General features: G+C 68.7%; 55 protein-coding genes (1 of these 55 cut by a window edge). 19 read left to right on the top strand and 36 right to left on the bottom strand.

The window, feature by feature from the left end; all coding sequences use genetic code 11:
* Window positions 1-104: 104 nt before the first annotated feature.
* Window positions 105-1,052, top strand: a complete 948-nt coding sequence (locus J2X41_RS13765; protein WP_310082519.1) for a TraB/GumN family protein — start codon at window positions 105-107, stop codon at window positions 1,050-1,052.
* A gap of 207 nt (window positions 1,053-1,259) precedes the next feature.
* On the opposite strand, the gene J2X41_RS13760 is transcribed toward J2X41_RS13765, so the two are convergent.
* From J2X41_RS13760 to J2X41_RS13725, 7 genes are all read right to left on the bottom strand, one after another.
* On the bottom strand, window positions 1,260-1,826 hold the full coding sequence (locus tag J2X41_RS13760; RefSeq protein ID WP_056751618.1) for a DUF3035 domain-containing protein: 567 nt from the start codon (window positions 1,824-1,826) through the stop codon (window positions 1,260-1,262).
* A gap of 114 nt (window positions 1,827-1,940) precedes the next feature.
* A complete protein-coding gene (gene lspA / locus J2X41_RS13755; RefSeq protein ID WP_310082518.1) occupies window positions 1,941-2,450 on the bottom strand; it encodes a signal peptidase II in 510 nt (169 codons plus the stop codon).
* A gap of 180 nt (window positions 2,451-2,630) precedes the next feature.
* Window positions 2,631-5,609 carry an isoleucine--tRNA ligase gene (gene ileS, locus J2X41_RS13750; RefSeq protein ID WP_310082517.1) on the bottom strand — a complete coding sequence of 993 codons (2,979 nt, stop codon included), beginning with the start codon at window positions 5,607-5,609 and terminating at the stop codon, window positions 2,631-2,633.
* Window positions 5,610-5,928: 319 nt separating this feature from the next.
* A complete protein-coding gene (locus J2X41_RS13740; protein ID WP_310082516.1) occupies window positions 5,929-6,180 on the bottom strand; it encodes a hypothetical protein in 252 nt (83 codons plus the stop codon).
* Between the two features lie 199 nt (window positions 6,181-6,379).
* A complete protein-coding gene (locus tag J2X41_RS13735) occupies window positions 6,380-7,321 on the bottom strand; it encodes a bifunctional riboflavin kinase/FAD synthetase (protein ID WP_310082515.1) in 942 nt (313 codons plus the stop codon).
* A 10-nt stretch (window positions 7,322-7,331) separates the two neighbouring features.
* Window positions 7,332-7,754: a MaoC family dehydratase gene (locus J2X41_RS13730; protein ID WP_310082514.1), complete on the bottom strand. Its 423-nt coding sequence runs from the start codon at window positions 7,752-7,754 to the stop codon at window positions 7,332-7,334.
* A 32-nt stretch (window positions 7,755-7,786) separates the two neighbouring features.
* Window positions 7,787-8,647, bottom strand: a complete 861-nt coding sequence (locus tag J2X41_RS13725) for a TIGR01459 family HAD-type hydrolase (RefSeq protein WP_310082512.1) — start codon at window positions 8,645-8,647, stop codon at window positions 7,787-7,789.
* Window positions 8,648-9,009: 362 nt separating this feature from the next.
* Here J2X41_RS13725 and J2X41_RS13720 point away from each other — a divergent pair, with 362 nt between their 5' ends.
* Complete coding sequence (locus J2X41_RS13720; RefSeq protein WP_310082510.1) at window positions 9,010-10,050, top strand: NAD(P)-dependent alcohol dehydrogenase; 1,041 nt, start codon at window positions 9,010-9,012, stop codon at window positions 10,048-10,050.
* 257 nt (window positions 10,051-10,307) lie between these two features.
* Here J2X41_RS13720 and J2X41_RS13715 read toward each other — a convergent pair whose 3' ends face one another.
* The 4 genes from J2X41_RS13715 to J2X41_RS13700 all read right to left on the bottom strand — a co-directional run bounded on the left by J2X41_RS13715 (window position 10,308) and on the right by J2X41_RS13700 (window position 13,413).
* Complete coding sequence (locus tag J2X41_RS13715) at window positions 10,308-10,907, bottom strand: hypothetical protein (protein ID WP_310082508.1); 600 nt, start codon at window positions 10,905-10,907, stop codon at window positions 10,308-10,310.
* A gap of 390 nt (window positions 10,908-11,297) precedes the next feature.
* Window positions 11,298-11,984, bottom strand: coding sequence for a 2OG-Fe(II) oxygenase (locus tag J2X41_RS13710; RefSeq protein ID WP_310082507.1), 687 nt, complete (start codon window positions 11,982-11,984; stop codon window positions 11,298-11,300).
* Window positions 11,981-12,721, bottom strand: coding sequence for a methylated-DNA--[protein]-cysteine S-methyltransferase (locus tag J2X41_RS13705; protein WP_310082505.1), 741 nt, complete (start codon window positions 12,719-12,721; stop codon window positions 11,981-11,983). Before J2X41_RS13705 ends, J2X41_RS13710 begins: the two co-directional genes overlap by 4 nt.
* Before the next feature lie 50 nt (window positions 12,722-12,771).
* Window positions 12,772-13,413, bottom strand: a complete 642-nt coding sequence (locus J2X41_RS13700; protein ID WP_310082504.1) for a TetR/AcrR family transcriptional regulator — start codon at window positions 13,411-13,413, stop codon at window positions 12,772-12,774.
* Window positions 13,414-13,516: 103 nt separating this feature from the next.
* Between J2X41_RS13700 and J2X41_RS13695 the strand changes: the two genes are divergently transcribed.
* Window positions 13,517-14,140: a glutathione S-transferase C-terminal domain-containing protein gene (locus J2X41_RS13695; protein WP_310082502.1), complete on the top strand. Its 624-nt coding sequence runs from the start codon at window positions 13,517-13,519 to the stop codon at window positions 14,138-14,140.
* A gap of 77 nt (window positions 14,141-14,217) precedes the next feature.
* Window positions 14,218-14,562: a CC_3452 family protein gene (locus tag J2X41_RS13690; RefSeq protein WP_310082501.1), complete on the top strand. Its 345-nt coding sequence runs from the start codon at window positions 14,218-14,220 to the stop codon at window positions 14,560-14,562.
* A 71-nt stretch (window positions 14,563-14,633) separates the two neighbouring features.
* Here J2X41_RS13690 and J2X41_RS13685 read toward each other — a convergent pair whose 3' ends face one another.
* Window positions 14,634-15,101, bottom strand: coding sequence for a GNAT family protein (locus J2X41_RS13685; RefSeq protein WP_310082500.1), 468 nt, complete (start codon window positions 15,099-15,101; stop codon window positions 14,634-14,636).
* A gap of 95 nt (window positions 15,102-15,196) precedes the next feature.
* On the opposite strand from J2X41_RS13685, the gene J2X41_RS13680 reads away from it, so the two are divergent.
* On the top strand, window positions 15,197-15,607 hold the full coding sequence (locus J2X41_RS13680; protein ID WP_310082499.1) for a hypothetical protein: 411 nt from the start codon (window positions 15,197-15,199) through the stop codon (window positions 15,605-15,607).
* On the opposite strand, the gene J2X41_RS13675 is transcribed toward J2X41_RS13680, so the two are convergent.
* From J2X41_RS13675 to J2X41_RS13655, 5 genes are all read right to left on the bottom strand, one after another.
* Entirely contained in the window at window positions 15,604-16,143 is a 540-nt protein-coding gene (locus J2X41_RS13675; protein WP_310082498.1) for a hypothetical protein, read from the bottom strand. The genes J2X41_RS13680 and J2X41_RS13675 overlap by 4 nt on opposite strands.
* 64 nt (window positions 16,144-16,207) lie before the next feature.
* Window positions 16,208-16,480, bottom strand: coding sequence for a type II toxin-antitoxin system RelE/ParE family toxin (locus J2X41_RS13670; protein ID WP_310082497.1), 273 nt, complete (start codon window positions 16,478-16,480; stop codon window positions 16,208-16,210).
* The gene (locus J2X41_RS13665) at window positions 16,468-16,647 is read right to left on the bottom strand and encodes a CopG family transcriptional regulator (protein WP_310082496.1); all 180 of its coding nucleotides are present in this window, start codon (window positions 16,645-16,647) and stop codon (window positions 16,468-16,470) included. Before J2X41_RS13665 ends, J2X41_RS13670 begins: the two co-directional genes overlap by 13 nt.
* 41 nt (window positions 16,648-16,688) lie before the next feature.
* Window positions 16,689-17,948, bottom strand: coding sequence for an EAL domain-containing protein (locus tag J2X41_RS13660; protein ID WP_310082495.1), 1,260 nt, complete (start codon window positions 17,946-17,948; stop codon window positions 16,689-16,691).
* A gap of 131 nt (window positions 17,949-18,079) precedes the next feature.
* Window positions 18,080-18,781, bottom strand: coding sequence for a hypothetical protein (locus tag J2X41_RS13655; RefSeq protein WP_310082494.1), 702 nt, complete (start codon window positions 18,779-18,781; stop codon window positions 18,080-18,082).
* Between the two features lie 155 nt (window positions 18,782-18,936).
* Here J2X41_RS13655 and J2X41_RS13650 point away from each other — a divergent pair, with 155 nt between their 5' ends.
* Window positions 18,937-19,260 carry a FeoA family protein gene (locus tag J2X41_RS13650; RefSeq protein ID WP_028038447.1) on the top strand — a complete coding sequence of 108 codons (324 nt, stop codon included), beginning with the start codon at window positions 18,937-18,939 and terminating at the stop codon, window positions 19,258-19,260.
* Window positions 19,261-19,264: 4 nt separating this feature from the next.
* Window positions 19,265-21,142 (top strand): ferrous iron transport protein B, encoded by a 1,878-nt coding sequence (gene feoB, locus J2X41_RS13645; RefSeq protein WP_310082493.1) that lies wholly within the window; start codon window positions 19,265-19,267, stop codon window positions 21,140-21,142.
* 187 nt (window positions 21,143-21,329) lie between these two features.
* Here feoB and J2X41_RS13640 read toward each other — a convergent pair whose 3' ends face one another.
* Window positions 21,330-22,328 (bottom strand): alpha/beta fold hydrolase, encoded by a 999-nt coding sequence (locus J2X41_RS13640; protein WP_310082492.1) that lies wholly within the window; start codon window positions 22,326-22,328, stop codon window positions 21,330-21,332.
* Window positions 22,329-22,407: 79 nt separating this feature from the next.
* Entirely contained in the window at window positions 22,408-23,088 is a 681-nt protein-coding gene (locus tag J2X41_RS13635; protein WP_310082491.1) for a hypothetical protein, read from the bottom strand.
* Window positions 23,089-23,219: 131 nt separating this feature from the next.
* On the opposite strand from J2X41_RS13635, the gene J2X41_RS13630 reads away from it, so the two are divergent.
* Together J2X41_RS13630 and J2X41_RS13625 are read left to right on the top strand one after the other, a co-directional pair.
* Window positions 23,220-23,492: a hypothetical protein gene (locus tag J2X41_RS13630; protein WP_310082490.1), complete on the top strand. Its 273-nt coding sequence runs from the start codon at window positions 23,220-23,222 to the stop codon at window positions 23,490-23,492.
* On the top strand, window positions 23,476-23,856 hold the full coding sequence (locus J2X41_RS13625) for a type II toxin-antitoxin system VapC family toxin (RefSeq protein ID WP_310082489.1): 381 nt from the start codon (window positions 23,476-23,478) through the stop codon (window positions 23,854-23,856). The genes J2X41_RS13630 and J2X41_RS13625 overlap by 17 nt, the downstream gene beginning before the upstream one ends.
* 3 nt (window positions 23,857-23,859) lie before the next feature.
* Here J2X41_RS13625 and J2X41_RS13620 read toward each other — a convergent pair whose 3' ends face one another.
* Window positions 23,860-24,738: a 3-hydroxybutyryl-CoA dehydrogenase gene (locus J2X41_RS13620; protein WP_310082488.1), complete on the bottom strand. Its 879-nt coding sequence runs from the start codon at window positions 24,736-24,738 to the stop codon at window positions 23,860-23,862.
* A 231-nt stretch (window positions 24,739-24,969) separates the two neighbouring features.
* Here J2X41_RS13620 and J2X41_RS13615 point away from each other — a divergent pair, with 231 nt between their 5' ends.
* Entirely contained in the window at window positions 24,970-26,358 is a 1,389-nt protein-coding gene (locus J2X41_RS13615) for a glycoside hydrolase family 47 protein (RefSeq protein ID WP_310082487.1), read from the top strand.
* Window positions 26,359-26,534: 176 nt separating this feature from the next.
* Complete coding sequence (locus tag J2X41_RS13610; RefSeq protein WP_310082486.1) at window positions 26,535-29,168, top strand: TIM-barrel domain-containing protein; 2,634 nt, start codon at window positions 26,535-26,537, stop codon at window positions 29,166-29,168.
* Window positions 29,169-29,198: 30 nt separating this feature from the next.
* Here J2X41_RS13610 and J2X41_RS13605 read toward each other — a convergent pair whose 3' ends face one another.
* Window positions 29,199-29,924 (bottom strand): alpha/beta hydrolase, encoded by a 726-nt coding sequence (locus J2X41_RS13605; protein ID WP_310082485.1) that lies wholly within the window; start codon window positions 29,922-29,924, stop codon window positions 29,199-29,201.
* 67 nt (window positions 29,925-29,991) lie between these two features.
* The gene (locus tag J2X41_RS13600; RefSeq protein ID WP_310082484.1) at window positions 29,992-31,533 is read right to left on the bottom strand and encodes an FAD-dependent oxidoreductase; all 1,542 of its coding nucleotides are present in this window, start codon (window positions 31,531-31,533) and stop codon (window positions 29,992-29,994) included.
* Window positions 31,534-31,599: 66 nt separating this feature from the next.
* On the opposite strand from J2X41_RS13600, the gene J2X41_RS13595 reads away from it, so the two are divergent.
* Window positions 31,600-32,064 carry a MarR family transcriptional regulator gene (locus J2X41_RS13595; protein ID WP_310082483.1) on the top strand — a complete coding sequence of 155 codons (465 nt, stop codon included), beginning with the start codon at window positions 31,600-31,602 and terminating at the stop codon, window positions 32,062-32,064.
* Between the two features lie 151 nt (window positions 32,065-32,215).
* Here J2X41_RS13595 and J2X41_RS13590 read toward each other — a convergent pair whose 3' ends face one another.
* Window positions 32,216-33,094, bottom strand: coding sequence for a LysR substrate-binding domain-containing protein (locus tag J2X41_RS13590; protein ID WP_310082482.1), 879 nt, complete (start codon window positions 33,092-33,094; stop codon window positions 32,216-32,218).
* Between the two features lie 128 nt (window positions 33,095-33,222).
* On the opposite strand from J2X41_RS13590, the gene J2X41_RS13585 reads away from it, so the two are divergent.
* Window positions 33,223-33,354: a hypothetical protein gene (locus J2X41_RS13585; protein WP_310082481.1), complete on the top strand. Its 132-nt coding sequence runs from the start codon at window positions 33,223-33,225 to the stop codon at window positions 33,352-33,354.
* A 115-nt stretch (window positions 33,355-33,469) separates the two neighbouring features.
* Here J2X41_RS13585 and J2X41_RS13580 read toward each other — a convergent pair whose 3' ends face one another.
* From J2X41_RS13580 to J2X41_RS13570, 3 genes are all read right to left on the bottom strand, one after another.
* Window positions 33,470-33,949 carry a hypothetical protein gene (locus tag J2X41_RS13580; protein WP_310082480.1) on the bottom strand — a complete coding sequence of 160 codons (480 nt, stop codon included), beginning with the start codon at window positions 33,947-33,949 and terminating at the stop codon, window positions 33,470-33,472.
* A 113-nt stretch (window positions 33,950-34,062) separates the two neighbouring features.
* Window positions 34,063-35,004, bottom strand: coding sequence for an electron transfer flavoprotein subunit alpha/FixB family protein (locus tag J2X41_RS13575; protein WP_310082479.1), 942 nt, complete (start codon window positions 35,002-35,004; stop codon window positions 34,063-34,065).
* Entirely contained in the window at window positions 35,004-35,750 is a 747-nt protein-coding gene (locus J2X41_RS13570) for an electron transfer flavoprotein subunit beta/FixA family protein (RefSeq protein ID WP_310082478.1), read from the bottom strand. The genes J2X41_RS13575 and J2X41_RS13570 overlap by 1 nt, the downstream gene beginning before the upstream one ends.
* 244 nt (window positions 35,751-35,994) lie before the next feature.
* Between J2X41_RS13570 and J2X41_RS13565 the strand changes: the two genes are divergently transcribed.
* Entirely contained in the window at window positions 35,995-36,267 is a 273-nt protein-coding gene (locus tag J2X41_RS13565; RefSeq protein WP_310082477.1) for a hypothetical protein, read from the top strand.
* A gap of 45 nt (window positions 36,268-36,312) precedes the next feature.
* Here the strand turns inward: J2X41_RS13565 and J2X41_RS13560 are convergent, their stop codons facing one another.
* Window positions 36,313-36,891 carry a cob(I)yrinic acid a,c-diamide adenosyltransferase gene (locus J2X41_RS13560; protein WP_310082476.1) on the bottom strand — a complete coding sequence of 193 codons (579 nt, stop codon included), beginning with the start codon at window positions 36,889-36,891 and terminating at the stop codon, window positions 36,313-36,315.
* 227 nt (window positions 36,892-37,118) lie between these two features.
* Complete coding sequence (locus tag J2X41_RS13555; RefSeq protein ID WP_310082475.1) at window positions 37,119-37,316, bottom strand: twin transmembrane helix small protein; 198 nt, start codon at window positions 37,314-37,316, stop codon at window positions 37,119-37,121.
* A 343-nt stretch (window positions 37,317-37,659) separates the two neighbouring features.
* On the opposite strand from J2X41_RS13555, the gene J2X41_RS13550 reads away from it, so the two are divergent.
* The 3 genes from J2X41_RS13550 (at window position 37,660) to J2X41_RS13540 (ending at window position 39,220) form a co-directional block, all read left to right on the top strand.
* Entirely contained in the window at window positions 37,660-37,887 is a 228-nt protein-coding gene (locus J2X41_RS13550) for a hypothetical protein (protein ID WP_310082474.1), read from the top strand.
* The gene (locus J2X41_RS13545; RefSeq protein ID WP_310082473.1) at window positions 37,884-38,531 is read left to right on the top strand and encodes a TetR/AcrR family transcriptional regulator; all 648 of its coding nucleotides are present in this window, start codon (window positions 37,884-37,886) and stop codon (window positions 38,529-38,531) included. The genes J2X41_RS13550 and J2X41_RS13545 overlap by 4 nt, the downstream gene beginning before the upstream one ends.
* An 86-nt stretch (window positions 38,532-38,617) precedes the next feature.
* Window positions 38,618-39,220, top strand: a complete 603-nt coding sequence (locus J2X41_RS13540) for a TetR/AcrR family transcriptional regulator (RefSeq protein ID WP_310082472.1) — start codon at window positions 38,618-38,620, stop codon at window positions 39,218-39,220.
* 226 nt (window positions 39,221-39,446) lie between these two features.
* On the opposite strand, the gene J2X41_RS13535 is transcribed toward J2X41_RS13540, so the two are convergent.
* From J2X41_RS13535 to J2X41_RS13515, 5 genes are all read right to left on the bottom strand, one after another.
* Window positions 39,447-40,148, bottom strand: coding sequence for a hypothetical protein (locus J2X41_RS13535; RefSeq protein ID WP_310082471.1), 702 nt, complete (start codon window positions 40,146-40,148; stop codon window positions 39,447-39,449).
* Between the two features lie 98 nt (window positions 40,149-40,246).
* Complete coding sequence (locus J2X41_RS13530) at window positions 40,247-40,663, bottom strand: Imm70 family immunity protein (protein WP_310082470.1); 417 nt, start codon at window positions 40,661-40,663, stop codon at window positions 40,247-40,249.
* A gap of 83 nt (window positions 40,664-40,746) precedes the next feature.
* Complete coding sequence (locus tag J2X41_RS13525; RefSeq protein ID WP_310082469.1) at window positions 40,747-41,169, bottom strand: hypothetical protein; 423 nt, start codon at window positions 41,167-41,169, stop codon at window positions 40,747-40,749.
* Window positions 41,170-41,259: 90 nt separating this feature from the next.
* Window positions 41,260-42,879, bottom strand: coding sequence for a serine hydrolase (locus J2X41_RS13520; protein ID WP_310082468.1), 1,620 nt, complete (start codon window positions 42,877-42,879; stop codon window positions 41,260-41,262).
* A 365-nt stretch (window positions 42,880-43,244) separates the two neighbouring features.
* Window positions 43,245-43,820: an SH3 domain-containing protein gene (locus tag J2X41_RS13515; RefSeq protein ID WP_310082467.1), complete on the bottom strand. Its 576-nt coding sequence runs from the start codon at window positions 43,818-43,820 to the stop codon at window positions 43,245-43,247.
* A 257-nt stretch (window positions 43,821-44,077) separates the two neighbouring features.
* On the opposite strand from J2X41_RS13515, the gene J2X41_RS13510 reads away from it, so the two are divergent.
* Entirely contained in the window at window positions 44,078-45,499 is a 1,422-nt protein-coding gene (locus J2X41_RS13510) for a hypothetical protein (RefSeq protein ID WP_310082466.1), read from the top strand.
* Window positions 45,500-45,965: 466 nt separating this feature from the next.
* Here the strand turns inward: J2X41_RS13510 and J2X41_RS13505 are convergent, their stop codons facing one another.
* The gene (locus tag J2X41_RS13505) at window positions 45,966-46,481 is read right to left on the bottom strand and encodes a hypothetical protein (RefSeq protein WP_310082465.1); all 516 of its coding nucleotides are present in this window, start codon (window positions 46,479-46,481) and stop codon (window positions 45,966-45,968) included.
* Between the two features lie 270 nt (window positions 46,482-46,751).
* Window positions 46,752-47,378 (bottom strand): glutathione S-transferase, encoded by a 627-nt coding sequence (locus J2X41_RS13500; RefSeq protein ID WP_310082464.1) that lies wholly within the window; start codon window positions 47,376-47,378, stop codon window positions 46,752-46,754.
* Between the two features lie 104 nt (window positions 47,379-47,482).
* Here J2X41_RS13500 and J2X41_RS13495 point away from each other — a divergent pair, with 104 nt between their 5' ends.
* The gene (locus J2X41_RS13495; RefSeq protein ID WP_310082463.1) at window positions 47,483-49,177 is read left to right on the top strand and encodes an acyl-CoA dehydrogenase family protein; all 1,695 of its coding nucleotides are present in this window, start codon (window positions 47,483-47,485) and stop codon (window positions 49,175-49,177) included.
* 105 nt (window positions 49,178-49,282) lie between these two features.
* Here J2X41_RS13495 and J2X41_RS13490 read toward each other — a convergent pair whose 3' ends face one another.
* Window positions 49,283-49,813 carry the 3' portion of an ABATE domain-containing protein gene (locus J2X41_RS13490; protein WP_310082462.1) on the bottom strand. It continues 96 nt past the right edge of the window, so 531 of the gene's 627 nt are visible here — the last part of the coding sequence; its start codon lies beyond the right edge, outside the window; the stop codon is at window positions 49,283-49,285.

Genomic DNA, 49,813 nt, shown 5'->3' with positions numbered 1-49,813 from the left:
GCGCCGCTCGCCGCACGAAAGAGCCCGGTGGCCACCGGGCTCTTTCACCGCACCAAGCCATCACAGCTCAGCGCTTCAATCCAGATACAAGGGGGCGTTCCTTGATGCGTTCGGTTTCGGCGGCCCTGGCCGCCCTCGCCCTCACCGCCGCCGCTCCGGCCCGCGCCCAGACCGCGCCGCCGGCGCTGGACGATCCCGAGGCCAATGTCGTCGAAGCCCTGGTCGTGGCGGCCAGGCTGCCGGGCCCCGCCTGGTGGAAGATCACCGACGGCGACACCACGCTCTACGTGCTGGGCGTGATGCAGGCCCTGCCGCGCGGCCAGGGCTGGGACACCGGCGTGCTGGACCGGCGGCTGGACGGGGCCTTCGCGGTGATCCTGCCGCCCGAGGGCAAGGCCGGGCTGCGCGACGTTCCGGCCGCCCTGGCGCTGCGCAAGCGGCTCAGGTCCGACGTGCCGCTCGACGCAGCCGTCGGCGACCTGGCGCCCAAGCTGGCGCGGGCCCGGGCGACCCTGCGCAAGCCCGCCGACGCCTATGACGGCTGGAACCCGCTGGGGGCGGGGATCTCGATGGCCGGCGACTATCGCAAGACGGTCCGGCTGGAGCCGGACGAGCCCGAGCGGACGATCCAGCGCCTGGCCCGCAGGCATCGGGTCAAGGTCCGGCCGGCCGCCACCTACAAAGTCATGCCGCTGATCAAGACGGCGGTGCGCGGCCATTCGCGCGAGGCCGGGCTGCTGTGCCTGGAGGGCGTGCTCGACGAGGTCAACGCCGGACCCGAGGCCGCGCGGGAGGCCGCCCGGGCCTGGGCGCGGGGCGACGTGCGCGGCGCGATCGCCGGCCCGCGCAACTTCCAGCGCTGCCTGCTGGCTCTGCCCGGCATGGCCGACCTGGAGCGCCAGGGGACGAGCGACGAGGTCGAGGCCCTGAGCGCGGCGATGCGCACGCCGGGCCACGCGGTGGCGGTCTACGGGGTCCGCAGCCTGGTGGCCCGCGGCGGCGTGCTGGACCAGATGCGGGCGCGGGGGTTCGTGGTGACGGCGCCGGAGTAGGGGGGGACGCGCGCCACTTGCCCCCACCTGGCGGCTTCGCCGCCTGTCCGCCCCCATAGGGGGCGGAGCCGCACGGCGTCGACCTCAAGGCTCTTCCCCCTCTGGGGGAAGACGATCGCGAAGCGATCCGTAGGGGGCAAGTGCGGAAACAGAAGAGGCCCGGAAGTTTCCTTCCGGGCCTCTTTCCTAACTTCAGCTCCCCAAGCCCTACAGGCCCGGCAGCTTGATCTTGCCCTGCTTCTCGCGGGTGATGATGATCGTGCCGTTGCCGGTCAGGGCCTTCAGGCGGGCCTCTTCGGCGGCCGCGTCGACGGTGACGGATTCGGTGGCGCCGGTCTCGGCGGCGGTCGGGGCGGCGGTCTTGTCGCCCTTCTTCCAGAACATCACCTTGCTGGCGAAGCTCTCGTCCTTGTGGGCCAGGTCGCCGTTCTCGTCGTCGACGACGAAGCGGATCAGCGGGTCGGCCTTGTCGACGCCGGCCTTGGAGACCAGCAGCTTCTCGCCGTCCGAGCGGCCGGCGGCGTTGCTCTGGCCGATCAGGGCCTGGCGCGCGGCGCTTTCAGGCTGCAGTTCCTGCGGGCGCGGCTCGCCGGGGGCCGGCGGGCGCAGGCTGTAGTCGGGCGGCACCACCAGCGGGGCCTTGGTGACGACGCGGAACTCGTCCGGAACGACCTTGCTCATGCCCAGCGCCTTCGACGCGGACTGGCAGCCGGCCAGGCCCGTGGCGGCCACGACGGCCAAAGCGCCCAGGGTCGCGACCCGATAGAAACTCATGAACCTGCTCCAGCGGCCCCCCGGGCCGTAAATTCGGACGCTCTCGATACGACATCCGAGGCCGGGCGCCAATCTTCCTTGAGATCGTGGCCACGTTAGGGCCGTTGTGTCGCTTCAGAGCCCGTGGCCGTCGGGATTGGCCAGCTTTTTCTCTTCCGACAGGAAGCTGTCCAGCAGCAGCAGGCAGACCCCGACGGTGATGCCCGAGTCGGCGACGTTGAACACCCAGGGGAAGTGGATCCGCGACACGTCGATGAAGTCGACGACATAGCCGTAGCGGATGCGGTCGATCAGGTTGTTGCCGAACGCCCCGCCGATGATCAGGCCGATGCCGGCCGCCATCAGCGGCTTGGTCGCCTTGCGCGCCCAGATCGCCAGGCCGACCACCACCACGGCCGAGAAGATGGTCAGCAGCCAGCGGCTGAGCTCGGAGCCGCGGAACAGGCCAAAGCTCATGCCGAAATTATGCACCAGGGTCAGGTAGAACGGCCCGGCCACCTGTTGGCTGGCGCCGGGCGCGGTTCCCAGAGTCGACAGGATCCAGGCCTTGCTGATCTGGTCCAGCACGACGGTGATGATCGCGATGGCGTAGGCGGTCCAGCCGAGGCGGGTGATCTTGAGCATTCTTCGCTTTTCCTTGGATCCTCTCCCAGAGGGAGAGGAAGGGGCCCGCCGCGCAGCGGTGGGAAGGTGAGGGGTTACACCGTTGGCCGGCGTGCCGGCGCGCCGTCTGGCGCCTTAACCCCTCACCCTCCCACGCCTGGCGGCGCGGGTCCCTCCCTCTCCCTCTGGGAGAGGGTGATCTTAAACCGCGTGCACGCTATCCCACCACGCCACCGCTTCGGCGTCGCGCAGGGACAGTTCCGGATAGCGCGGGTCGGTTCCGACCTCCGGCAGGATGCGCCACGAGCGGGCGCACTTCCTGCCTTCGGCCAGCGGGACCTCGACGGCCACGTTCATGGCATCCGGCGACCTGAATGCGTCTGCTGGACCTTCACCTTGAATCAATTTGGCGTCGCTAGTCCGGAAGACTTCAGCGGCGTCCAGGCCTTCAAAGGCGTGGAAGAGACCGTCAAGCGAGATGTGGACGCGCGGAGCGGCCTCCAAGGCTGAGCCGATCCGCTTTTCACGTCGCTCAACTTCCAGAGCACCGGTGACGACGCTTGTGACAGATTGGACCAGGGTCCAGCGGTGAGCCTCTTCCGGGTTCTCCCACTCGGCCGGGGTCTCCGGCATCACCCGCAGCACGTTGCTGCCGGCTTCGGGGAAGCGCGTGGTCCAGGCCTCTTCCATCGTGAAGCTGGTCAGCGGCGACAGCCACACCGTCAGGCGCTCGAACACATGGTCCAGCACCGTGCGATAGGCCCGGCGGCGCAGGGCCGTGGGCGCGTCGCAATAGAGGCTGTCCTTGCGGATGTCGAAGAACAGGGCCGACAGGTCGCCCTGGCAGAAGTCGATCAGCGGGCGGATCACGTCGCTGAAGCGATAGGCCTCGTAGGCGGCCTTCACCTGGGCGTCGAGCTCCCAGAGCCGGTGCAGGATGTATTTTTCCAGCGGCGGGAAGTCGGCGTAGTCGGTGACCCGCTCGGCCTCGTCGAAGCCGGCCAGGGCGCCCAGCAGGTAGCGGGTGGTGTTGCGCAGCTTGCGATAGGCGTCGGTGGTGGTGGCCAGGATGGTCTTGCCGATCCGTTGGTCCTCGGAATAGTCGACCATCGCCGCCCACAGCCGCAGGATCTCGGCGCCGCTCTCCTTGGTGATGGTCTGGGGCTCGACGGTGTTGCCCTTGGACTTGGACATCTTCTCGCCGTTCTCGTCCTGGGTGAACCCGTGGGTCAGGACGCCCTTGTACGGCGCGCGGCCGCGCGTGCCGCAGCTCTCCAGAAGCGACGACTGGAACCAGCCGCGGTGCTGGTCGGAGCCTTCAAGGTAGAGGTCGGCCGGCGAGCGGCTGTCGTTGCGGCCTTCCAGCGTGAAGGCGTGGGTGCTGCCGCTGTCGAACCAGACGTCGAGGATGTCGACGACCTTCTCGTACTGGGCCGGGTCGCGGTCACCCAGGAAATGCTCGTCCGGCAGCTCGAACCAGGCGTCGCTGCCGCCGTCCTGGATGGCGTCGAGGATGCGGCGGTTGACCGCCTCGTCCATCAGCGGGACGCCGGTCTCCTTGTCGACGAACATGGCCAGGGGCGTGCCCCAGGCGCGCTGGCGGCTGATCAGCCAGTCGGGCCGCGTCTCGACCATCGAGCCGATGCGGTTGCGGCCGGCGTCGGGGTGGAAGGCGGTGTCGGCGATGGCCTGGACGGCCGTCTCGCGCAGGGTCTTGCCGCCCAGGGTCGGCACGGCCTGGTCCATGCGGATGAACCATTGCGGGGTGTTGCGGAAGATCACCGGGGCCTTGGAGCGCCAGCTGTGCGGGTAAGAGTGCTCGACGCGGCCGCGGGCCAGCAGGTTGCCGGCCTCGATCAGCTTGTCCATCACCGCGCCGTTGGCCGGCCCGAACTTGCCCGCCTTCTTGCCCTCGGTCTCGATGACCTTCAGGCCGCCGAACAGCGGCACGTGCGGGAAATAGGCGCCGTCGGGGTCGACGGTGTCGGGGATGGCGTCCAGGGCGTAGCCGCTCTTCAGCCAGACCAGGTAGTCGTCGGCGCCGTGGCCGGGGGCGGTGTGGACAAAGCCGGTGCCGGCGTCGTCGGTCACGTGCTCGCCGGCGAGCAGAGGGACGTCGAAGCCGTAGCCTTCGTCGAAGGCGGCCAGCGGGTGGGCGCAGATCAGGCCGGTGGGATCGACCGGCTCGGCGCGGCGCCAGTGGGCGATCTTGGCGGCCTTGCGCACGTCCTCGGCCAGCTTGTCGGCGACGATCAGGCGGTCGCCGACCTTGGACCACGGGGCGAACTCAAGATTCTCCTCCAGGGCCTCGACCTCGTAGAGGCCGTATTCGACCTTGGGCCCGAACGAGATCGCCCGGTTGGCCGGGATGGTCCAGGGCGTGGTGGTCCAGATCACCACGCTGGCGTCGTTGGGCGGCAGGCGGAAGACGTTGTCGCCGGCCTCATTGCCCGAGACGGCGTAGCGGTCCTCGTCATAGGCCTTGACCGGAAACTTCACCCACACCGTCGGCGAGACGTGGTCGTGGTACTCGATCTCGGCGTCGGCCAGGGCCGTGCGCTCGACCGGGCTCCACATCACGGGCTTGGAGCCGCGATAGAGCTGGCCCGAGGTCGCGAACTTGTGGAACTCGGCAACGATCGTGGCCTCGGACGCGTAGTCCATGGTGGCGTAGCGGTTCCACCAGTCGCCCAGCACGCCCAGGCGCTGGAACTCGACCTTCTGGGCCTCGATCCAGCCGGCGGCGTATTGCCGGCAGCGCTTGCGGAACTCGGCGGCGGGCACCTCGTCCTTGCGGCGGCCCTTGGCGCGGAATTCCTCCTCGATCTTCCACTCGATCGGCAGGCCGTGGCAGTCCCAGCCGGGCACGTAGTCGACGTCGTAGCCCAGGGCGAAGCGGCTGCGGACCACGAAGTCCTTCAGCGTCTTGTTCAGGGCATGGCCGATGTGGATGGCGCCATTGGCGTAGGGCGGGCCGTCGTGCAGCACGAACAGCGGGGCGTTCGCGGCCTGGCGGGCGGCGCGCACGGCGCCGTACAGGCCCTTGTCCGACAGGGCCGCCCAGCCCTCCAGGATCTCCGGCTCCTTCTTGGGCAGGCCGCCGCGCATCGGGAACGGGGTATCGGGAAGGAAGACGGTTTCGCGGTAGTCGCGGGCGGTCGTCGTGGCGTCGTCGGCCATGGGAGAGCTATCCAGCTTGGAATGTTCGGGAAAATCGCGGGGAAACCCGGCGCGCGCTGGATCGGTCGTCCGGCGGCGTCACGCCGGGCGGTTAATTCGCGGAGCTTTCCGAACGAAAGTCATCGGCGGGGGATAGCAGAGGTGACGGGGAGGGGCAAACGGGGATGCTTCTCTCCTCACCCGTGCAACGGGGGAGGTGGCTCGGCGCGCAGCGACGAGACGGAGGGGGCGTCGTGCGGCGGCTGGACGCCCCCTCCGTCACGATGCGTATCCGCATCGCGCCACCTCCCCCGTTGCACGGGTGAGGAGGAGCCTTCCCCTACCGCCGCGCCAGGCCGTCCAGCATCCACAGCGCCGCCAGGGTGCCGAACAGCACCGCCAGGGCCGAGAGCAGGAACATGCGCAGGCCCTGGGCCAGGGCGCCGCTGAGGGTGGCCAGGGCGGCCAGGGTCCAGGCCGAGGCCAGGATCTTGCCCTCCAGCGAGGACAGGACGGGCCGGGGCGGCAGAAGCAGCCGGCTCGCGCGCCAGGCTGATCGCCACAGACGTCTTGCTCGAACCTCGGCCCGCACCAGAATCCCCCCCAACACTGACGCTAAAAGTGTAGGCGCGCTCGCTGGTTGCGTCCATGGGGAAAACCAGTGTTATCCGTATTTTCTCGCATTTGCGGACACGAGCGTGCGCCGTACCGTCGGGAAGGCGACAATCTTAACCGTGAATTGCCGCGCTTCGAGGCAAGCGTCACCGTTTCCGGAGGTGTCTAGGGGCCTGCTAGAACCCCGGCGCCACGATCGCCCGGGCCGCGACCTCGTCGCGCAGCACCTGCTGGACCAGCAGATCGATGCTGTCGAACTTCAGCTCGGGGCGCAGAAAGGCGATCAGGTCGGTTTCGATGACCTGGCCGTAGAGATCCTCGTCGAAATCGAACAGCCAGGTCTCCAGCCGGGTCTCGACCTCGCCGGTGGTGGGGTTGTTGCCGAGGTTGGCGACGCCCGGCACCTCGCGACCGTCGGGCAGGCGGGTGCGGGTGGCGTAGACGCCCAGCTTGGGCACCACATAGTCCTCGACCTCGACATTGGCCGTCGGGAAGCCCAGCTGGCGGCCCAGCTGCTGGCCGCGGCGGACCACGCCCTCGATCGCGAACGGCCGGCCCAGGATCCGCGCCGCGCCCTCGGGATGGCCGTCGCGCAGGGCGTCGCGTACGCCGGTCGACGAGAACTTCTCGCCCTCGCGGTTGGCGACCGGCTCGGCCACCGAGACCGAGAAGCCGTACTCTTCGCCATAGGCCTTCATCAGGTCGGCGCTGCCGGTGCGGCCCCGGCCGAACGAGATGTCGAAGCCGACGGCGACGTGCTTCACGGAGAGGCCGCCGACCAGCACCTTCTCGACGAACTCGCGGTCGCCGAAGCTGGCCATCTCGAAGTCGAACGGCAGCAGGTACAGCCGGTCCACGCCCAGGGCCTCCAGCGCGCGGGCCTGCTGGTTGTGGGTCATCAGCTTGAAGGCCGGCTCGGTGGGGCGGAACAGCCGGCGCGGGTGCGGGTCGAAGGTGACCACGCCCAGCGAGGTCTTGCCGGCCAGCGCCGCTTTCGCCGCCTGGGCGATCACCTGCTGGTGGCCGCGGTGCACGCCGTCGAAATTGCCCAGGGCCACGGCCGCGCCGCGATCCTCTTGCGGCAGGTCCTTCCAGCCGTGGATGGTCTTCAGGCGCATCGCATACCTCTTACGCGCTTCTACGCGGAACCAGGACCACGGCCTCGCCGTCGACCACGGCCTTGCCGCGCACCAGGCAGGTGGTGGCCAGCGTCACCCGGGCCTTGGCCGCGTCGATGGCCGTGATCGTGGCGCGGGCCGTGACCGCGTCGCCGATCCGCACCGGCCGCTTGAAGGCCAGGGACTGCGACAGGTAGACCGCGCCCGGCCCGGGCAGGGCCGTGCCCAGCACCGCCGAGATATAGCCGGCCGACAGCATGCCGTGGGCGATGCGCTCGCCGAAAGCGGTGGTCGCGGCGTAGTCGGCGTCCAGGTGCACGGGATTGGTGTCGCCGGTCACCTGGGCGAAGGCGACGAGGTCGGCCTCGGCCACGGCGCGGACCAGCTCGGCCGACTGGCCGACGCTGAGATCCTCGAGAAACAGTCCCGGCATGACGGCCCTTTCCTTCTGCCCGACAATCGGCCTTACCAGACCAGGTCGGTCATGGCGTGGGTCGCGCCCACCCGCTCAGCGGCCAGCAGGCCCTCGACCTTGGTCGGGTCCAGGCGGCCGTCGGGGCCGACGGCGTGCTCGCCATGGATGCCCTTGGCGATGAACAGGCAGGCCAGACCCTGGTCGTGGGCGCCCTTGACGTCGGTGATCACCCCGTCGCCGATGCACAGCACCCGCGCGCGGTCGACCGGTCCGCCCTTCAGGGCCTGCGCCTCGGCCAGGGCCAGGTCGTAGATCGCCTGGTAGGGCTTGCCGGCCATCAGCACCTCGCCGCCCAGGACCTCGTAGAGGTCGGCCAGCGAGCCGCCGCAATAGATCAGCCGCGAACCGCGCTGCACCACCCGGTCGGGATTGGCGCAGATCAGGGTCAGGCCGCGCTCGGCGGCGATCGCCAGGCGGTCGCGATAGTCGTCGGGGGCCTCGGTCTCGTCGTCGACCATGCCGGTTACGGCGACGAAGGCCGCGTCCTCGGGACCGGCGGTCTCCAGGCCCAGGCCGTCGTAGAGCGGCAGGTCCCGATCGGGGCCGATGATCCAGGCCGGACCAGGCGCGCGGGCGGCCAGCAGGGTGCGGGTGGCGTCGCCCGAGGTGACGAAGGCGCTCCACGCCTCGCGCGGCACGCCCAGGCGGTCCAGCTGCTCGACCACGTGCTCGGACGGGCGCGGGGAGTTGGAGATCAGGATCACCGGCCCGTGGCGGGTCCGCCACTCGACCAGGGCCTGGCAGGCCTCCGGGAAGCTCTCGACCCCGTTGTGGATGACCCCCCAGACGTCGCACAGCAGCACGTCGTAGCGGTCGGCGAGGGCGGAAAGGCCGGGAGGCAGGTCGGTCATGGACAGGGGCGGTACCGGGCGGAGACGGGCGCGTCAACGGTAGCGCATGTAGGGACGCGCGGGCGCGAGGGCCAGCGGAAGGAGCCCGCCGCCGCCAGCGTTCTCCAAGGGTTGCCATCCCGGAAGCCCCGCAGGGGCTGTCCGGGACCCAGGTGAACCGCACCGCATCAGCCCAGTCCCCTGGGTCCCGGACAAGCGCTGCGCGCTTTCCGGGATGACAACGATAGGGCAGCGATGGAGTCGCCCCCGCCGCCTTTGCCAGGATCGTGCATCAAGTCTGCAGGATCGGCATACCGGTCCGCGCGCGCCCCGTGGCATGTCACGCCCCGTTCATCTCCCCCTGAACCTTCGAGGACTATCCGATGGCCATCGCAAAAGGCTACGCGGCCGCGACCGCGTCCGCCCCGCTGACCCCCTTCACCTTCGACCGCCGCGAACCCAATGACGACGACGTCGTCATCGCCATCAAGCACTGCGGCGTCTGCCACTCCGACATCCACATGGTCGACAACGGCTGGGGCCAGAGCGTCTATCCGATCGTGCCCGGCCACGAGATCACCGGCGTGGTCACCGCCGTCGGCGCCAAGGTCAGCCGCTTCAAGGAAGGCGACCGGGTCGGGGTCGGCTGCTTCGTCGACAGCTGCACCACCTGCGCGGCCCGCGACCTGGACCGCGAGCAGTACATGCCCGGCCTGGTCCTGACCTACAGCGGCTTCGCGCCCGGCGACGACCTGCCGACCTATGGCGGCTATTCCGACCACATGGTGGTCAAGGAAGGCTATGTGCTGTCGATCCCGGACAACCTGCCGCTGGACGCCGCCGCGCCGCTGCTGTGCGCCGGCATCACCCTCTATTCGCCGCTGCGCCACTGGAACGCCGGCCCCGGCAAGTCGGTGGCCATCGTCGGCCTGGGCGGCCTGGGCCACATGGGCGTCAAGCTGGCCCACGCCCTGGGCGCGGAGGTGACGGTGCTGAGCCAGACCCTGTCCAAGCAGGAAGACGGCCTGAAGATGGGCGCCGACCACTACCACGCCACCAGCGACCCCAAGACCTTCGAGACCCTGGCCGCGACCTTCGACCTGATCATCTGCACGGTGTCGGCCGGGATCGACTGGGGCGCCTATCTGAGCCTGCTGAAGGTGGACGGGACCATGGTGCTGGTCGGCGCGCCCGAAGAGCCCGTGCCGCTGAACGCCTTCGCCCTGATCCCCGGCCGCCGCACCCTGGCCGGCTCGATGATCGGCTCGATCAAGGAGACCCAGGAAATGCTCGACTTCTGCGGCGAGCACGGCATCGTCGCCGACATCGAGACCATCGCCATCGACCAGATCAACGACGCCTACAAGCGCATGCAGAAGAGCGACGTGCGCTACCGGTTCGTGATCGACATGGCGACGCTGTAGGGCGCTCGGGGGCGCCCCCTCAGTCGCCCCGCGACAGCTCCCCCAGAGGGGGAGCGTCTAATGCGGTGCGGATCCTTCCCCTCTTGGGAGTATACATGACAAAGCACCCCGAAGCGGCGCATGATTTTGGGCGTTCTAGTGTGCGGTGAAATCGACGTGACCCCCGCGATGATCGAGGCGGGGGTCACGGAATTTCGCAAGCATTGCTATGGTGACGACACGTCGTACAGGCTGGAGCGCGTGTACAGGGTGATGGCCTATGTGAGTGCGTCGGCCCTTCCGATTAAGGCTCCGAGATAGGCTATAGTAGCCTCCGCAACGCCCAAAGGAGACGCGTTCTGCAGGGGCCTGCCAAGATGGCTCGCTGGCGGCGCAAGAACACGGTTTCCACGCGCCTTGACGTTGCGGAGGCGGATGTGCGGCGATGTTACCTTTGACAGGATAGGGAGCCCGTCCAGGGGTGTGATGGTGAGTGCTGTGCCGGGAGGTCCGCCAAGGGTGCCGTCAAGGCGGATGCGGTTACTGAAGCCTGGTTTGGTTACACCGACAGACAAGCTACCCGGCACGGCCTCCGACATTTCTTCCAGGCCATGCTCATCATCATTTCTAGCCTCGTAGATGTATTGCAGCAGATCATCGCCACGGCGCTCGGCAGCTACGCCGCCGTACCATTGCCTGGAGCGAGGATCCGTTTTCGCGCCTTGCTCTAGAATGGTGTAAACATTCTTCGAGGCCGTGAGAAATGTGTACCAAGTGTCTGTGAAGGCTTCGTGCGTCTTACATTCGGCAAGTTCCGCTGCGGCTTTTTCCGCCACGCGGAGCCGGCTGGCCGCTTTGACTATGGCTCGTTTGTCCATGGTAAACCTGATGCCCTATACGGAGATGAAGTGGCTGAAAAGCGAGACGAGGAGGCGTTCAAGACGCTCCTCGGTAAGCTAGTGAACATGCCACACAAGCGTATGAGCTGCTGACGAAAGGTCGCGAGCCGAAGCCCGCGCCCGAAAAGGCAAAATCTTAGCGGTTGATGTTTCCAGGCTTCGACCAATGCCTGCTTGTCCACCAGGAGATTGCGGAAAGTCGTATCTACGGCTTGTGCCACGATCAGCTGATGGTTCGCATTCAGAAGAGAATTCACCGCTTCAAACAGGCCCGAATGAGACCCGGCCCATACAAAACCGTCTCAAGGATGCGGGCGCGTGTTGCCCCAAGCTGCTCTAGGCGCTCATCAACCTGTTGGTGAGACGCTCTCACGTCGCGTCGTGGAAGATCACCCCCAGCACCCGGCGCCGCCCGGCGCGCACGGTGCTGACGCCGTGGCGCAGCATCCGCCGATGGACGCCGCGGGCGCCCGAGGCCGGCCGGTCGCGGACCGCGAAGATCACCCCCTCGCCCTGCTTCAGCGGCACGACCTGGGGCCGCGACTGCTGGCGGGGGCGCTGCTCGACCAGCACGAACTCGCCGCCCTCGAAGTCGCGGCCGGGCTCGTCCAGCAGGAAGGCGGCCTGCAGCGGAAAGACGTGCTCGCCGTAGAGGTCCTGGTGCAGGCAGTTGTAGTCGCCCGGGCCGTAGGTCAGCAGCAGCGGCGTCGGCCGCGCCTGGCCCGCCGCGTGGCAGCGGGCCAGCATGTCGTCCAGGTTCTCCGGAAACCGCCGCTCCTCGCCCAGCGCCTGCGCCCAGCGATTGGCGACGGCGGCCAGCGGCGCATACAGCCCCTGGCGCAGTCGCTGCACCGGGTCGGGCAGGGGATAGCTGAAATATTTGTACTCGCCCTGGCCGAAGCCGTGGCGGGCCATCACCACCCGGCTGCGAAAGCCGGCCTCCTGGTCGTAGAGGCCGGCGATCCGCTGGCAGGTGTCGGGCTTCAGCAGAGGCCCGGTCAGGGCCCAGCCCTGGACGTCGAGCTCGGCGGCGATGCGGGTCCAGTCGAGACTCATGCGGCCTGGCTCAGGCGCGCTTCCCGGGCCAGCAGCGCCGCCTTGCGCGCGACGCCCCAGCGATAGCCGGACAGGCCGCCGTCGGCTCGCACCACCCGGTGGCAGGGGGTGATCACCGCCAGCGGATTGGCCCCGCAGGCCTGGGCCACGGCCCGGGCGGCGGTCGGCCGGCCGATGGCCCGGGCCACCTCGGCATAGGAGGCGGTGGTTCCGGCCGGGATGGTCCGCAGCGCCGCCCAGACCTTGCGCTGCAAGGGCGTGCCCTGGTCGTCCAGCGGCAGGTCCAGGGCCGCGCCGCGACCGTCGACCTCGGTCGCCACCGCCTTCAGGTCGGCGGCCAGGCCCTGCGGGTCGGGCGTCAGCCGGGCCGAGCGGAAGCGGCGTTCCAGGTCGCGGACCAGGGCGTCGCGGTCGTCGCCCAGGGTCACCAGCCGCAGGCCGGCGTCGGAGCGGGCGACCAGGGCCAAGCCAAGCGAGGTCGGCGTCGTGGCCCAGCGCAGGGTCTCGCGCGGCTGGTCGGGCTTGCAGCGCAGGCAGGCCCGGAAGCCGGCGGCGCGGGCGCTTTCCCGGGTGTCGTGGAACTCGACGTTCTTGCGCAGCGGCCGCCCGGCGCAGCTGGCCAGGCAATAGACGCCGGTGGTGCGCACGGCGATGAAGAAGGCGCCGTCGAGGTCGCGGTCGCGGCGGCGCATGGCCTCCCAGCGCGCGTCGTCGGTGGAGGGGGCGGAAGCGGTCATGGCGTGGTCTCCTTTCGTGGGAAGGAGCATGCGCGCCATGACCCCTCAGGTCATTCCGATGCTTGCGGTGTCGGATTTGGCTGCCCGCAGATCAGCTCGACCATGACCGGGATCGTCGTCTCCAGCTGCTCGCGCGTCTCGCCGGCCCGGGCGCGGACCGACAGGGCGTTCATCAGCATGCTGGCCACGCGGCCGAGCGCCACCGGATCGGCCGTGGGCGGAAGCTCGCCCCTGGCCTGGCGGCGCGTCATCAGGCCTTCGACGGCCCGGTCCAGCTCGTGCATGCCGTCGGCGACGATCTGGCGCACCTCGTCGTCGACCAGCGCCTGGCCCAGGCCCGCGCTGGCCAGGAAACAGCCTCGCCCGCCCACGTCGTCGGGCAGGTAGAAGCCCAGGGCCGTGTGATAGATCCGCGTCAGGACCTCGCGCAGCGAGCCGCCGCCGCGGAACGCCTCGGTCATCGCCGCCCGCGAGCTGTCCATGTAGCGATCCAGCGCGGACTTGAAGAGCGCCTGCTTGTCGCCGAACGCCCCGTACAGGCTGGGCCGGTTCATGCCTGTCGCCGCGCTCAGGTCGTCCAGCGAGGCGCCCGCGAAGCCTTGGGCCCAGAAGATGTCCGTGGCCTTGGCCAGGGCGACTTCCGGATCGTAGGCGCGGGGGCGGCCGCGACGTTTGGCGGGCGCTTCGGACATCGGGCTCTCCTGGTCGGATCCTATTTTTGTACCGTATCGCATTTTATTCCTTGACCATCGTTATTTTTATGCGAAACAGTACGGAAATGCAATGGAGGGTTCGATGGATCTCTACTTCTCGCCGATGGCCTGCTCGATGGCGACGCGGATCGCCGCCTACGAGGCCGGCGCCGACATCCGCTTCCTGAAGGTCGACACCAAGGCCCGGCCCAAGCGGGTCGAGGACGGAACCGAATTCCTGACCGTCAACGCCCTGGGCCAGGTGCCCGTGCTGCGCGCCGACGACGGCGAGCTGATCGTCGAGAACGCGGTGATCCTGCAATATGTCGCCGACCGCTACCCGGCCGCCGGCCTGATCCCCGCCGAAGGGGCCGAGCGCCGCAAGGTGCAGAGCTGGCTCAGCTTCATCGGCTCGGAGCTGCACGTCGGGGCGTTCACCGTCCTGCTGCGGCCGACGTCGCCGGACGGCGCCAAGGCCTTCGCTCGCGAGCGGCTGGTCGAGCGCCTGGCCCATCTCGACGCCCACCTGAAGGGGCGCGAGTTCCTGCAGGGCCGGTTCAGCGTCGCCGACGCCTACCTGTTCGTGATGCTGACCTGGGCTCGCTACCTGGCGATCGACTTCACGCCGTATCCCGCCCTGGCCGCCTATCGCGACCGCCTGCAGACCCGGCCCTCGGTGGCCCGGGCCTTCGACGAGGAATTCACCCTGTTCAAGGCCGCGGCCTAGCCGCGACCTGAACGGGGACAGGCCCACGAGCCTGTCCCCAGCCGCCGCCCGCTTCTTCCTCCCCAGGAGATAGACCCATGCGTAGTTTCATCATCGCCGTCGCGGCCCTCGCCGCGACGGGCGGCCCCGCCATGGCCGAGACCAAGGCCCAGAACGGCTGGCTGACGCTCAGCGCCCCCACCACCCAGAACCATGTCGTGTTCGACGGCGCGGTCTGGCGCTGCGAGGGCGATGTCTGCCGCTCGACCCAGGTCAAGTCGCTGCCGCCGCTGCGCAGCTGCAAGCGCCTGGCCCGCGAGCTGGGGCCGATCACCAGCTTCAGCTATCGCGGCGTGACCCTGTCCGAGGCGCAACTGGCGGACTGCAACCCGGTGCAGATCGCCAAGACCCCGGCGGCGTCCGAAGTCGCCGCCGCCCACTGAGCTCCGACCTCGGAGGAGGACCTTGGGGACGGGCGCCCGCGCCTGTCCCCAGCTTTTTCGGGTGACCAGGCCTAAACCGCCACCGACCAGCAGAACAGTTCGCCGTCCTCCTCGTCCGTCCGCTCGCCGGTGCGTTCGAAGCCGTTGGCTTCCAGCACCCGCTGCGAGGGGCCGTTGTGGATCGAGGTCTCGGCGGTGACGGTGGTGATGCGGTGGTCGCCCCGCGCCCAGGCCAGCAGGTCGGCCACGGCCCGCCGGGCGACGCCGCGCTGGCGACGCGAGGCGGCGACGCCGTAGCCGATCATCACCGTGTCGCCGACATAGGGCGTGCGGACCAGCGAGGTCAGGCCCACCACCTCGCCGTCCTCGACGATCATCCAGGCGTTGGGGTGGAAGCTTTCGCCGACCTGCGCCGACAGGCCGCGCAGCATGGCCAGCACCTCCGGCGCCTCGACCCCGCCCTCGGCGACGGCCAGGCCGTCGGGGGACTCTCCGGCGATCAGGGCGGCGAAATGGGCGTCGGTGGCTTCGATCAGCATGGGCGGGTTCTAGAGGCGCCCGCGCCAGGCCGCAACGCCGGGTTGCTCACGGCAAGGCTTCGGTCCAGGCTGGCCTGCCGCAACGCGAGGTTCACATGGCCAGGTTCGATATCAAGCGCACGTCCCGTTCCGGCCTCGCCGTTCTGGCGATCGCCGCCGCCGGCCTCCTCGCCGCGTGCGGGCAGGGCTCCAGCTCGACCAGCGTCGTCCTGACCGGTCCGCCCGACAAGGTCGAGGCCCTGATCGCCCAGTACAAGCTGTATGACTCGCCGGTCCAGGCGCACCTCGAGAAGCTGGCCGACGGCCGGGAGCGGGCCGCCTTCACAAAGCCGGGAGGCCTGCCCGCGGGCGCGCTGGTCGACCTGGGCAAGGCCGCCGCCAAGGCCGGGGTGGCTTTCGAGTTCTCCAGCGGCGCGAAATGGGGCTCCGGCGCATCGGCCGACGCCTCAGTGAAGACCACGCCGGCGCCCGGCCCTGCGCCTAAACCCGCGTCGAGCGGGGTCTAGGACTTCGGCTTGGTGATCTTCACCCCCGAGGCCAGCAGCTGCGGCTTGACGTTCAGGGCGTAGTCCTCGTCGAACCGGGCCTGGGCGTCGGCCTTGACGGCGGCGATCACCCGGTCGCGGGCTTCGCGGGCGGGGGCGAAGGCGAGGTCGCACGGGTTGGCGGCGGGGTCCGGCCCCTGGTCGGCCGCGCCGGTCTCGCCCGTGGGCAGTTCCTCCGAAATCGGGTCGGTGCAGCCGAGCAGGCCGGTCATCGACGAAAAGCAGATCGACCGCTGCAGATAGGCCCGCAGCCGCCAGCCGCACTGCGCCGCCCGCTGGTCGGCGTCGTCGGGAACCTTGCGGTCGACGTCGTAGCGCAGGAACACCTGGTGGCGGACCATGGCGCTTTCCGCGCGCCGGGCCTTGGTCAAGACCAGCCGCAGGTCGCTGGCGACGACCGTCATCGTGGCGCTGGCCCCCTTGACGGTGCTGGGGACGGGCGCCGCATGGGGCGAAGAAATAGGCGGCGTCGAGGCGGGCGGCGGTCCGGCTTGCATGACGAGTCCCCCTTGGTTGGGAACAACCTTAAGGCGGCGCGGCGGCGCTGGTCAAATGGCGCCGCTAGTCGGGTTTGCGAGCGGCGTGTCGGATCCGCAGGATGAAGACGCTCTCGTCATCGGCGCGGTAGCGGATCAGATAAGGGCGAATGAGCACAAGTTCTCTGCATCCATTTCCGACGCTGCGACCCCTATCCGGATTTTCGGCCAGGTCTTCGGCAGCGGCCACGAGTCTCAGGGAAAATCGCTGGGCGGCCAACGGGCTGAACTGGGCGATATAACTTCGGATCGCCAAGAGATTGGCGCGCGCCTCGTCCGTCCAGATTACTCGCCGCACTTCGGGGCGGGGCCTTCGTCGGGTGTACCCCAGGAGAGCAGCCAGCGCTTCATGGCTTCGTGGCTGATCACGCGCCCCGCCGCGATGTCGGCCTCGGCGCGGGCGTCAGCCGCCGCTTCGGCCTCGTCGTCGGTCTCGTCGAAAAGGGAAGGCTCGAGCTTCGACATGGGTCGAGCCTACCACAGTCTGCGCTGACGCGGGAGGAGCCCTACCGCCCCATCCCGCGTCGCAGGGCGCCGCGCATGAAGTCCTGGGGAGGATCGGCCTCGGCGATGATCGAGTCGCGGATGGCGCGGGGCTCGCCGAACAGGTGGCCCTGGGCGTAGCCGATGTCGAGCTCCAGCACGTCGACCACCTGGCGCTCGTGCTCGACCTTCTCGGCGATCACCTCGATGCCGTAGCGGCGGGTCAGGCCGGCGAAGTCCTCGGCGTTCAGGTCGGGCAGCGAGGCGATGACCAGCTTGCCGTCCTGCTCTTCCAGCTGGTCCAGCATCATCTGGGCGCCAACCTTCAGGAACTTGACGTCGGCCCGGGCCAGGTCCTGGAAGTCCAGGTCCAGGTCGGTGACCTTGTCCAGGCTGAAGCGGAAGCCCAGGCTGGCCAGCCGCGCCATGTGGCGGGCCTCGACCGGGCCGCGGTCGTTGAAGGCGGCCTGGCCCAGTTCGAAGATCAGGGCGCCGTGCAGGTCCTTGTTGACCTGCAGGAATTCCAGGAACTGGGCGAAGAACGCCTCGTCGGCCAGGCTGGCCAGCGAGATGTTGCAGAAGATCCCGACCTTGCGGTCCTGCTTGGCCAGGCGGCGGACGATCTGCACGCAGCGGAACAGCAGCAGGTTGTCGATCGCGGCGGTCAGGCCCTCGGGCTCGGCCACGGCCAGGTATTCGGCCGGCATCATGACGCGGCCGGTGTCGTCGCGCAGGCGCGAGAAGCTCTCGTAGAACACGGTGCGGCGCTGGGGCAGGCTGACCACCGGCTGCAGGTAGAGGTCGACCCGGTTCTGCGCCAAGGCGTCCTGCACCACCCCGATCAGGGCGTTGGACTGGGGCGAGCGGCCGCGCGGCTCGGCGCGGGCCACCTCGACCTCGTAGCTCAGCTGGTGCTCCAGCCGCTCGCTCATGCGCACGACCAGGTCTTCCAGCTGGTGGACCTCGCTGCTCAGTTCGGCCGAGCGGCGCTGGGCGTCGTCGGCGACGGTTTCCAGCAGGCCGGAGATCCGGGCGTCGACCTTCTCGACCTGCTCCAGCAGGATGCCGTGGGCCTCGCGGATGGTCTCGATGTCGACGCGCAGGGCCGCGCCCTGCAGGACGCCGGCGACCACGCCGTGCACGGCGAAGCACAGGCCCATGGCGCCGATGAAGGCGGCCAGGCCGACGGCCGGCGCGGCTCCCATCCGCCAGAGGGCGAGGGAGACGACCAAGGCCAGACAGAGATAGGCGCCGGTCAGCAGCGCCAGCATCAGCCTTCGCATTCGAGGGTCCCTACGAATCGTCAAGCTCAGTATGCGAGTCGCGCGTGCCGTGAGTCGAACGGATTAACGACTCTGAGCCATTACGCCGCGCCTTAACCACAAATCAGCTCTTCGTGAACGCGCGGAAGAGGCTATCGGGCAGGAACGCCCTCACGCGCCGCCTTCTCGCGGCAGGCGAAGCTGTAGGCCTCGGCATAGGGCTGGTCGAAGCAGGCGATCAGGCCATCGACCACGTCCAGGTTCGGCGGCCAGGTCGGGCCGGGCTTGCCGAATTTCTTTTCGAAGGCGGCGACCCCCTCGTCATGACCGTCGGGCTTCGGCAAGGCCGCCAGCTTGGCGCGGTTCTCCAGCAACTGCGCCTTGTTGCGCTTGAGGAAGGCGATCATGGCGTTGTCGTAGTAATAGTTCTCCCACATCGGGCTGCCGCGCGCAGCGCGGCGAAGGGCGATTGCCCTGTCGGTCTGGCCGGCCGCCGCCGCCAGCTGCGACTCGTGCCGCAGCAGGCTGTAGACATATTCGATCCGCTGGCCGGCGACGGCGCCGCCGTTGCGCAGGCGGTAGTCGCGCAAGAGGTCGGCGGTGGCGGCCTCGCAGCCCTTGACCGCGCCCAGCGGCCGCCAGCCGCCGTCGATGTCGTGCTCGAAGGCTTCATAATCCAGTTTCAGCAGCGCTTCGCGATCGACGCGGCACTCGGGCGCCGTGATCCCGGCTGGGGCGGCCGTCAAGGCCGGTCGGCCGGTCGCGGGCGAGGCGGCGAGCGGCGTGGATTCCTGTGCTGACACGGAGGATGTCGCGATCATCGCCGCCAGCAGCGATCCGGCAATCCACTTCATGCGCGCCTTCCTGAATGCTGAAGTTTGGCAGCCGAAGGTTGAGGGAGAATGCGGCTCAACGATGTCCGCGAAGGCGCGAGGCGCGGCCGCCCCATTCGTGACATGACAGCATGGCCTTAGACTGATAATCGTTCGCAAGTTTTTCCGGTGCGACCATGTCCGACGCTCTCAGCCTAGCCCCAGACTTCACCGCCATCCCCGCCTCGCGCGGGGCCGAGAGTCCGCTCAGCAAGGCCCGCAAGGGCCAGCGCGGGCTGATCGTGCGGGTCGGTGGCGAGACCGGGCGGTCGGAGTCGATCGATCCGGAGGAACTGGAGCGCCGCCTGCTGGAGATGGGCTTCGTCGAGGGCGCGGCCTTCGAGGTGCTGCACGAGGGGCTGTTCGGCCGCGACCCGATCGCCGTGCGCATCGACGACATGCGCGTGGCCCTGCGCCGCCGCGAGGCCGCCGCCGTCACCGTCCAGTTCGAAGAGGCCTGACGTCTTGACCGACACCGCCGTCTCGCGGCCCGCGCGCCTGGCGCTGGTCGGCAATCCCAATTCCGGCAAGACCGCCCTGTTCAACGCCCTGACCGGCAGCCGCCAGAAGGTCGCCAACTACGCCGGCGTCACCGTCGAGCGCAAGGAGGGCGTGCTGACCATGGCCAGCGGCCGCGGGGCCCATGTGCTGGACCTGCCCGGCACCTATTCCCTGCGGGCCCGCAGCCCCGACGAGGTGGTCACCCGCGACGCGGTGCTGGGCCGCTTGTCGGGCGAACAGGCGCCCGACGTGCTGATCTGCGTGGCCGACGCCACCAACCTGCGGCTGGTGCTGCGGCTGGTGCTGGAGCTCAAGCAGGTGGGCCGGCCGTTCGTGCTGGCGCTCAACATGTTCGACATCGCCCAGCGCCAGGGCCTGCGGATCGACCTGGAGCGGCTGTCGGCCGAGATCGGCGCGCCGATCGTCACCACCGTGGCGACCCGCAAGCGCGGCCTGGAGGAGCTGGTCGCCAAGGCCGACGCCCTGTCGATCAGCCATGCGGGCGAGCACGAGAACGTCTGGCGCGAGCCGACCGCCGCCGAGATCCGCGCCGCCCACCGCGAGGCCCAGCGCATCGTCAAGGCCTGCGTCCGCCCGCCCGAGCGTCCCGACACCGTCACCGGCAAGGTCGACGCGGTGCTGCTGCACCCGGCCGCCGGCCTGCTGATCCTGGGCCTGCTGCTGTTCGTGATGTTCCAGGCGGTGTTCACCTGGGCCGAGCCGCTGATGGGCCTGATCGAGGCGGGCTTCGCGGCCCTCAGCGCCGGCGTCGCCGCCGTCCTGCCGCACGGCCTGTTCCAGAGCCTGATCACCGACGGCCTGATCGCCGGGGTGGGCAGCGTGCTGGTCTTCCTGCCGCAGATCGTGATCCTGTTCTTCTTCATCCTGGTGCTGGAAGACAGCGGCTACATGACCCGCGCGGCCTTCCTGATGGACAAGATCATGGGCGGGGCGGGCCTGCACGGCCGGGCGTTCATTCCCCTGCTCAGCAGCTTCGCCTGCGCCATCCCCGGAATCATGTCGACGCGGGTGATCGACAACAAGCACGACCGCCTGACCACCATCCTGGTCGCCCCGCTGATGACCTGCTCGGCGCGGATCCCGGTCTACACCCTGATCATCGCCGCCTTCATCCCCCACACCAAGGTCTGGGGCGTGCTCAGCCTGCCGGGCCTGGTGATGTTCGGCCTCTACGCCAGCGGCATCGTCAGCGCCCTGGTGGTATCGTTCGTGATCCGCAAGATCTTTTGGCGCGGCACGGTCGAGCCGTTCATGATGGAGCTGCCGACCTACCGCTGGCCCGAGCCGCGCAACGTGCTGCTGAACCTGTGGACGCGGGCGCGAATCTTCATCGAGCGGGCCGGGCGCATCATCCTGCCGCTGATGGTGCTGGTCTGGGTGCTGTCGACCTTCCCCTATCCGCCGACGGGCGCGACGGGGCCGGCCATCGACTACAGCTTCGCCGGGCGGATCGGCCACTTCATCGCGCCGGTCATGCAACCCATCGGCTTCAACTGGCAAATGACCGTGGCCCTGATCCCCGGCTTCGCCGCTCGCGAAGTCGCCGTGGCCGCCCTGGGCACAGTCTATGCGGTGGGCGGCGACGACGAGGCCGGCACCAACCTGGGCCAACTGCTGTCGCACCAGTGGTCGCTGGCCACGGCCCTGTCGTTCCTGGCCTGGTACGTGTTCGCCCCGCAGTGCGCGGCGACCCTGGGCGTGGTCAAGCGCGAGACCAACGGCTGGCTGTGGCCGACCGTGATGTTCCTCTACATGACCGGCCTGGCCTATCTGGCGTCTTTCACGGTCTATCACGTGGCCGTGGCGATGGGGGCGGGGTAGGGGCGCCGCCCCTCCCGTCGCCCCTCCCGTTGTCCTCCCGGAAAGCGCGCAGCGCTTGTCCGGGACCCAGGACAGCCGCACCGCATCAGCCCAGTCCCCTGGGTCCCGGACAGCCTCTGCGAGGCTTCCAGGAGGACAACCGTTGAGGGACGCGGCGGCGCTCGAACCGCCCATGCCCTGGGCTCGATCAGTTCCCCGCCTGGGCCAGCTGCAGCGCCGCGCGGTATTCGGCGGCGGTGATCGGCTCGGTCTTCAGGGTGAAGCGGTTGTCGGTCGTCCCCAGCAGGGCGCGGGTGGGGATCACGTGGCGGTCGATGCCGCCCTCCAGGGTCAGCACCGCGTCGCGCCAGAAGGCGTCCTGGTCGAAATAGAAGCAGTGGGCCGTGGCCGGGTTGAGTCGTTGGGCGAGGCTGAGGTCCAGGCTGTTGAACAGGGCGCTGCAGTCGACGTCGCAGAACGAGGCCGGGGCGTCGACCGGCAGGCCCACCCGGCCGGCCCGCGGCGTCGGCTCGCCGTTCTTGAGGTCCGAGATCTTCAGCACGCTGTCGAAGCGGTTCGAATAGGTGGTCGTGCGGCCGGCGTACTTGTTGAACCAGCGGCCGCCGTCCTGGTCGGCCGACAGGCTGCCCTGCGAGACGTCGCCGGCCACCAGCACCAGCTGCGAGATCGACCAGGCCTTGGCGTTGGTCTTGACGTCCTGGTAGGCCCAACTGAACGCCTGGCGCACCACGAAGGCCCCCATCGAATGGGCCATGAGGCTGACCCGCACCTGGCAGTCGGGCACGATGGCGCCGACGAACATCGTCAGCGCCGAGTCGATCAGGGCGTTGGCGCTGGCCCGGGCGTTGCTGCGGTCGGCGTAGTAGCCCAGGGTCTCGCCCAGGGACGGCCAGTCGTAGCTGACATAGACCCCGGTCCAGCCGTGCGCGGCCAGCTTGGCGCGGTTGTCGGCGTCGCCCTTCAGGGCGTCCTTGAAGCTGGTGTTGAAGCCGTGAACGAAGAACAGCAGGTCGCCCCGGGGCAGGCCCTGCGGGGTCTTGTCGCCGAAGCTGTCCAGCACCGCCTTGCGCCAGGCGGTGGGGCTGAGCGTGGTCTGGGCGCCGTCGTCCTCGATCCGCAGGTAGCGGGCGGGGCCCATCTTGCCCTCGTTGGTCTTGGCGCGAAGCGAAATCATGAACGCGGCCATGTCGCCGTCTCCCGGTCTGCCTCTCGACTCGACCGTAGCGCGAAGGGGGCGGGGAGTCTCGACGGCTGTCCGGGCGATTCTAGGGAAGGCCCGCCAGGCGCGCCGCCGCCACCACGCCCGGCCAGGTCGGGGCCTGGAACATGGTCAGGTGGATGGCCGCCATCACGCCCAGGGGCAGCCACCAGGGCGTCAGCCAGCGGCCCTTGAAGCCGTCCCAGAGGATCAGCCCGACCAGCACCGCCTCGACGGTCCAGAAGCTGGGCGGCAGGGCGCCGGCCAGGCCGTGCAGCGACGGGATGTTCATGCCATAGGCTCGCCCCAGGGCCGGCGGCAGGGCGACGAACACGGTCGAGGCCATGAACCGCGCGTGCAGGAACAGGGTCCGCCGATGGGCGATGGCCAGGCCGTAGAGCAGGCTGAACAGCGCCAGCGACCAGACGTCGATCCAGGCCAGGGTCAGGCGCAGCGGCACGCCGAAGTGGGACTGGGGGCCCAGCATGTCGTGGACGACGATGGCGGCGCTGACCACCAGGGCCGGGGCGATGACCAGCGACGCGCGGCCGATCCAGCGGTGGAAGCGGTTATGGCCGTGACCGATCAGCCAGCTCTGGACCACCAGCAGCACCATCCAGCCGGCGGCCAGGGCGCCGTGGGCGAGCCGGATCGGGTCCAGTGGTCCCATCCCGCCGATGAAGCTGGGCCAGAAGCCGAACATCGTGACGGCGAACGCCAGCAGGAAGGCGAGATACAGATTGCGCAAGACCAGCTCCCCCGAGGCGGAGCCTTGCGTAACACGGGTTTTCTGGTTGAGCGACACGAGACGGCGAACCCAGGCTCAACAGCTTGCGCACGGGTCTTGGTTCTTGATATGTTCCATGTTAAATTGTGCGTATGACGATCCAGGTCGACATCGATGCGTCGGGCGCGCGCGATCAACTGCTCGCCCATATCGACGCGGGCGAGGAGGTCGCGTTGGTCCGCGACGGCAAAGTGCTGGCGGTCGCGACGCCGACCAAGACACCGGCGAAACGCCGGCGCCAACTCGGCGTCTGGGATCATCTGAATCTCGACCTGCCTGAAGGTCTTTTCATCGGATCCGATCCCGAAACCCTGGCGGCGGTCGACGGGCCGATCTTCCCGTCCGACGATGAAGCTGCTGCTTGATACGCATGCCCTGATCTGGGCCTTGGCTCAGTCGCGCCGTTTGCCGCCGAGACTCGCCGCATTGCTGATGGACACCGATAACGACGTGCTGGTCAGCGTCGCGTGCGCCTATGAGATCGAGTTCAAGCGATCGCGCAGCGCCGAACTCGGACTCCTGCCGGCCGATATCGAGGATGCGGTGCGCCGGCTCGATTTCGCCTGGTTGCCCGTCGACGCGCGCCACGCGGTGGTCGCGGGGCGGTTGCCGCGCCAGCACGGCGACCCCTTCGATCGCCTGATCGCCGCCCAGGGCCTCGTCGAGAACGCGACGGTGATCACCCGCGACCCGCAGCTTGTCGTCTATGGCGTCCCGACCCTCTGGTAGCCCCTACCGCGTCGGGACCGGGTGCTCGCCGCGGTAGTCGTAGAAGCCGCGGCCGGCCTTCTTGCCCAGCCAGCCGGCCTCGACATACTTCACCAGCAGCGGGCAGGGGCGGTACTTGCTGTCGGCCAGGCCCTCATGCAGCACGTTCATGATGCTGAGCACGGTGTCCAGGCCGATGAAGTCGCCCAGCTCCAGCGGGCCCATCGGGTGGTTGGCGCCGAGCTTCATGGCGGTGTCGATGGCGTCGACCGTGCCCACGCCCTCGTACAGGGTGTAGATCGCCTCGTTGATCATCGGCACCAGCACGCGGTTGACGATGAAGGCCGGGAAGTCCTCGGCGTTGGAGGTGATCTTGCCCAGCGACTTGGCGAAGGCCACGGCCCGCTCGTAGGTCGGCACGTCGGTGGCGATGCCGCGGATGATCTCGACCAGCTTCATCAGCGGGACCGGGTTCATGAAGTGCAGGCCGATGAACCGCTCGGGGCGGTCGGTGGCGCTGGCCAGGCGGGTGATCGAGATCGACGAGGTGTTCGAGGCCAGCAGGGTGTCGGGGCCCAGGTGGGGCTGCAGGCCGCGGAAGATCGACTTCTTGACCTCCTCGTTCTCGGTCGCCGCCTCGATGGCCAGGTCGGTCGCGCCGATCAGGGCCAGGTCCTCGGCGGCGGTGATCCGCGCCAGGGCCGCGCTCATGGCCGCCTCGTCGATGATGCCGCGATGCACCTGGCGGGCCAGGTTCTTCTCGATCAGGGCCAGACCGGCCTCGATGCGCTCGCGCGAGACGTCGTGCAGGCGCACGTCATAGCCGCCCAGGGCGACGACATGAGCGATGCCCGACCCCATCTGGCCGGCGCCGATCACGCCGACCGTCTTGATATCCGTCATTCAGACAAGCCTTGTTCGAGGCGGGGCAAGGCGTCACGCGCCCGGCCCGGAGTTCATGCCTGCTTTTCTAGCACGAGCAACCCCACAGTCGCCAAGGCTTTGCTGCGACGCAGCGGAAACGGGGTCCGAGCTCCATGTCAGGGTTGCAAATCAAGCCGCTGTCCCGGAAAGCGCGTGGATAGACCTTGCGAGGCTTCCGGGAGGGCGACAAGGGGAGATAGGCTGCGACCCATGACCCTCGCGCGCCTCTCCCGTCGTCACGCCCTGGCCCTGGTCGCCTCGGCCGCCGCCGCCCCGGCCTTCGCCGCCGAAACCGCCCCTGAGGACTGGAAGGCCCTTGCCGCCGACGTCCGCGCCGAGTTCCAGTGGGCCTGGCGCGGCTATGTCGCCAAGGCCTGGGGCAAGGACGAGATCAATCCGGTCAGCGGCACGTCGTCGTCGTTCTTCGTCGAGGGCCACGACCTGGGCCTGTCGCTGGTCGAGGCGCTGGACACCCTGTGGATCATGGGGCTGGACGCCGAGTTCCAGGCGGGGGTCGACTGGGTCAGGACCAGTCTCGACTTCGATGTCGACGGCGACGCCCAGGTGTTCGAGACCAATATCCGCCTGGTCGGCGGCCTGCTGTCGGCCCATCTGGCTTGCGGCGACCCCGTGCTGCTGGCCAAGGCCCGCGACCTGGCCGACCGCCTGGCCAAGGCCTTCGCGGCCTCGCCCCACGGCCTGCCCTGGCGCTATGTGAACCTGCGCACCGGCGCGGTCCGCGACCCGGAGACCAACCTGGCCGAGATCGGCACCTACCTGTCCGAGTTCGGGGTGCTGAGCCGGCTGACCGGCGAGCGCAAGTATTTCGGCATGGCCAAGCGGGCCATGCGCCACGCCCTGGACCGCCGCTCGAAGATCGGCCTGATGGCCGCCAACATCCACGCCACGACCGGCGACTTCACCAGCCGCAACGCCAGCATCGACGTCTATGCCGACAGCTTCTACGAATATCTGTGGGACGCCTGGGAGCTGTTTGGCGACGCCGACTGCAAGCGCTGGGCGGTCGAATGCGTCGACGCCCAGTTGGCCCACCAGGCCCGGCGCTACGACGGCCGGCTGTGGTTCCCGATGGTCGACTTCGAGACCGGGGCGGTGACCTCCACGGCCCAGAGCGAGCTGGCCGCCTACTATGCCGGCCTGTTGGGCCAGGTCGGGCGCAAGGCCCAGGGCGACGACTACCTGGCCTCGTTCACCTATCTTCAGCAGAGGTTCGGGGTGATCCCGGAATCGATCGACGTGACCACGGCCCAGCCACGCCGCAAGGCCACCGGCCTGCGCCCGGAATATCCCGACGCCTGCCTGAACCTGTGGCTGGGCGACCGCGACGAGCGCTACCGGAAGCTGGCCGCCATCCACTATCGCCAGATGAAGGCCACCAGCCGCGCCGCCTTCGGCTACACGGCCCTGAAGGACATCACCACCCGGCCGATGACCCAGGGCGACAACTGCCCCGGCTACTGGTGGTCCGAGCAGATGAAGTACTACTACCTGCTGTTCTCCGACACGCCGCGCATCGATTACGCCCAGCTGCAGCTGAGCACCGAGGCCAACGTGCTGCGCGGGTTCGCGAAGGGATAGGCCAGACGCAGGAACGGCCGGGCGACGCGCGCTGCATGGATCACGGGAGGCGACGGGGCGGGTCGCTGTCACGCTGTTTTTACAAGTGATTATATTTTCATGAGCAAAAACCTGTTTGTCGCTCTTCCGCCGTTCGACTAGCTTTCCGTTCCAGGGGCGCTCCCCCGGGAGGAAACATGAGCGAAACAAGATCGGGCGGCGCGACGCGCCGAGTCCTGCTGAAGACCGGCGTCGCCATGAGCGCCCTGGCCGCCGTGCCGGTCGGGCCCGCCCTGGCCTCGGTCGCCGCGGCCGACCTGACCCTGCCAATGGATGGCGGAACGCTTGAACTCTTCGCGCTCAGCGATCGCGCGGTCAGGGTCCGCTTCAGCCGCCGGACGTCCTCGCCCCCGATGCGAATGCCGGAAATCGTCCAGCGACGGCCCAAGCCAAGCCGGCCGGAAATCACCCGGTCGTCCGCTGCGACCCTCTTCGCCCTGCCGGAAATCCGCTGCCGGATCGACGCCGAAGCCGGGACCCTCCACTTCCAGGATCGCGCCGGGCGGCCGCTTCTCGACGAAGCGGCGGGCGGCCGGGCCGTCACGCCGTCGGACGTGCGGGGCCACCCGACCGTCGCGGCGTCGCAGGCCTTCGCCTCCCCGCCCGACGAGCGCCTCTACGGCACGGGTTGCTTCCAGGACGGCGCCCTCGACCTGCGCGGCCTCCCGCGGCGCCTGACACAGGTGAACACCCAGATCAGCCTGCCCTTCGTGCTCTCCAGCCGCGGCTATGGCCTGCTCTGGCACAACACCGGCCTTTCGGAGCTGAACCCGCCCCGAAATCTGCTGCGGCTGGAGAAGGTCGAGACGGCCGCCGAGGCGAAGGAGGTCGATGTCACCACCTCGACCGGCGGGGCGAAGGTCACCCGACGCCCGGCGACGTTCGAGGGGCGCTTCTCTGTCCCGACCGGCGGGGCCCATGCGCTGCTGCTCGATGTCGGCCAGGCCATGGCCTCGCGGTACTATCTGGAGATCGACGGCAAGATCGTCTGCGACTTCGCCAATCCGTGGTTGCCGCCCACCACCAGCCTGCGGCTGGAGCTGTCGGCCGGCGAACACCACGTGCGGGTCATCGGCGCCAGCCAGGATGCGCCGACGCTGCACTACGGCCCCGTCACGCCGACCACCGTCTGGCGCTCGCCCGTCGCGGACGCCATCGACTATGTCGTCATCGCCGGCCCCAGCGCCGACGAGGTGATGGAAGGCTACCGGGAAATCCTCGGGCCGACCCCGCTGTTTCCGCGGTGGGCCTACGGCTACATCCACTGCCGCGAGCGGTTCGAGTCGTCGGCCGAGATCCTGGAGAACGCCCGCGAGTTCCGGAACCGGAAGATCCCCGTCGACGTGATGGTCCAGGACTGGCTGTACTGGGGCAAGCACGGCTGGAACGCCATGCGCTTCGACGAGACGCGCTATCCCGATCCCGCCGGCCTGGTGCGCGATCTGCACGCCATGGACCTGCGCCTGATGCTGTCGGTCTGGTCCAAGGTCGACCGCAAGGCGGAGCTGGGCCAGGAGATCGCCGCGCGCGGTTTCTACATCCAGAACACCGATTGGGTCGATTTCTTCAATCCGAAGGCGGCGGCGTTCTATGGCGAGAGCCAGAACCGGCGGCTGACCTCGCTCGGCATCGACGCCTGGTGGCAGGACGCGACCGAGCCGGAGAACGACGACCTGCGCGACCGCGACACGGCCGCCGGCCCGGGCGAGCGCGTGCGGATGACCTACGCGCTGCAAGTCTCGCGCACGGTCTACGAGACGCAGCGCAAGGCGTTCCCGGAGAAGCGGGTGATGATCCTGACCCGATCGGCCTTTCCCGGGCAGCAGCAGTTCGCCGCCGCCACCTGGTCGGGCGATATCGGCAACGATTGGGAGACGCTGAAGCGGCAGGTTCCGGCGGGCCTCAACATGGCCGCCGCGGGCTATCCCTATTGGACCGTGGACGCCGGCGGTTTCTTCCGGCCCGGTGACGGCCAGTACACCGATCCGGCCTATCACGAGCGGTTCCTGCGCTGGCTGCAGTACGCGACCTTTCTGCCCTTGCAGCGGGTGCACGGCTATCAGACCAAGACCGAGATCTGGCGCTACGGCGACCAGGTCGAGCGGATCGGCAAGCAGTATATCGAGCTGCGCTACAAGCTTCTGCCCTATATCTATTCCATGGCCGCCGACACCTGGCGCACCGGCGCGCCGCTGCTTCGGCCGCTGGTGTTCGACTTCCCCGCCGACGCCCGGGCGCTGGACGAGAGCCACAGCTACATGTTCGGCCGGGCGCTGCACGTCGCGCCGGTGCTCGAGGCCGGCGTCGGCGAGTGGCCGGTCTATCTGCCGCCGACGCCGGGCGGCTGGCACGACTTCTGGACGGGCGAGCGGCGCGAGGGCGGCCGCAGCCATGTCGTTCCAGCCCCCGTCGACCGCATTCCCGTGCACGTCCGGGCCGGCGGCGTCGTCCCGATGGGGCCGATAACCCAGTCCACCGCCGAGAGCATCCGCAACCGCCTCGAACTGCACGTCTTCGCCGGCGCCGACGGCGTGGCGACGCTGCACGAGGACGCCGGCCTCGACTATGGCTACGAGCGGGGCGACTTCGCCATGGTCTCCTGCCGTTGGCGCGACGCGGACCGGACGCTCGAGCTCCGGCGGTCGGGCAGGCCGAACGCGGCCTATGCGTCCGATCGCTTCGACGTCGTGCTGCACGGCCCCGAGTCCGGCCAGGTGCGTCGTGCTCCGGTGACCCTGGAGCGCGGCCATGGAAAGGCGTCCTTCCCGTGACCACGGCGGCCGGTCGGCGCGACGCCGCGGCTACCCCGCCAGGAACGCCGCCAGCGCCGTGATCGTCTCCGCCCCCGGGGTCTCGATGGTCGGCACGTGGCCGCCGGGGCTGGACAGGAACGGCAGGCCCTCGGCGGCGGCGAAGGCCCGCATCGGCGGGGCGTAGGCGTCCTGGTCGCCGTTCCACAGCAGCACCGGGAAGTCGCCGTCCAGCACCGCCTCGCGCGCCCCGTCCAGCTGGGCCAGGGCCCCGAAACAGGCGCGCATGGCCGGCCCCACCTCGGGCGTCACCCAGGCGACCAGCGCCGGGGCGGTGGCGCGGGCGAAGGCCCAGAACAGGTCGAAGGTCAGCGGCCCGCTCGGGGTCTTGGGAACGCCGTTCAGCAGGTCCCAGCCGCCGACCACCAGGCGCGAGACCTTCTCCGGATAATGGCGGGCCAGGCCCACCGCCATCCAGGCGCCCATCGAATAGCCGAGTACGGCGGCCTTCGGCTCGCCCAGGGCGTCGATCACCGCCGCCAGGTCGCCGGCCCGCTGGTCCTGGGCGTAGAGGGCCGGGTCGACGGGCTTGTCGCTCCGGCCATGGCCCAGGGAATCGACGCAGGCGACGCGATGACGGCCGGCCAGGGCCTCGACCACGCCGTTGGCCGTCCAGCTGGCTGCGTCCATGAACAGGCCGTGCTGCAGGACGACCAGCGGCCCCTCGCCCTCGACCGTGTAGTGGATGCGCTGGCCGCGGTGGGTGACGAAGGGCATCGAGGGCTCCACGGGATGCTCGGGGCCTGACCGCTAGCGCAGGATTCCGCGCCGGACCATCGCAAAATCAAGCGGCTCGAGCGCGGGCAAGCCAGGGCCGAGCCAGGCCTGCCTCGGCCAGATAGGCCTCCAGCCGCGCGCCGTCGCCAGCGGCGAGGATCGCCGCGACGTAGCCGTCGGGGCGGACCAGCGCCAGGTCGCCGTCGGCCAGGCCGTAGGTCGCGCCCAGCGTGTCGTCCGGATCCTGGAAGGCGCCGTCGGTCCCGACCGTGTGGACGCGCAGGCCGGGGCGGGGCGGCGGCAGGCGCGCCGGGTCGGCGGATCGGGCGATCAGGGTCCAGTGCGGGCCGGCGAACAGGTCGAACAGCCGTACGGGACGTCCGGCCGCGCCGCGCAGCAGGCCGTCGGGCGCGCGGTCGCCGGGGCGCAGGGCGCCGTCTGGCCGGTTCGCATCCGGGGCCAAGGCCAGGGACGAGGACCGGTAGCCCAGGTCCAGCTGGTGCACCTCGCGGCCGCGCTTCATGTCGCCCCGCCCGGCCTTGTCCAGCAGGTCCGTGGCTAGGCCCAGCATGGCGGCGGCGATCGGCCGGCGCTCCTCTTCGTAGGTGTCGAGCAGGGCGTCGGGCGCGCCGGCCAGCACCGCCGCCAGCTTCCAGCCCAGGGTGTAGGCGTCCTGCAGGCTGGTGTTCAGGCCCTGGCCGCCAGTCGGCGGATGGATGTGGGCGGCGTCGCCCATCAGCAGCACGCGGCCCACGCGGTAGCGGTCGGCCAGGCGGGCGTTCATGCCGTAGGCCGAGGCCCAGGCGACGCTTCGCACCGTCAGCCCGCCGGTCGGCCAGCGCGCGTCGACGAAGGCCTGCAGGCCGGCTACGGACAGGTCGATGTCGCTCCCTTCGCCTTCCGGCGGGATCGGCGCCTGCAGCTGGAACAGGCCGGTGCGGGGCAGGGGGCAGAAGCTGATCTGCCGGCTCATCTCGCCCTCGGCGGATCGGTGCCAGGCGTCGCGCGACAGGCCGTCCAGCTCGAGGTCGGCGACGACGGCCCGCACGCCCAGGGTCTGGCCGGGGAAGCCGATCCCGAGCGCCCGGCGCACGAACGAGCGGCCGCCGTCGCCGCCCACCAGGTAGCGGCAGCGGATCGTCTCGATCCCCTCCGGTCCGGCCACCGTGGCCGTGACGCCCTCGACGTCCTGGGTAAAGCTCGTCAGCTCGCGTCCGTACTCGACCGCGCCGCCCAGTTCGGCCAGGCGCTCGCGTAGCACCGCCTCGGTGCGGAACTGCGGGACCATCAGCGGCATGCGGTAGGGCTCCTCGACGGTCGGCGGGGCGAGGGCTATCTCCTGGCTGTCGACGCAGGTCCCGTCGGCGCGGTGCAGCCGTTGCGGCGGGTAGAGGCCGCCGGCCGCGACCATGCGGTCGAGGACGCCCAGGTCCTCGAACACCTCCTGGGTGCGGGGCTGGATCCCCTTGCCGCGCGAGCCGGCGAACGGGGCCGGCAACCGGTCGACCAGCCGCAGCGAAACGCCGCGCCGGGCCAGGTCGATGGCCAGGGTCAGGCCGGCCGCGCCGGCGCCGCAGATCAGGACCTCGATGGCCGCTTGCTTGTTCATGGTCGCCTCGATATGTGTGTATTGCGCACACATATCGAGGTCGCCGGACACGTGTCAACAAATAACGTGCAAAATACACACATCTTGCAGGCCATGCCGCAGCTGCACCGGTCGCTGATCGACATCGTCAGCGCCCTGAACCGGCCCGAGAACGACGCGGCCATGCTGGAAAAGGCGGGGCTGTCGCTGGAGCGCGCCCTGTTCCCGCTGCTGGTGCTGGTCGAGCGGCTGGGGCCGATCGGGGTGGTCGACCTGGCCGGGCGGGTGGGGCGCGACCACACTACGGTCAGCCGCCAGGTGGCGCGGCTGGAGGAACTGGGCCTGGTCCGGCGCCGGGCCAGCCAGGCCGACCGCCGGGTCCGCGAGGCGGTGATCACCCCCCAGGGCAAGACGGCCACCGACGCGGTCGACGCGGCGCGCGGGCGCATGGCGCTGGCGCTGTTCAGCGACTGGAGCCCGGGCGAGTTCGACGACCTGGTGCGGCTGATGCGCAAGTTCGCCGACGGCATGAACGCGGCGACGGAGGGGTAGGCGCCATTCCTCCCCCTGTGGGGGAGGTGTCGGCGAAGCCGACGGAAGGGGGAGTGATCGGAAGACGACTGCTCCCCGGATTGGCGATCCCAATCCTCCCCCCACCGATCGCTTCGCGATCGCCTCCCCCACAGGGGGAGGGCCTGCCAACCTACCCCCGCAACTCCGCCGTCTCGGCCAGGAACCAGTCGCGCAGCTTCAGGATCCGCGCCAGTTTCGGACTGTCGGCCCGCCAGACGAAGTGGTTGCCGGTCTCGACCGCCACCTCGCCGGAGAACGGGCGGACCAGGCGGCCCTCGCGCAGGTCGCGCTCGGCCAGGCCGCTGCGGGCCAGGGCCACGCCCACCCCGTGGGCGGCGGTGTCCAGCATCAGGGCGGTGTCCTCGAAGCCCAGGCCCTGCTGGCGCGGGGCCTCGTCGACCCCCATGGCCGTCAGCCACATCGACCACGGCAGGCCCACGTGGCGCAGCAAGGGGACGTCCAGCAGGTCGCGCGGCTCGCGGATCGGGTGACGGATCAGGAAGTCGGGGCTGCAGACCGGGAAGATCCGCTCGATCATCAGGGTGACGGCCTCGACGCCCGGCCAGGCGCCCATGCCGAAGCGCAGGGCGATGTCGACGCCGTCGGTGGTCAGGTCGGCCACCCGGTCCTCGGCGCGGACGATCAGGTCGGGCTCGTCGGTCTCGCGGGCCAGCCGCTCCAGGCGGGTGACCAGCCAGCGGCTGGCGAAGGCGGCGCCGCTGCTGATCACCAGCGGCCCGCGCGCCGCCAGCCGGGCCTCGTCGACCCCGGCGCGCAGCGTCGCCAAGGCCGCTGTCACCTGGTCGGCCAGGCGTTGGCCGGTGGCGGTGGGGACCATGGCGTTGCCCTGGCGCACGAACAGCTTGGTCCCCAGCTCGTCCTCCAGCTTGCGGATCTGCTGGCTGACCGCGCCGTGGGTGACGAACAGCTCTCGCGCCGCGCGGCTGTAGCTGCGGTGGCGGGCGGCGGCCTCCAGGGCGGTCAGGGTCAGGAACGGCGGCAGGCGCATGGGGACTTCAGCTTGTTAGTCTGGCTGACAAGCTCGCGCAGATACCATCGTTCGTAAAGCCCGCACGGAAAGGGCATCTTGCAGGGGTAAGGCCGATGCGGCCGAAACCCATGCTCACAGGTGCTCCGATGAAACTGCTTCTGATCTCCGGCGTCGCCGTGCTGTCCTTCCTGTTCGCCTCGGTCGACAAACTGTCGGCCCCGCTGCCCGACGCCGCGACCCCCTGGGCGGCCAGCGTGCCGATCCACAGCCCGCGGTGATTACTCGATCCCATTGCGTTGTCATCCCGGACAAGCGCGCAGCGCGCCGATCCGGGACCGACGCCTGAACTCGGCGCTTCCGGCGGTCCCGGATCTTCGGCCCGCCTTCGCGGGCCTACGTCCGGGATGACAATGTTTTGAATTGGTGGGGCTTGGCCGTGCCGTCAGCGTTTCGAAGGCCGGTCTTGATCTCTCGCTCTACGGATTCGACCGAGGGCTCCCAGCCCATATCCGCTTCGATCGAACCGATGCAGCCCCAGCAATCGCCGCCGCAGTCGCTGGACAGCGGATCCGCTTCGACGCCAAGCGGACGTTTGCACATCCGGCAGATGTTTGTGCCGGTTAGGTCAGCGAGATAGGCGCGATACTGGTCCCGGGCTCGGCCCGCGCCGATGTACAAGAGCACTCCGATCATCAGGAACCCCGTCGCGGCTCCAAAGGTGATCGCCCACGCTCCAACGTCGCCAGCCTTCACCAGCCCTGGAATATTGCTGGCGAAGATCATGACGGCGCCGACCGCGAAGATCGCGCCGAAGATCCGCGCGAGCCGGAACAAGCCCAGAAAGTACATTTGCATTGCCGTGGGCTTGGCCATCGGGCTCCCTCATCCTCGCGCCGTTCTAGCGAGCAGGACGATCGTTGGTCGACAAAGAAAAAGGCCCGGGATCGCTCCCGGGCCTTTCCTGTCTTCGCTCGAAGGCGAAAACCTTACTTCCCGGCCGCCGTCAGGGCGTCCATCAGGTCCGGCACGGCGGACTTGTAGTCGGCCACCAGGCCGTAGTCGGCGATCTGGAAGATCGGGGCGTCGGCGTCCTTGTTGATCGCGACGATGATCTTGCTGTCCTTCATGCCGGCCAGGTGCTGGATGGCGCCCGAGATGCCGATGGCGATGTACAGCGCCGGGGCGACCACCTTGCCGGTCTGGCCGACCTGGTAGTCGTTGGGCGCGTAGCCGGCGTCGACCGCGGCGCGCGAGGCCCCGACGGCGGCGCCCAGCTTGTCGGCCAGGGGCTCGATGACCTTCTGGAACTCCTCGGCCGAGCCCATGGCGCGGCCGCCCGAGACGACGATCTTGGCCGCCGCCAGTTCGGGACGGTCGGACTTGACCATCTCTTCGCTGACGAAGCGGGTCTTGCCGGCGTCGACGCCGCCGACGGTCTCGACCGGGGCCGAGCCGCCTTCGCCGGCCGCCGCGAAGGCGGTGGGACGCACGGTGATCACCTTTTTGGCGTCCGAGGTCTGGACGGTCTCCAGCGCGTTGCCGGCATAGATCGGGCGCGTGAAGGTGTCGGCCGAAACGACCTCGACGATGTCGCTGATCGGGGCGACGTCCAGCTTGGCGGCGACGCGCGGGGCGAAGTTCTTGCCGCCCGAGGTGGCCGGAACCAGGATGGCGTCATAGGCGCCGGCCAGGGCCAGCACCGCGTCGGCTTCCGCCTCGGCGATCCCGTGGCCCAAGGCCTGGCTCTCGGAGACCAGCACCTTGCGGACGCCGGCGATCTTGGCGGCCTCGGCGGCGACGCCGGCCACGCCCTGGCCCAGGACCAGGATGTCGACCTCGCCCGACAGCTTCAGGGCGGCGGTGACAGTCTTGTGGGTGCCATCGCGCAGGTGCGCGTTGTCGTTATCGGCGACGACGAGAACGGCCATTACAGCACCCCCGCGGTTTTGAGCTTGGAAACGAGGTCGGCGGCGGACTCGAGCTTGACGCCGGCCGAGCGCTTGGCCGGTTCGGCCACCTTGACGACCTTGAGGCGCGGAGCGACGTCGACGCCGTAGTCGGTGACGGTCTTCTGCGCGATTTCCTTCTTCTTGGCCTTCATGATGTTGGGCAAGGAGGCGTAGCGCGGCTCGTTCAGGCGCAGGTCGGCGGTGACGACGGCCGGCAGGTCGACGTCCAGGGTCTGCAGGCCCCCGTCGACTTCGCGGGTGACCTTGGCGGTCGCGCCCGACACCTCGATGGCCGAGGCGTAGGTGGCCTGCGGCCAGCCCAGCAGGGCCGACAGCATCTGGCCCACGGCGTTGTTGTCGCCGTCGATGGCCTGCTTGCCCATCAGCACCAGCTGGGGCGCTTCCTCGGCGACCACGGCGGCCAGCAGCTTGGCCACGGCCAACGGCTCGGGATCGGCGTCGGTGGTGATCAGGATGCCGCGGTCGCCGCCCATGGCCAGGGCCGTACGGATGGTTTCCTGCGCCTGCTGCGGGCCGATCGAGACGATCACGACCTCGGTCGCGACGCCCTTTTCCTTCAGGCGGACGGCTTCCTCGACCGCGATCTCGCAGAAGGGGTTCATCGACATCTTGACGTTCGCCAGGTCGACGCCGGTCTGATCGGGCTTCACCCGGACCTTCACATTGTAATCGATAACCCGTTTGACCGGGACCAGAACCTTCATCGGTCTACGCCGCCTCCTGGCTAGTTTTTCCTGCCTGCGCCGACGGAATTAGCGCGTCCACGCAGGTTTGCAAGTTTCCCCTGACGTAAGCGTAATGCTTTCGCGATCGCTACGTTCAAACAGTCGTAGGATAGTTCGCGCCCCGCGTCTGCTGCGCCGCACACCAGGCGTATCGGCGATCGGCGCGCGGAGCGGGCGCTTTAGCCTCTGGCCAGCCACGCGGCGGGCCAGTATGAGGCGGCCCATGAAGAGCACCATCCCTCGCCTGCAGAAGATCTTCTTCGCCGTGTTCCTCGGCGCGACCCTCAGCGTCTTCTGCTTCCACTATTTCTACGTCTGGCCGCGGGACCGCTGCGTCGCGCGGGGGTCGGACTACGCCTGGGCCGGGCGCTGGATGAAGTGCGCCAAGATCTACTCGATCGAGACCCTGACCCAGCGGCCGCTCAACGTGCCGCCGATCAACACCGATCCCAAGAAGATGGAAGGGCCCCGGGCCGAGCATTCGCCGAAGAAGTAGCTTTCTTCTTCCCTCTCCCCCTCGCAAGGGGAGAAGAACGAGAGCCTACCGCGTCGCCCCCGGCTTCCACAGCACGTCGGCGGCGCCGTCGTCATTGGTCCGGCGGGCGGCGACGAACAGCAGGTCCGACAGGCGGTTCAGGTAGCGCAGGGCCGGCTCGCCGACGATCTCGCCCTCGACGGTCATCAGCTCGACCAGGCCGCGCTCGGCCCGGCGGCAGACCGTGCGGGCCACGTGCAGGGCCGCCGCGGCCGGGCTGCCGGCCGGCAGGACGAACGAGGTCAGGGGCGAGAGCCGCGCGTTGATGGCGTCGATCTCGCGCTCCAGCCGCTCGACCTGGCTGTCGACCACCCGCAGCGGCTCCCACTCGGGCTTCTCGTCCTGCTCGGGGGTGGCCAGGTCCGCGCCCAGGTCGAACAGGTCGTTCTGGATGCGCTCGAGCAGGGCGTCGAGCTCGGGGTCGGCCTTGGTGTGCTGGCGGGCCACGCCGATGAAGGCGTTGGTCTCGTCGACCCCGCCATAGGCCTCGACCCGCAGCGAAGCCTTGCTGACCGGCTGGCCGGTGGAGAGCCGCGTCAGGCCCTTGTCGCCGGTGCGGGTGTAGATGCGGTTCAGCGTCACCATCGGCGGTGTCTCTCCAGGCTGTCGAATGACAACTTGTCCTGGGACAAGTTGTCCTATCGCTATCGGTGCGATGCTGCACTCTACTCGCCTTACCGGAGCGCTTTCCCCCTAGCCGCTCCGAGACTTAGGCGTTCAGTAGCTTATGCGTTCAGCAGCTTAGGCGCGACGGCCGTTCATACCCCCGCAAGCAGGACGGCCGTCGCGTTTCAGTGGGGGTTCCCAAGCGTTCAGTGGCTTCGCCACCAGAAGGCGGCGACCAGCACCAGCACGGCCAGGAACTGCAGCGCCACGCGCAGGCGCATCAGCTTGTTGGAATAGGAACGTCCGAAATCGCCGCCCCGGAACAGGGCGTAGATGCCGACGCAAAGGGTGATCAGGACCGCGCCCAGCACGATCGGGATCAGGAAGTCGAACAAGTGGTCCATGGCCGCAAGCTAGGCGCTCGCTTCAGGCTTGGCCAGAGCGCGCCCTAATCCGGTCGCGGGCCGAGCCTAGATCGGCCCCGAGCGCCACCCCGGGTTCCATATCGCTATTCGTCGACCCTGTTCGTTGAGCGCATTTGTCGCAGTGACCGACTGCTAACGATACCATACATCCTGTAAACGTTACCATTAGACGATTCTGGTTCGGTTTTTGGGTTGCGCACCCTTGCGGCACGGGATAAACGCGCCACCTTCCAATTCAAGTGCGCGTTCGTTGAACATGATCACCTCCTCACCGCAGGTCATGTCAGCGCCCTTTTTCAGCGGGGAGGCAGGAGAAAGCAGAATGGCCCGCAGCGCCCCTATCGCCGCCGCCGACTTCTCCGCGTCCGAGCGCGAAGACGCCATGGCCGAAGTCCGCCAACTGATCACCGACCTGCGCGACGCCGCGCAGGATGGGCGCGCCCTGGCGCGCCGCTACGCCGACGTCCTGACCAACGTCGTCGACGAATATTGCATCGAATTCGAGAAGCGCGCCGAAGCCGCGCTTGCTCGCCTGGAGACCGTGGAATGAGCTTTGTATCCCTGAACATCGAGTCGCCGACTGACGCCCCCGTCAAGCTGACGCGCCGGGCCCTGGCCAAGCAGCGCACCCGCGAGCGCGTCCTGTCGGCCGCCCGCCGGCTGTTCACCGAGCGCGGCTATGAAGGCGCGACCATCCGCGACATCGCCCAGGCCGCCGGCATGTCGACCGGCGCGGTGTTCGCCAGCTTCTCGGACAAGAGCGAGCTGTTCGACGAGATCCTGACCGCCGACTACGAAGTCATCTACGCCCAGATGAAGCAGGCCAGCGTCAACGCCGCCACGGTGGAAGAGGGCGTCATCGGCATGTTCGCGGTGGCCTACGGCTTCCATGTCGAGCAACTGCCGCTGCTGCAGGCCAGCATCGCGGTGTCGTGGACCCGCTCGGAAACCGCCGAGCGCCGCAACCGTGGTCACCTCAAGCACATCTTCGCCCTGCTGAACGGCGTTCTGACCCGCGGCGTCGAGCGCGGCGAACTGAAAGGCGACGCGGACGTTAAGCTGCTCGCCGAGATCATCTGGGACGTGTATGTCGCCAACTATCGCCGGGCGATTTTCGACGCCTGGTCGGTCGAGGCACTGCTGTCGCGACTTTCGGATCAACTGAAAGTCATCCTGGCGGGCGCGCGCGCGTAAATAAGACGGCCGGGGGCGGACGCTTCTTGCCGGAGCGTCCGCCCCCGGATCAATAAAGCGACGCAGCCTATCCGGGGGGACAGTGCGTGGGCGTGAGAGACGATCAGAAGCAGGCGACGCGCGAGAAGGTGCTCGAGGCGGCGCGCGACCTGTTCAACGAGACGGGCTACGAGGAGACCACCATCCGGGCGATCGCCGAACGGGCGGGGGTCTCGGTCGGCAGCGTCTTCACCACCTTCGCCTCCAAGGCGGAGGTGCTCAGCCATGTCATGGACCGGCGCCTGGGCGAGCTCTATGCCGAGTTCGACAGGGTCGTGCCGTACCTGCGCGGCTCGACGGCGGATCGGCTGTGCTCGATCTTCGCCATCCACTACGAGTTCGAGACCCGGCGGGTGAAGCTGTTCCTGGCCCACATCGCCGCCTCCTACAGCCCCAGCCAGGACCCGGGCGTCACGCCCTACGGCCGCAACGAGCGCCTGACCGACATGCTGCGCGAGGTGCTGCAGGAAGGGATCGCGCGCGGCGACGTCCGCCCGGACCTGGATCCCCAACTGGCCATCGACGTGCTCAAGGCGACCTACGCCTGGAACTACCGCATGGCCGCCTGCCGCCAGGCCGCCGCCGCCGAGCTGTCGGCGACGATGGACAAGCAGATCCAGCTCATCGCCGAGGGGTGGCGTCCGGTTTAGCCCAGGGCGCGCAGGAGCGTCGCCGCCGCCTGCCGGAAGGGCTTGACCAGGGCCGCGACGCCGCTGGTCGTCTTGAAGACATAGATCATCGCCGCCGTCAGGCTCAGGACCAGCGCGCTCTCGACCGCCGCCGCGCCGGTCTCGGTCTTGGCGAAGGCGCGAAGGCGGCGGCGACCCCGCCCGCGTCCTTCAGCTCCACCAGGACCTCACGCAGCAGGGCGATGTTCTAGGCGCCCTGCAAGTCAGTGAGCTGGAATTCTCGCGAGGCGGGCGCGATGGGGCCAAATTTCTCTATGAAAATAGCTGCTTGATCCTCCGGCTGATAAAAGTTCTCGTCGAAAGCTTCGATGCCGAGGGCGCGCAAATAGCGGTCAAGCATCTGTGGCGTGAAGCGATCCCTTTTCAATCGGCTGGAATATTTTTCCACGTCTTCGTAGGGCTGAACCTCGCCGCTTTCTGAAAAGATCAACCCATTTCCATCATCAGCGACGAATACGGCGCGAACGGTATTCGAAAAGTCTACGACATGCGGCCTGTACAGCTCCCAGATCACCGCCAGATCCGAACTGTCCCTTGCTCCTGGGTCATAGGTCGCGCGCGCAGCTTCGCAAGAAAGCTTTTCCGCCATGTATGACAGCGGTGAAAACGCGTCGGTCCCCTGATGACCATTGTCCAGGAAAGCGGTCCAATTCGAGCGGGTAGGGATGAAGAAATATCGCCGCCGCTCAACACTGGTCAGCGGCGCCAGGCGCTGTAGGTTTGCTTCCAAGCTACCTTTGATACTTTTCGCATCAACCGAAACCCCGCGCTTGTCCTGTATAGGTCGTTGCCATTCAACAAAAAACTCCGCCGCGCGCGTGGGGCTACAGCGTATGAATCCAATCGTATCCGTGATCGGAGCGTATTTTCCGTCGAACAAGGTCTTCATCGTTCTAATATTTCCAGCTCGACGTTCCGGTCGGATCGTTCGCCCTCATCCGCGCGGTCCTGAAACCCCCTGAATCCACGATGCGCGCCGTCCTTGGCTCAGTAGTTCACCACCTTGGCGACGCCGCCCGCGTCCTTCAACTCCACCAGCACCTCACGCAGCAGCTCAACCAGGTCGCGCCCGGTCGAGGCGACGAAATAGTTGGACAGGTTGGTGATGGTCTTGGCGATATTATTGCCCCAGGGCGGCGCCTTGGACCGGTCCTCGACATCCCAGATCACCTTGCTGACCGGCAGCTTGGCCAGTTCGGCGCTGGCCTGATCCAGTTCGGCCAAGGCCGCGGCCGCGTCCGGCTGGGTCACCTCGCCCTGGTAAAGCTTGTTCATCAGCACCGGAAAGCGCGATCCCCACCCCTTCGGTTCGAGATTGCCCGAGATCGTCGAGAAGAACGCGTGGAAGAAATCGCCCGTGCCGACTTCGTCGATGATGCTTCCAAGTTCGATGCCGACCGTCATGCCTTTACCCCCGCTGTCATGAGGTCGATCAAGCTTGGCTTTGCCGATGCAAACGCTCACAACCAGGGCATGTCGCGCCTCGATCAGTCGTAATAGCCTGACCGGAAGGCGATCACACTTTCAACCGGCGCCGAAGGGTCGTCCTTCGCCAATGAGGCATAGATGCTGATCCCGAGCCCGTGGGCGATCGCACCATCCACTTCTCGTTCGATCTCGGGGTCAAGGCGCGACAGAATTGCCGTTGCCTCGTCGAGAGCAAGTCCCAGCAGGTCGAGGCTGTTGAGGGTCGGCGAAGCCGGCGGCGCGAATTCCGCGGCTTCCAGACGGCCTTCGGCGTCATAATAGCAAAACACACCTTCCGCCTCGAAATAATCGCAAGGAAACACGGCCTGCGGCGTTCTCTTGAACGATTTTGGCGTGGAGCCGATTCGAGCCCGAACCTCGCCCGGCGTCATTCCGAATTCTATGCTGCCGACACCTTTGAGTGGCGAAACGGGGAACTCCATCACCGATATCCCTTAGTTCAACCGTGATCGACGGTTCGCGCGTTCGGCCCCCACCACCCGCCGCGCCGCCCTGTTGACGGGCAGGAGGGATCAGGTCTTCACCAGCTTCAGGTCCTGATAATCATACGAAAAGTCCGCCAGCGGCGAGACCGCGCGCATCGTGGCCCCCGTCACCGCGCCGTCCTTGACCGCGAACACCACGAAGGCGTCCTCCTGCGAGCGGTCGTCGAAGCGGGTCTTGAAGGTGTCGCCGTCGAAGGTCTCCAGCGCGCCCCTCAGGGCCGGGGTCTTGTCGAAGGCGATCTTCAGGGATGTCTTCTTGCCTTTCCCCGCGACGGACACCGTCACCGTGCCGTACCAAGGATCGCGATAGGTTCCGGCATAGGCGGCCAGCGGCAGGGTGGGAGGCGCGCCGCCATTTGCGCCGCCGCCCTTGGGGGTCATGGCTTCGGCCGCGTCCTTGACCAGCTTGGCGTCGGCCTCGGCCTGGACCTTCTTGCTGGAGGCGATCCAGTCGAAGTCGCTGCGGCCCTGCAGCCGGTCGGGACCGCCGTAGCGCAGGCTGCGGAAGACCGGCGCCTCCTCGGCGTTGGTCATCACCATGATCCCCGACTTCCGGCCCGGCAGCAGGCCGGTATAGGAGATGAAGCCGGCCAGGCCGCCGGTGTGCCAGACGATCTTCTCGCCGCGATGATCGTTGACGAACCAGCCCAGGGCGTAGGCCTGCAGCGAGGCGCGCACCGGGTTGTCGGCGGTCGGGCCGTCGGACCAGGCGGTGATGGTCTGCGGCTTCCACATCTCGCGGCCCGAGGCCTCGGTCCACAGCTTGACCCCGCCCGGCGCGGTCCCCAGGCCCAACTGGACCTGCATCCACTTGCCGATGTCGCGCGGGCTGGCGTTGAGGCCGCCGGCCGCGCCGGCCGAGTCGAAGCTGCCGTCGAACGGCAGCACGGTCTGCGGACCCAGGCCCCGCACCGGCGGACCCATGCGGGCGTGCGGCTCGGCCCGCGGCCGGTCGCCGATCAGCGAGGGCAGGGGCACGCTGTCGGTCATCTTCAGCGGGTCGAGGATCCGCTTCTGGATGAACACCTCCCACGGCGCGCCGGTCAGGGCGGCGATCACCTCGCCGGCCGCCACGTACAGCACGTTGTCATAGGCGTAGCCGCCCCGGAACTGGCCGCCGATCGGCAGGTACTTCAGGCCCGCCACGATGTCGGCCCGCGTGTGGATGGGGTTGGGCCAGATCATCAGGTCGCCGGCCCCCAGGGTCAGGCCCGAGCGGTGGCACAGCAGGTCGCGCACGGTCATCAGCCTGGTGACGATCGGGTCGCTCATCTCGAAGGCCGGCAGGTATTTGGTGACCGGGTCGTCCCAGGCCAGCCTGCCCTCCTCGACCAGCATGGCCAGGGCGGCGGCGGTGAAGGCCTTGGTGTTGGAGGCCACGCCGAACAGGGTGGAGTCGGTGACCTTGTCGGGCCCGCCCAGGCGGCGCACGCCATAGCCCTTGGCCAGGGTGATCTCGCCGTCCTCGACGACGGTGATCCCCAGGCCGGGCTCGTCGGGGAAGGCGGCCATGACCTCCTGGGCGAACTGGTCGACGGCCGCCCCGGCCTTGCCCGTCTGCCTGGCGAAGGCCGGCCTGGCCAGCGCCGCGGCCCCGACGGTGGCGAAGGCCGACAGCAGGGCGGCGCGGCGGGTCGTGGCGATCATGGAGGCGTCCTGGATGAAGTCAGGAGCGCACTGAAGCCTAGCCGTGACGGCGGGGCAAGGCGCGAAAAACCCTCTCCCATGGGGAGAGGGAGGGGCCCATGCGGAGCATGGGAGGGTGAGGGGGTAAGGCGTCCGACGGCGTGCCGGCAGGGCGTTTGTGAGAAATCGGTGAGGGTGTAACCCCTCACCCTCCCACGACTGCGTCGCGGGCCCCTCCCTCTCCCTCTGGGAGAGGGTTCTTTTTTCGGCGGCGCTCATGACAGCAACAAGCCCGCCTGCCGGGGGGGGGGGCAGACGGGCTTGCCGTACTGGGCCTGACGCTAAGCGGCCCCCGGGACGGGCGCATGCGCCTGTCCCCAGTGGTGTTACGCCCGGTAGACGTAGGCGCTGGAGACGTAGCCGACGCCGACGCCGTCCTGGCCGACCAGGATCCACTTGCCGTCGCCGGTGCGGCCCAGGGCCTGGAAGGTCTCGCCGGCCTGGACCGAGCCCACGGCCTGGGCGCGGGTCGAGGCGCCGCTGCGCAGGTTCAGGGTCGAGCGGGCGACGTACTTGCCCTTGATCTTGGTCATCGGGACCGCGTCGACCGAGCTGGCGACGCGGATGCCGTTGCTGGTGTAGACGCCGCCGGCGTTGTTGGCCGCCCGGCTCTTCTGCATCTGGCAGCCGGCGTAGGAGCCCGCGCCCGCGCCGACCACGGCGCCGATGGCGGTGCCCGTACCGCGGTCATGCTTGGCCAGCTTGTTGCCGGCGACGGCGCCCAGGACGCCGCCGAGCACGGCGCCGACTTCCTGCTTGCCGCCCGAGGCGTCGCAGCCGACGACCCCGCCCAGCTTCTGCGACATGGCGCTGGCCGCGGTGGGCGCCGCGACCAGGGTCAGGGCGGTGGCGGCCATGGCCAGGCTCGCGGCGATCGTCTGGATGGTCTTGGTGTTGGTCATGGTCGTTAGTCCTTCGTCCCTTGATGGCTCCGGAGCCGTCGGCCCCGTGAGACGCACCATGCCAAGGCGAAGCTGAACGGCGCCGTCAGGTCGGCTGACAGATTTCGTTCATGTGAAGATTTCTTTCCGCGTATCCACAGGTCGCGTTATCCGAGCGTCAAATTCCATTTCTATTGACGATTGTGGATTCGTGGACGCTACTGCCTGTGCGCGTGTCCGGTCCGGATGCGGCCACGGGTAGCGACGGAGGGGCTGGAATGAACAGGCGCGACATCGGTCTGACGGCGGCGGCCGCGATGGTGGTGCTGGCCGTGGGCGGCTGCGACGCGGCCAAGACGACGGGCGGCGGCGAGAAGGCGACCCCGGCGGCGGCCACGGCCGCAGTGACGCCGGTGCCCCTGCCGGTCGGGCCGAACTTCCCCGTGCCGGCCGCGACGATCAACGGCTGGGTGGCCAACAACGACACGGCCGCGATCCAGGGCCACGCCTGGAGCCTGTGGCAGGCCATGACCGCCCCGTCGGGCCAGTCCGTGGGTCAGCAGCAGCTGCCGATCTGGGATACCTGGGCCGACGCCACGACCGTCTTCCCCCAGCCCCAGGCCCAGAACGCCTCGCTCAAGACCGAGGCGGCGGCCAAACCGAGCACCGATCGCAGGTTCCAGTCGCCGGCCCAGTTCCACCACACCAAGGACGCACGGCTGCGGGCGCTGGCGATGGCGGCCCACGCCAAGTTCCCGATCGCGGTCGACGTCAAGTTCGACCCGCAGGCCGCCGGCTTCATCGGCGCGCCGCAATCCGGGCCCGGCGGCGGGACCTATTCCTACGCCAGCAGCGCCAGCCTGACCAAGCTGAACGCCGCCTGGCCGGCGGGGACCACGCCGCAGAACCGGGGGATCAACGAATTCCCCGTCCAGGCCATCGAGACCAAGCCGGTGTTCGGCCTGGTCAAGGCCAGCGGCCTGACCGTCCAGCCGCTGTGGCAGGGACCCTCGGCCTCGACCAACGCCGCCCATCCCACGCCCGACACCTGGATGAGCTGCGTGCTGGTCCAGCCGGGCGCGAGCGGCGCCGTCCGCGCCGCGACGACGGCCGAGATCAGCAGCGTCGCCGCCAGCGTCCAGGCCCAGCACCTGGCCTGCAAGACCTATCTGTGGGCGCCGCTGAGCACCTTCTACGCCGACCAGATGAACGCCGCCGAGGCCCAGAGCTTCAACGCGGCCACCGAAAACGGGGCGGTCCAGGCCGCGGCGGGCGACTACAGCGTGCTGCTGGCCATGCACGTCAACACCAAGGAAATCCCGTTCTGGACCTGGCAGACCTTCTGGTGGCAGCCGGGCGGCGACACGCCCAACAACTTCCCGGGCAGCAAGCAGGGCCAGCCGTCCGGCCTGGGCGCGCCGTGGAACAACTACGCCGCCTGCACGGCCTACGCCCAGACGACCACGTCGGGGGGCGCGACCATGACGGTGTGCTTCAACCCCTATCTGGAGACCTCGCCGGGCATTCCGGTCGGGGTCACCTCCAACTGCGTCAGCTGTCACGGCGTGGCGCTGATCGGCAACGCCAGCTACCCGGCCGACTACAAAAAGCCGATCGCCTTCTTCACCGACCCTAACTACTTCACCACCCTGACCACCCACACCGACTTCTCCTGGGCCGTGGCCGACGCGCCGCCGTAGGGGTTGGCTCTCTCGCGGAGGGGCGAGGGCGCCCACGGGCAAAGAGGTTGTCATCCCGGACGAGCGCGCAGCGCGAAGATCCGGGACCGGGGCGTGAGCGCCCGCGCTTGCGGCGGTCCCGGATCGGCGCCCGGCTGTCGCCGGGCTTGTCCGGGATGACAGTTCTTTGGACCCCGAACTGGTACGATCGCCCGCCGGAAAGGGCTGGAACGGATCGGCGTTCAGCTCCTGGGGCCGAAAACCTCGTCCTTCGACAAGCCTCAGGATGAGGTTTTCTACTGCTCGGCCTGCAAATTGGTCCTCATCCTGAGCTTGTCGAAGGACGAGGACCACGCACGGCGTTGGCCGCCGATGGGTCCTTGGGCGCAAAGAAAAAGCCCCCTCCGGTAGGAGGGGGCTTCGTGGTGTCGACGGACCGCAAACTTAGTTGGCTGTGCATCCGGCCGCGACTAGGTTCGCGATCAATCTACTCGGGGCCACCGGGAGGTGGCGGCAAGGGAGAAGGTAGGTCAGTGTCCTGATCAACATACGCCGTCATAATGGCCCCCTTCTTGATACTGACGTCCTTGCCTTTAATGAAAGGCGCCGCCGGCCAAAACAAGATTACGGTAGCGACTGTCGCGCCCACGCGAGTTTCGCCTTTGGCCCCTTTGTTGGCCCGGAGCCTGATGCGGTCCTCGCCAACCTTCAGATAGACGAGGCGAACGTTTAGCTTCCCGTTTTTACCGAGCATGCCGTTGTTGCGAGCTTCGACAACTTCTCCAACCCCGCGATAGCCGGCATGTAGGATAGTTCCATCGGGCAATCTGACGTCATCCTCAAGACTAATCGTGAAGCGGTCACCTTTTTCCGCTGTGGAACTGGAGAGCTGATCCTCAACACGGACCGAAAACTCAGTACCTTCTGGAATCTTGATTGGATCAGCCTGAGCGCCCGTGGCGGTCATGACTAAAACCGCCGCGATGGCGGCCTTGCAGAACATTTTCACAGATCTTTCCCCCGCGGCCCCGTCCCGCTCCGCCACCTAAGCCGATATTGTCAAGCTTGGGAAGCGCGCGTGAGCATGTGGCTGTGTGTAACCCTGGGGTGAGGGATTTCGGCGGCGGCGGACGCCCCCTCCGTCACGATGCGTATCCGCATCGCGCCACCTCCCCCGCTTTGCGGGTGAGGAGGATGCGGCGGCGATCTTCTCCTCCCCCGTGAAACGGGGGAGGTGGCCGCGCAGCGGACGGAGGGGGCGTCCTGCCGCGCCCTATTCCCCCAGCTTGTAAGGCCCGCTCTTCTCCAGCGCCGCCTTCCAGGCCGGCCGTTCGTGCATCCGCACGATCCAGGCCGAAAGGTTGGGATAGTCGGCCAGCCGGCCGTGCGCCTTGGCGACCTCGGCCACGAAGCTCATCTGGATGTCGGCGCCGGTCAAATCGTCGCCGACGAAGAACGCCCGGCCGGCCAGCGCGCCGTCCACATAGGCCAGGTGGTTGGCCATCTCGCTGTCGATGCGCGGGTGCAGCGGCGCGCCGGCCTCGCCCAGCCGGCCGACATACAGCCGCAGCAGCATCGGCAGCATGGCCGAGCCCTCGGCATAGTGCAGCCACTGCTGGTAGGCGTCGTAGTCGGGGCTGGCCGGGTCGGGCGCCAGGCGACCGCCGGCATGGCGGCGGATCACATAGTCGGTGATGGCCCCGCTCTCGATGATCGTCGCCGCCCCGTCGGTCAGCACCGGCGACTTGCCCAGCGGGTGGACCTGCAGCAGGGCCGGTGGTCCCAGGCGGGTCTGGGGATCGCGCTCGTAGAAGCGGACCTCGTAGGGCAGGGCCAGCTCCTCCAGGAGCCAGAGGATCCGCTGCGAGCGCGACTCGTTGAGATGGTGGACGACCAGCATGTTTCTTCCCTCGATGGGCCGTTATGCTGCGCTGCGGCATTGCTCGCAGCTGCGAAAGGCTCCACAGTGAAAGAAAACAACTGTTTGGCGCACGGGAGCAAGCCATGACCGGGACGGTCGCCCAGGAAACTCCGAAGTCCCCGATCCTGCCCGGCCTGACCATGCTGCTGCGCGAGGCCGCCGGGGCCGCCCAGCTGTTCGTGGCCGAGGCCCGGCCGGCGGTGAAGGCGGCGATCGCCGGTCCCGACGGCCGGATCGACCGCGCCCTGGCCGACGAACACCAGCACCAGGTGCACGGCTATGGCTGGTACGCCGCCTATGCCGAGCTGATGAACCAGGTGGCCGGCTGGGCCGAGCGGCTGGAGGCCGAGGGCCGGTTCGGCGAGGTCGAGGCCCTGCTGGCCCAGCTGCTGTTCTCCGAATACTGCGCCCAGCTGGTCGGCGGCGTGCCGATGAACCAGGGCGAGATCGTCCGCCCGGCCCACCTGGTCACCGACCGCGCGGTGCTGAACCGGCTCTATTCCAACGGACTGATGAAGCTGATGGTCGAGGGCGGGACCCAGGCGGTGAAGACCCGCCTCGCCCGCCGCCTGGCCGAGGCCCGCGGCCGCCCGACCCTGGAGCGGACGGGGCTGGACGAGACCTTCGAGATGGTCCGCGACCAGTTCCACGCCTTCGCCGAGGAGAAGGTCACCCCCTTCGCCCAGGACTGGCACCTGCAGGACCAGCTGATCCCGATCGAGCTAGTCGAGGAGCTGGGCTCCCTGGGCGTGTTCGGCCTGACCATCCCCGAAGAGTACGGCGGCAGCGGCATGGGCAAGACCGCCATGTGCGTGGTGTCCGAGGAGCTGTCGAGGGCCTGGATCGGCGTCGGCTCGCTGGCCACCCGCTCGGAGATCGCCGGCGAGCTGATCCTGACCGGCGGCACCGAGGCGCAGAAACAGTACTGGCTGCCCCGGATCGCCTCGGCCGAGATCCTGCCGACCGCCGTCTTCACCGAGCCCAACACCGGCTCGGACCTGGGCAGCCTGCGCACCCGCGCCGAGCTGAAGGGCGACCAGTACGCGGTGACCGGGAACAAGACCTGGATCACCCACGCCGCCCGCGCCGACGTCATGACCCTGCTGGTCCGCACCGACCCGGCCACCACCGACTATCGCGGCCTGTCGATGCTGCTGGCCGAGAAGCCGCGCGGCGTCCCGGGCGACGACTTCCCGGCCGAGGGCATGAGCGGCGGCGAGATCGGGGTGATCGGCTATCGCGGCATGAAGGAGTACGAGCTGGGCTTCGACGGCTTTACCGTGCCGGCCGCGAACCTGCTGGGCGGCGTCCCGGGCCAGGGCTTCAAGCAGCTGATGGCCACCTTCGAGAGCGCCCGCATCCAGACCGCCGCCCGCGCGGTCGGGGTGGCCCAGGCGGCGCTGGAGACCGGCCTCGGCTACGCTCTCGACCGCCAGCAGTTCGGCCAGGCCATCTTCGAGTTCCCCCGCGTCCACAACAAGCTGGTCATGATGGCCGCCGAGATCATGGGCGTGCGCCAGCTGACCTATTACGCCGCCCGCCAGAAGGACGATGGCAAGCGCTGCGACCTCGAGGCCGGCATGGCCAAGCTGGTCGCCGCCCGCGTCGCCTGGGCCGCCGCCGACAACGCCCTGCAGATCTACGGCGGCAACGGCTTCGCCCTGGAATACGCCGCCAGCCGCCTGCTGGCCGACGCCCGGATCCTCAACATCTTCGAGGGCGCCGGCGAGATCCAGGCCCAGGTCATCGCCCGGCGGCTGCTGGAGGAGGGGAACTAGGCCCCGCCCGCGCCGAGGCGCCGAGATGACACCCCTGACGGTCTCCAAGACGCCCGGACCTGCCGTGTCATTGGCGGGCCGGACAATAACGCCGGTCGCCGGGGCTCAAATCGGATCCGGCGGCGCCGAGGATCTTTGACGAAACAAGGCCATCTTGTGCATGGCGCCGCAGGTCTGCATCGAGCACCACCGGCGGCGACCGTTCTTGGATGTGTCGGCGAAAATCCAGCCGCACGAACTTTGATTGTCGCAGTGTTTAAGCTTGAATTCGCCGCGGCTCGAATCCGCCAGAACCTCGACGAGATCGAGCGTGACCCGCTTTAGCGGAAGGCGCGCGTCCCCGGGCCTGGCGCGGAGCGCCAGCTGTCCGTCGCTGGTGATCTTCTGATCCTTCCGAACGTCCAGCAGCCATGCGTTCAACGTCCGCAAGGCGGCCGTGGGAAGCGGCGCGCCGTCGATATGCGCGGTCAGGACGCGAAAGGCCGTGTCCCGCAGTCCGCGAATGTCGTCCATCAGGCGGGCCCTGGCCTCATGGCCGTTCGGCAGGCTGACAGGCTCGTCAGGGCTCAGGGCTCCGGCGCGCCGGGCCCATTCCTCATACCGCTCGGGCGTCGCCAGATAGTCCTCGGCGGGCGT

The organism is Caulobacter sp. BE254, from assembly GCF_031457295.1.
Lineage (GTDB): Bacteria > Pseudomonadota > Alphaproteobacteria > Caulobacterales > Caulobacteraceae > Caulobacter.
The sequence above is the reverse complement of the archived record's forward strand: the minus strand, read 5'-3'. Positions and strand labels throughout refer to the sequence as shown.

Coding starts and splice junctions, on each gene's coding strand:
- J2X41_RS13765 (WP_310082519.1), top strand. CDS start 105: ATGCGTTCGGTTTCGGCGGCCCTGGCCGCCCTCGCCCTCACCGCCGCC.
- J2X41_RS13760 (WP_056751618.1), bottom strand. CDS start 1,826: ATGAGTTTCTATCGGGTCGCGACCCTGGGCGCTTTGGCCGTCGTGGCC.
- lspA (WP_310082518.1), bottom strand. CDS start 2,450: ATGCTCAAGATCACCCGCCTCGGCTGGACCGCCTACGCCATCGCGATC.
- ileS (WP_310082517.1), bottom strand. CDS start 5,609: ATGGCCGACGACGCCACGACGACCGCCCGCGACTACCGCGAAACCGTC.
- J2X41_RS13735 (WP_310082515.1), bottom strand. CDS start 7,321: ATGCGCCTGAAGACCATCCACGGCTGGAAGGACCTGCCGCAAGAGGAT.
- J2X41_RS13730 (WP_310082514.1), bottom strand. CDS start 7,754: ATGCCGGGACTGTTTCTCGAGGATCTCAGCGTCGGCCAGTCGGCCGAG.
- J2X41_RS13725 (WP_310082512.1), bottom strand. CDS start 8,647: ATGACCGACCTGCCTCCCGGCCTTTCCGCCCTCGCCGACCGCTACGAC.
- J2X41_RS13720 (WP_310082510.1), top strand. CDS start 9,010: ATGGCCATCGCAAAAGGCTACGCGGCCGCGACCGCGTCCGCCCCGCTG.
- J2X41_RS13715 (WP_310082508.1), bottom strand. CDS start 10,907: ATGGACAAACGAGCCATAGTCAAAGCGGCCAGCCGGCTCCGCGTGGCG.
- J2X41_RS13710 (WP_310082507.1), bottom strand. CDS start 11,984: ATGAGTCTCGACTGGACCCGCATCGCCGCCGAGCTCGACGTCCAGGGC.
- J2X41_RS13705 (WP_310082505.1), bottom strand. CDS start 12,721: ATGACCGCTTCCGCCCCCTCCACCGACGACGCGCGCTGGGAGGCCATG.
- J2X41_RS13700 (WP_310082504.1), bottom strand. CDS start 13,413: ATGTCCGAAGCGCCCGCCAAACGTCGCGGCCGCCCCCGCGCCTACGAT.
- J2X41_RS13695 (WP_310082502.1), top strand. CDS start 13,517: ATGGATCTCTACTTCTCGCCGATGGCCTGCTCGATGGCGACGCGGATC.
- J2X41_RS13690 (WP_310082501.1), top strand. CDS start 14,218: ATGCGTAGTTTCATCATCGCCGTCGCGGCCCTCGCCGCGACGGGCGGC.
- J2X41_RS13685 (WP_310082500.1), bottom strand. CDS start 15,101: ATGCTGATCGAAGCCACCGACGCCCATTTCGCCGCCCTGATCGCCGGA.
- J2X41_RS13680 (WP_310082499.1), top strand. CDS start 15,197: ATGGCCAGGTTCGATATCAAGCGCACGTCCCGTTCCGGCCTCGCCGTT.
- J2X41_RS13675 (WP_310082498.1), bottom strand. CDS start 16,143: ATGCAAGCCGGACCGCCGCCCGCCTCGACGCCGCCTATTTCTTCGCCC.
- J2X41_RS13665 (WP_310082496.1), bottom strand. CDS start 16,647: ATGTCGAAGCTCGAGCCTTCCCTTTTCGACGAGACCGACGACGAGGCC.
- J2X41_RS13660 (WP_310082495.1), bottom strand. CDS start 17,948: ATGCGAAGGCTGATGCTGGCGCTGCTGACCGGCGCCTATCTCTGTCTG.
- J2X41_RS13655 (WP_310082494.1), bottom strand. CDS start 18,781: ATGAAGTGGATTGCCGGATCGCTGCTGGCGGCGATGATCGCGACATCC.
- J2X41_RS13650 (WP_028038447.1), top strand. CDS start 18,937: ATGTCCGACGCTCTCAGCCTAGCCCCAGACTTCACCGCCATCCCCGCC.
- J2X41_RS13640 (WP_310082492.1), bottom strand. CDS start 22,328: ATGGCCGCGTTCATGATTTCGCTTCGCGCCAAGACCAACGAGGGCAAG.
- J2X41_RS13630 (WP_310082490.1), top strand. CDS start 23,220: ATGACGATCCAGGTCGACATCGATGCGTCGGGCGCGCGCGATCAACTG.
- J2X41_RS13625 (WP_310082489.1), top strand. CDS start 23,476: ATGAAGCTGCTGCTTGATACGCATGCCCTGATCTGGGCCTTGGCTCAG.
- J2X41_RS13620 (WP_310082488.1), bottom strand. CDS start 24,738: ATGACGGATATCAAGACGGTCGGCGTGATCGGCGCCGGCCAGATGGGG.
- J2X41_RS13615 (WP_310082487.1), top strand. CDS start 24,970: ATGACCCTCGCGCGCCTCTCCCGTCGTCACGCCCTGGCCCTGGTCGCC.
- J2X41_RS13610 (WP_310082486.1), top strand. CDS start 26,535: ATGAGCGAAACAAGATCGGGCGGCGCGACGCGCCGAGTCCTGCTGAAG.
- J2X41_RS13605 (WP_310082485.1), bottom strand. CDS start 29,924: ATGCCCTTCGTCACCCACCGCGGCCAGCGCATCCACTACACGGTCGAG.
- J2X41_RS13600 (WP_310082484.1), bottom strand. CDS start 31,533: ATGAACAAGCAAGCGGCCATCGAGGTCCTGATCTGCGGCGCCGGCGCG.
- J2X41_RS13590 (WP_310082482.1), bottom strand. CDS start 33,094: ATGCGCCTGCCGCCGTTCCTGACCCTGACCGCCCTGGAGGCCGCCGCC.
- J2X41_RS13585 (WP_310082481.1), top strand. CDS start 33,223: ATGAAACTGCTTCTGATCTCCGGCGTCGCCGTGCTGTCCTTCCTGTTC.
- J2X41_RS13580 (WP_310082480.1), bottom strand. CDS start 33,949: ATGGCCAAGCCCACGGCAATGCAAATGTACTTTCTGGGCTTGTTCCGG.
- J2X41_RS13575 (WP_310082479.1), bottom strand. CDS start 35,004: ATGGCCGTTCTCGTCGTCGCCGATAACGACAACGCGCACCTGCGCGAT.
- J2X41_RS13570 (WP_310082478.1), bottom strand. CDS start 35,750: ATGAAGGTTCTGGTCCCGGTCAAACGGGTTATCGATTACAATGTGAAG.
- J2X41_RS13565 (WP_310082477.1), top strand. CDS start 35,995: ATGAAGAGCACCATCCCTCGCCTGCAGAAGATCTTCTTCGCCGTGTTC.
- J2X41_RS13560 (WP_310082476.1), bottom strand. CDS start 36,891: ATGGTGACGCTGAACCGCATCTACACCCGCACCGGCGACAAGGGCCTG.
- J2X41_RS13555 (WP_310082475.1), bottom strand. CDS start 37,316: ATGGACCACTTGTTCGACTTCCTGATCCCGATCGTGCTGGGCGCGGTC.
- J2X41_RS13550 (WP_310082474.1), top strand. CDS start 37,660: ATGGCCCGCAGCGCCCCTATCGCCGCCGCCGACTTCTCCGCGTCCGAG.
- J2X41_RS13545 (WP_310082473.1), top strand. CDS start 37,884: ATGAGCTTTGTATCCCTGAACATCGAGTCGCCGACTGACGCCCCCGTC.
- J2X41_RS13535 (WP_310082471.1), bottom strand. CDS start 40,148: ATGAAGACCTTGTTCGACGGAAAATACGCTCCGATCACGGATACGATT.
- J2X41_RS13530 (WP_310082470.1), bottom strand. CDS start 40,663: ATGACGGTCGGCATCGAACTTGGAAGCATCATCGACGAAGTCGGCACG.
- J2X41_RS13525 (WP_310082469.1), bottom strand. CDS start 41,169: ATGGAGTTCCCCGTTTCGCCACTCAAAGGTGTCGGCAGCATAGAATTC.
- J2X41_RS13520 (WP_310082468.1), bottom strand. CDS start 42,879: ATGATCGCCACGACCCGCCGCGCCGCCCTGCTGTCGGCCTTCGCCACC.
- J2X41_RS13515 (WP_310082467.1), bottom strand. CDS start 43,820: ATGACCAACACCAAGACCATCCAGACGATCGCCGCGAGCCTGGCCATG.
- J2X41_RS13510 (WP_310082466.1), top strand. CDS start 44,078: ATGAACAGGCGCGACATCGGTCTGACGGCGGCGGCCGCGATGGTGGTG.
- J2X41_RS13505 (WP_310082465.1), bottom strand. CDS start 46,481: ATGTTCTGCAAGGCCGCCATCGCGGCGGTTTTAGTCATGACCGCCACG.
- J2X41_RS13500 (WP_310082464.1), bottom strand. CDS start 47,378: ATGCTGGTCGTCCACCATCTCAACGAGTCGCGCTCGCAGCGGATCCTC.
- J2X41_RS13495 (WP_310082463.1), top strand. CDS start 47,483: ATGACCGGGACGGTCGCCCAGGAAACTCCGAAGTCCCCGATCCTGCCC.